Annotated in this window: 50 protein-coding genes (1 of these 50 running past the window's edge); 11 read left to right on the top strand and 39 right to left on the bottom strand. The window is 42.8% G+C overall.

The window, feature by feature from the left end; translation table 11 throughout:
* Window positions 1–21: 21 nt before the first annotated feature.
* From AC0YN7_RS07835 to AC0YN7_RS07825, 3 genes are all read right to left on the bottom strand, one after another.
* Window positions 22–393 carry a sensory rhodopsin transducer gene (locus AC0YN7_RS07835; protein WP_475809398.1) on the bottom strand — a complete coding sequence of 124 codons (372 nt, stop codon included), beginning with the start codon at window positions 391–393 and terminating at the stop codon, window positions 22–24.
* Window positions 394–409: 16 nt separating this feature from the next.
* Window positions 410–2479, bottom strand: a complete 2070-nt coding sequence (locus tag AC0YN7_RS07830; RefSeq protein WP_475809397.1) for a bifunctional aldolase/short-chain dehydrogenase — start codon at window positions 2477–2479, stop codon at window positions 410–412.
* A gap of 231 nt (window positions 2480–2710) precedes the next feature.
* The gene (locus tag AC0YN7_RS07825; protein WP_475809396.1) at window positions 2711–3619 is read right to left on the bottom strand and encodes an ArsR/SmtB family transcription factor; all 909 of its coding nucleotides are present in this window, start codon (window positions 3617–3619) and stop codon (window positions 2711–2713) included.
* 195 nt (window positions 3620–3814) lie between these two features.
* Here AC0YN7_RS07825 and AC0YN7_RS07820 point away from each other — a divergent pair, with 195 nt between their 5' ends.
* Window positions 3815–4981: an iron-containing alcohol dehydrogenase gene (locus tag AC0YN7_RS07820; protein WP_475809395.1), complete on the top strand. Its 1167-nt coding sequence runs from the start codon at window positions 3815–3817 to the stop codon at window positions 4979–4981.
* An 18-nt stretch (window positions 4982–4999) separates the two neighbouring features.
* The gene (locus tag AC0YN7_RS07815) at window positions 5000–5827 is read left to right on the top strand and encodes an aldo/keto reductase (RefSeq protein WP_475809394.1); all 828 of its coding nucleotides are present in this window, start codon (window positions 5000–5002) and stop codon (window positions 5825–5827) included.
* Between the two features lie 168 nt (window positions 5828–5995).
* Here AC0YN7_RS07815 and AC0YN7_RS07810 read toward each other — a convergent pair whose 3' ends face one another.
* Both AC0YN7_RS07810 and AC0YN7_RS07805 read right to left on the bottom strand, forming a co-directional pair.
* Complete coding sequence (locus AC0YN7_RS07810) at window positions 5996–7048, bottom strand: Gfo/Idh/MocA family protein (protein ID WP_475809506.1); 1053 nt, start codon at window positions 7046–7048, stop codon at window positions 5996–5998.
* 54 nt (window positions 7049–7102) lie between these two features.
* The gene (locus tag AC0YN7_RS07805; protein WP_475809393.1) at window positions 7103–7984 is read right to left on the bottom strand and encodes a sugar phosphate isomerase/epimerase family protein; all 882 of its coding nucleotides are present in this window, start codon (window positions 7982–7984) and stop codon (window positions 7103–7105) included.
* 108 nt (window positions 7985–8092) lie between these two features.
* Between AC0YN7_RS07805 and AC0YN7_RS07800 the strand changes: the two genes are divergently transcribed.
* Complete coding sequence (locus AC0YN7_RS07800) at window positions 8093–8998, top strand: helix-turn-helix transcriptional regulator (RefSeq protein ID WP_475809392.1); 906 nt, start codon at window positions 8093–8095, stop codon at window positions 8996–8998.
* Between the two features lie 71 nt (window positions 8999–9069).
* Here the strand turns inward: AC0YN7_RS07800 and AC0YN7_RS07795 are convergent, their stop codons facing one another.
* From AC0YN7_RS07795 to AC0YN7_RS07780, 4 genes are read right to left on the bottom strand one after another with little or no spacing between them, the layout of a single operon-like run.
* Window positions 9070–10059 (bottom strand): glycosyltransferase, encoded by a 990-nt coding sequence (locus tag AC0YN7_RS07795; protein ID WP_475809391.1) that lies wholly within the window; start codon window positions 10057–10059, stop codon window positions 9070–9072.
* 29 nt (window positions 10060–10088) lie between these two features.
* On the bottom strand, window positions 10089–11288 hold the full coding sequence (locus AC0YN7_RS07790; RefSeq protein WP_475809390.1) for a DegT/DnrJ/EryC1/StrS family aminotransferase: 1200 nt from the start codon (window positions 11286–11288) through the stop codon (window positions 10089–10091).
* Complete coding sequence (locus AC0YN7_RS07785) at window positions 11236–11841, bottom strand: DapH/DapD/GlmU-related protein (protein WP_475809389.1); 606 nt, start codon at window positions 11839–11841, stop codon at window positions 11236–11238. The genes AC0YN7_RS07790 and AC0YN7_RS07785 overlap by 53 nt, the downstream gene beginning before the upstream one ends.
* A complete protein-coding gene (locus AC0YN7_RS07780; protein WP_475809388.1) occupies window positions 11834–12916 on the bottom strand; it encodes a Gfo/Idh/MocA family protein in 1083 nt (360 codons plus the stop codon). The genes AC0YN7_RS07785 and AC0YN7_RS07780 overlap by 8 nt, the downstream gene beginning before the upstream one ends.
* A gap of 318 nt (window positions 12917–13234) precedes the next feature.
* Here AC0YN7_RS07780 and AC0YN7_RS07775 point away from each other — a divergent pair, with 318 nt between their 5' ends.
* The gene (locus tag AC0YN7_RS07775) at window positions 13235–14209 is read left to right on the top strand and encodes a glycosyltransferase (RefSeq protein ID WP_475809387.1); all 975 of its coding nucleotides are present in this window, start codon (window positions 13235–13237) and stop codon (window positions 14207–14209) included.
* A gap of 131 nt (window positions 14210–14340) precedes the next feature.
* On the opposite strand, the gene AC0YN7_RS07770 is transcribed toward AC0YN7_RS07775, so the two are convergent.
* The 7 genes from AC0YN7_RS07770 to AC0YN7_RS07740 form a co-directional block, all read right to left on the bottom strand.
* A complete protein-coding gene (locus AC0YN7_RS07770) occupies window positions 14341–15114 on the bottom strand; it encodes a hypothetical protein (protein ID WP_475809386.1) in 774 nt (257 codons plus the stop codon).
* A 160-nt stretch (window positions 15115–15274) separates the two neighbouring features.
* Window positions 15275–16057: a hypothetical protein gene (locus AC0YN7_RS07765; RefSeq protein WP_475809385.1), complete on the bottom strand. Its 783-nt coding sequence runs from the start codon at window positions 16055–16057 to the stop codon at window positions 15275–15277.
* 20 nt (window positions 16058–16077) lie between these two features.
* Complete coding sequence (locus tag AC0YN7_RS07760) at window positions 16078–16875, bottom strand: polysaccharide deacetylase family protein (RefSeq protein WP_475809384.1); 798 nt, start codon at window positions 16873–16875, stop codon at window positions 16078–16080.
* Between the two features lie 298 nt (window positions 16876–17173).
* Window positions 17174–17602: an RbsD/FucU family protein gene (locus tag AC0YN7_RS07755; RefSeq protein WP_475809383.1), complete on the bottom strand. Its 429-nt coding sequence runs from the start codon at window positions 17600–17602 to the stop codon at window positions 17174–17176.
* A gap of 62 nt (window positions 17603–17664) precedes the next feature.
* Window positions 17665–19167, bottom strand: coding sequence for a rhamnulokinase (locus AC0YN7_RS07750; RefSeq protein WP_475809382.1), 1503 nt, complete (start codon window positions 19165–19167; stop codon window positions 17665–17667).
* Window positions 19168–19215: 48 nt separating this feature from the next.
* Window positions 19216–19875: a class II aldolase/adducin family protein gene (locus AC0YN7_RS07745; RefSeq protein ID WP_475809381.1), complete on the bottom strand. Its 660-nt coding sequence runs from the start codon at window positions 19873–19875 to the stop codon at window positions 19216–19218.
* 130 nt (window positions 19876–20005) lie between these two features.
* Window positions 20006–21796: an L-fucose isomerase gene (locus tag AC0YN7_RS07740; protein WP_475809380.1), complete on the bottom strand. Its 1791-nt coding sequence runs from the start codon at window positions 21794–21796 to the stop codon at window positions 20006–20008.
* A 128-nt stretch (window positions 21797–21924) separates the two neighbouring features.
* Between AC0YN7_RS07740 and AC0YN7_RS07735 the strand changes: the two genes are divergently transcribed.
* Window positions 21925–22944: a LacI family DNA-binding transcriptional regulator gene (locus tag AC0YN7_RS07735; RefSeq protein WP_475809379.1), complete on the top strand. Its 1020-nt coding sequence runs from the start codon at window positions 21925–21927 to the stop codon at window positions 22942–22944.
* Here the strand turns inward: AC0YN7_RS07735 and AC0YN7_RS07730 are convergent.
* On the bottom strand, window positions 22922–23773 hold the full coding sequence (locus AC0YN7_RS07730; protein WP_475809378.1) for an AraC family transcriptional regulator: 852 nt from the start codon (window positions 23771–23773) through the stop codon (window positions 22922–22924). The two genes, AC0YN7_RS07735 and AC0YN7_RS07730, sit on opposite strands and share 23 nt — an antisense overlap.
* Before the next feature lie 146 nt (window positions 23774–23919).
* On the opposite strand from AC0YN7_RS07730, the gene melA reads away from it, so the two are divergent.
* Window positions 23920–25218, top strand: a complete 1299-nt coding sequence (gene melA / locus AC0YN7_RS07725) for an alpha-galactosidase (protein ID WP_475809377.1) — start codon at window positions 23920–23922, stop codon at window positions 25216–25218.
* A 98-nt stretch (window positions 25219–25316) separates the two neighbouring features.
* Here melA and AC0YN7_RS07720 read toward each other — a convergent pair whose 3' ends face one another.
* The 10 genes from AC0YN7_RS07720 to AC0YN7_RS07675 form a co-directional block, all read right to left on the bottom strand.
* Window positions 25317–27104 (bottom strand): sensor histidine kinase, encoded by a 1788-nt coding sequence (locus AC0YN7_RS07720; RefSeq protein ID WP_475809376.1) that lies wholly within the window; start codon window positions 27102–27104, stop codon window positions 25317–25319.
* Window positions 27105–27123: 19 nt separating this feature from the next.
* Complete coding sequence (locus tag AC0YN7_RS07715) at window positions 27124–28767, bottom strand: response regulator (RefSeq protein WP_475809375.1); 1644 nt, start codon at window positions 28765–28767, stop codon at window positions 27124–27126.
* 13 nt (window positions 28768–28780) lie between these two features.
* Entirely contained in the window at window positions 28781–30934 is a 2154-nt protein-coding gene (locus tag AC0YN7_RS07710) for a hypothetical protein (protein WP_475809374.1), read from the bottom strand.
* Window positions 30935–31022: 88 nt separating this feature from the next.
* The gene (locus AC0YN7_RS07705) at window positions 31023–32720 is read right to left on the bottom strand and encodes a glycoside hydrolase family 71/99 protein (protein WP_475809373.1); all 1698 of its coding nucleotides are present in this window, start codon (window positions 32718–32720) and stop codon (window positions 31023–31025) included.
* A gap of 54 nt (window positions 32721–32774) precedes the next feature.
* Complete coding sequence (locus AC0YN7_RS07700) at window positions 32775–34772, bottom strand: FG-GAP-like repeat-containing protein (RefSeq protein WP_475809372.1); 1998 nt, start codon at window positions 34770–34772, stop codon at window positions 32775–32777.
* A gap of 29 nt (window positions 34773–34801) precedes the next feature.
* On the bottom strand, window positions 34802–35935 hold the full coding sequence (locus tag AC0YN7_RS07695; RefSeq protein WP_475809371.1) for a Gfo/Idh/MocA family protein: 1134 nt from the start codon (window positions 35933–35935) through the stop codon (window positions 34802–34804).
* A gap of 21 nt (window positions 35936–35956) precedes the next feature.
* Window positions 35957–37732 carry a type 2 periplasmic-binding domain-containing protein gene (locus AC0YN7_RS07690; protein ID WP_475809370.1) on the bottom strand — a complete coding sequence of 592 codons (1776 nt, stop codon included), beginning with the start codon at window positions 37730–37732 and terminating at the stop codon, window positions 35957–35959.
* Window positions 37733–37817: 85 nt separating this feature from the next.
* Window positions 37818–38705 (bottom strand): carbohydrate ABC transporter permease, encoded by an 888-nt coding sequence (locus tag AC0YN7_RS07685; protein ID WP_475809369.1) that lies wholly within the window; start codon window positions 38703–38705, stop codon window positions 37818–37820.
* A gap of 14 nt (window positions 38706–38719) precedes the next feature.
* On the bottom strand, window positions 38720–39622 hold the full coding sequence (locus tag AC0YN7_RS07680) for an ABC transporter permease (RefSeq protein ID WP_475809368.1): 903 nt from the start codon (window positions 39620–39622) through the stop codon (window positions 38720–38722).
* Between the two features lie 279 nt (window positions 39623–39901).
* Window positions 39902–40687, bottom strand: coding sequence for an alpha/beta hydrolase (locus AC0YN7_RS07675; protein WP_475809367.1), 786 nt, complete (start codon window positions 40685–40687; stop codon window positions 39902–39904).
* 216 nt (window positions 40688–40903) lie between these two features.
* On the opposite strand from AC0YN7_RS07675, the gene AC0YN7_RS07670 reads away from it, so the two are divergent.
* The gene (locus AC0YN7_RS07670; RefSeq protein ID WP_475809366.1) at window positions 40904–41884 is read left to right on the top strand and encodes an aldo/keto reductase; all 981 of its coding nucleotides are present in this window, start codon (window positions 40904–40906) and stop codon (window positions 41882–41884) included.
* A 166-nt stretch (window positions 41885–42050) separates the two neighbouring features.
* Window positions 42051–42536, top strand: coding sequence for a C40 family peptidase (locus AC0YN7_RS07665; RefSeq protein WP_475809365.1), 486 nt, complete (start codon window positions 42051–42053; stop codon window positions 42534–42536).
* A gap of 563 nt (window positions 42537–43099) precedes the next feature.
* Here AC0YN7_RS07665 and AC0YN7_RS07660 read toward each other — a convergent pair.
* Window positions 43100–43714 (bottom strand): ATP-dependent DNA ligase, encoded by a 615-nt coding sequence (locus tag AC0YN7_RS07660; protein WP_475809364.1) that lies wholly within the window; start codon window positions 43712–43714, stop codon window positions 43100–43102.
* 138 nt (window positions 43715–43852) lie between these two features.
* Here AC0YN7_RS07660 and AC0YN7_RS07655 point away from each other — a divergent pair, with 138 nt between their 5' ends.
* Together AC0YN7_RS07655 and fabV are read left to right on the top strand one after the other, a co-directional pair.
* Entirely contained in the window at window positions 43853–44062 is a 210-nt protein-coding gene (locus AC0YN7_RS07655) for a small, acid-soluble spore protein, alpha/beta type (RefSeq protein WP_475809363.1), read from the top strand.
* A gap of 183 nt (window positions 44063–44245) precedes the next feature.
* Window positions 44246–45436, top strand: a complete 1191-nt coding sequence (gene fabV / locus AC0YN7_RS07650; protein WP_475809362.1) for an enoyl-ACP reductase FabV — start codon at window positions 44246–44248, stop codon at window positions 45434–45436.
* A gap of 57 nt (window positions 45437–45493) precedes the next feature.
* On the opposite strand, the gene AC0YN7_RS07645 is transcribed toward fabV, so the two are convergent.
* From AC0YN7_RS07645 to AC0YN7_RS07620, 6 genes are all read right to left on the bottom strand, one after another.
* Entirely contained in the window at window positions 45494–46126 is a 633-nt protein-coding gene (locus tag AC0YN7_RS07645; RefSeq protein ID WP_475809361.1) for an HNH endonuclease, read from the bottom strand.
* A gap of 71 nt (window positions 46127–46197) precedes the next feature.
* On the bottom strand, window positions 46198–47631 hold the full coding sequence (gene lmr(B) / locus AC0YN7_RS07640) for a lincomycin efflux MFS transporter Lmr(B) (RefSeq protein ID WP_475809505.1): 1434 nt from the start codon (window positions 47629–47631) through the stop codon (window positions 46198–46200).
* A gap of 52 nt (window positions 47632–47683) precedes the next feature.
* Window positions 47684–48268: a TetR/AcrR family transcriptional regulator gene (locus AC0YN7_RS07635; protein ID WP_475809360.1), complete on the bottom strand. Its 585-nt coding sequence runs from the start codon at window positions 48266–48268 to the stop codon at window positions 47684–47686.
* 161 nt (window positions 48269–48429) lie between these two features.
* Window positions 48430–49053 carry an FMN-dependent NADH-azoreductase gene (locus AC0YN7_RS07630; RefSeq protein ID WP_475809359.1) on the bottom strand — a complete coding sequence of 208 codons (624 nt, stop codon included), beginning with the start codon at window positions 49051–49053 and terminating at the stop codon, window positions 48430–48432.
* 158 nt (window positions 49054–49211) lie between these two features.
* Window positions 49212–49874 (bottom strand): response regulator, encoded by a 663-nt coding sequence (locus AC0YN7_RS07625; protein WP_475809358.1) that lies wholly within the window; start codon window positions 49872–49874, stop codon window positions 49212–49214.
* Between the two features lie 2 nt (window positions 49875–49876).
* Window positions 49877–51538 carry a GAF domain-containing sensor histidine kinase gene (locus AC0YN7_RS07620; RefSeq protein ID WP_475809357.1) on the bottom strand — a complete coding sequence of 554 codons (1662 nt, stop codon included), beginning with the start codon at window positions 51536–51538 and terminating at the stop codon, window positions 49877–49879.
* Between the two features lie 156 nt (window positions 51539–51694).
* Here AC0YN7_RS07620 and AC0YN7_RS07615 point away from each other — a divergent pair, with 156 nt between their 5' ends.
* Window positions 51695–52636 (top strand): ribose-phosphate diphosphokinase, encoded by a 942-nt coding sequence (locus tag AC0YN7_RS07615; protein WP_475809356.1) that lies wholly within the window; start codon window positions 51695–51697, stop codon window positions 52634–52636.
* 89 nt (window positions 52637–52725) lie between these two features.
* Here AC0YN7_RS07615 and AC0YN7_RS07610 read toward each other — a convergent pair whose 3' ends face one another.
* The 5 genes from AC0YN7_RS07610 to AC0YN7_RS07590 all read right to left on the bottom strand — a co-directional run.
* Complete coding sequence (locus AC0YN7_RS07610) at window positions 52726–53487, bottom strand: DUF3891 family protein (protein WP_475809355.1); 762 nt, start codon at window positions 53485–53487, stop codon at window positions 52726–52728.
* 17 nt (window positions 53488–53504) lie between these two features.
* Window positions 53505–54158, bottom strand: coding sequence for an SGNH/GDSL hydrolase family protein (locus tag AC0YN7_RS07605; RefSeq protein ID WP_475809354.1), 654 nt, complete (start codon window positions 54156–54158; stop codon window positions 53505–53507).
* A gap of 331 nt (window positions 54159–54489) precedes the next feature.
* Window positions 54490–55593, bottom strand: a complete 1104-nt coding sequence (locus tag AC0YN7_RS07600; RefSeq protein WP_475809353.1) for an LLM class flavin-dependent oxidoreductase — start codon at window positions 55591–55593, stop codon at window positions 54490–54492.
* Window positions 55594–56050: 457 nt separating this feature from the next.
* Window positions 56051–56992, bottom strand: coding sequence for an aldo/keto reductase (locus AC0YN7_RS07595; RefSeq protein WP_475809352.1), 942 nt, complete (start codon window positions 56990–56992; stop codon window positions 56051–56053).
* A gap of 23 nt (window positions 56993–57015) precedes the next feature.
* Window positions 57016–57671 carry the 3' portion of a Gfo/Idh/MocA family protein gene (locus tag AC0YN7_RS07590; RefSeq protein WP_475809351.1) on the bottom strand. Its footprint extends 340 nt past the window's final position, so the window shows 656 of its 996 coding nt (coding positions 341–996); the start codon falls outside the window, past its right edge — the gene reads right to left on this strand; the stop codon is at window positions 57016–57018.

Raw genomic sequence — 57671 nt, 5'->3', positions numbered from 1 at the left:
CCCTTTCATAAATAAAATGGATTATTTCAACGGATAAGCAATCGTCGACATAAGCGTGTTCTCTGCCTGTGTCGAATCAAGCCTGCTGTACTGGACTATAATCGGAATATCGCTTTGCACCTCAATGGCGTAAGGAACACCGATTGGTATCGATGCTCCCTCCTTCATTAAAGAACTAGTGCGTATATGCTTCGTACGTCTGCCTGGCACGACTACTATAATATCTTCAATCGGTTCGCGATCTTCAAAATAAATAGTAAAGCGAATAAGTGCTTCTTCGGATGAACAGTTCAATACGCAGACGGATTCGTGGCTCGTTAAAGCACCCGTGCTATCCGGTGGAATATAACCATCCGGTATATACCAATCTTTCTCACCACGCGCTCGAATCATGCCGCACTCTCCTTATTTATCTAGTGAAAGCTGCAGGTACTCCGCCATCGATTGTCAACATGCATCCTGTTGTTTTATCTGCTTTGGAAGATGCGAAGAATGCAATTCCTTCCGCAATGTCACGCGGATAAATATTAACAAGCAAAGTCGTACGCTTGCGGTAGAGCTCTTCCAACTGGTCTGGCTCAATACCGTATGCTGCTGCACGCTCATTACGCCAGTTGCCGTTCCAAATCGCCGATCCTTGCAAAATAGCGTCAGGCAGAATCGTATTCACGCGAATACCGAACTCGCCGCCTTCCGTTGCAATACAGCGTGCCAAATGTGCTTCAAGAGCTTTTGCTGAGCTATATGCAGTAACGTTTTTGCCTGCAAAGATGGAGTTTTTAGAGCCGATGAAAACCATATTCCCACCGATGCTTTGTTGTTTCATTAGTTTAAATGCTTCGCGAGCAACAAGGAAATATCCTGTTCCAAGCACGTTCATGTTCAGGTTCCATTCTTTAAGTGTAGTCTCATCGAATGGACTCGAAGTAGCAAGACCCGCATTGTTGACGATAATGTCGACACCACCGTAAGTCAAAGCTGTTTCTGCGTATGCTGCAGCAATCTGCTCCTCGGACGTTACATCCATTTTCACTGCTATAGCACGGAAATCACCGTATTTATCATTAATATCAGCTGCTACCTTCTGAGCACCTTCAAGATTCAAGTCCGCTAACACGACATGCGCACCTTCGGATACAAGGCGACGAGCTGTTTCACTGCCAATTCCGCCGGCTCCGCCTGTAATGAAAGCGATCTTGCGAGAAAACTCCGTTTCTGCAGGAGCAAGCGACAGCTTGTAAAGCTCAAGCGGCCAATATTCCACGTTGTATGATTCATTTTCGCTCAATGATACAAAATCACCAAGTGCTGTTGCGCCGCGCATAACTGCGATAGCACGGTGGTATAGAGCACCGCTTACTTGAGCCATAGCCCAGCTCTTGCCCGTGTTGATCATACCAATACCTGGAATAAGAATAACACGCGGCGCAGCCTCGAACATAACGTCGCCTTCGTTTTTATTGCGATCAAAGTAAGCTTTATATTGTTCTTTGTAAGCAGAGATTCCTGCAATAAGTTTTTCTTTAAGACCATCGATATCCTCAGTGTTAGGAGTCCAATCAATAAAGAGTGGAACTACCTTGGTGTGTACGAGGTGATCCGGACAAGCAGCACCTACTTGTGACAATTGCGGTGAATCTTGACCGCTTACGAATGAAAGAACGTCAGCCTCGTCATCAAAAGTCAAAATCATTTTCTTCGCATCACTTACAGCACCGCGAATCGTTGGCATAACTGCAGCAGCAACACTTTTACGAACGTCTGCAGCTAGAACTTCATGCTTCACGCCACCAAATAGTGAACCCTCGTCGAAACGCGCTTCAATAAACGCCTCTGCTTCGGAAATAATTTTGATCGTTTGCGCGTAGCATTCCTCTGACGTTTCACCCCAAGTAACAAGACCATGCTTCTCCATCAACACTAACTCAGCGTTCGGGTTAGCAAGCACGCCCTCAGCAATCATTTTAGACAGATTGAAACCTGGACGTACGTAAGGAACCCATACAAAGCGATCTCCGAAAATTTCTTTCGCAAGCGCTTTTCCGTTATCGGCACAGCACAAGCTTATGATGGAATCCGGATGCGTGTGATCCACATGCTTAAATGGAAGGAACGCATGCAACAGCGTTTCAATCGAAGCACGCGGATGCTTAGAGTCAATCATACAATTTACTAAATAAGCGACCATCTCTTCATCAGGCATTTCATTACGTTCAAATAATGGACGAATATCATCCATTCGCAAGCCTGTGAAATTGCCCGCTTTCATTGAGGCAAGATCCGAGCCGCTGCCTTTCACATACATTACCTCAACATCGCGCCCACGGAAATCCTTAACTACTGTTTTGCTAGATGTATTGCCTCCACCGAAGTTGCAAACCCGACGATCAGTACCAATAATGTTAGAACGGTATACGAGTTCATTCAATCCGCCTTCTAATTGCGATGCTTTCGACTTATCCCACAAACTTTGTACCATGAAAATACCTCCGAATGATGTTTTGTATTTGTTTGAATCGATCATATCATATTTGTTTATCTTTGAATACATTTAATTCAAAGATAAACGGAAATCCGATTTCTTTTATTATGACAAAAAAACTGCCCTTAAAGCAGAATGATCTGCTTTAAGGACAGTTGTAGTCTTCTATGTGATGAATTCTATTGATGATTTCTTTTCTATTGATGACTTCTATACCATACTATTGCTTCACTGACATCGCAGCGTTACTTCAATATCTTGATTGTAATTTCCAAAGCCTTTGCCGAAAAGGGTGACGCCTCCGCGGTTTTTGGCCGATTCATTGCATGCTATTTTGAACAAAATTTCTTTATCATAGGCTAAATCCAGCTGTTCTATCGTTATATTAGATACTTGAACACCATCGATGTATGAACCCTGTTTGTTAATCCGAATCATCTTCATAAGACCATGCTGAATGTTTTTATGCCACCATTCCGGTGTATATTGTCCCCTTGTGCTTCCGAAATCACCAGGATAAGTCCATGTTCCCACATGAACACCATTTATTGCAAAATCGATATCAGAAGGCATATGATCTATATTACAAGGTGTTTCCGAACAAATCTCCAAAGAGATTTCCAATGAATCAGCCATTTCGTTGTTAACCATATAATTAGGAATCCGATATTGTACAAAACCGGATCCAAACCACAACACTTTAGCTCTAACATGCTCAGGATCAGCAAAATAACGTGGATCGTCACACATGCCAATCATCTGAGTATCTGATGCAAGTCCGCAGGTCGGCATAATTTGATAGGACGAATAATGCCCCACAGGTAGCGACACAACATAACGATTGGATTCATCCATGACAACTGGCGTAGTTTTAAATAGTAGCTTTGCATGCGCTAGCTGCAAATGGCATATCTTTTGCATGCCCCTTTTGCCGGCAACACTCTCGCTGCGCACGATCCCGGCTTCCTCAAGCATATGAATATGTCTCGTTACAATAGGAGACTTTATGTCTAGTGCTTCAGACAAGCTTTTGATATTCATCGGCTGAATATTGAGCAGTTCTATTATTTTCACCCTAGTATGCGATGAGAAACATTCAAGAAATCTCATATTTTGACTGCTTACTTCAATTTCCATTATGACCACCCTTATAAATCTTTCGATACCCACCCACTATATAACTAAAAAGTTAACATATCAACTAATAAATTCATAAAACTTGACACACGCCTACATTTTAACTAAAATTAGCGGCGTGTACGTAACTCGAAAGACATTTAGTTACCTTTTTAGTTATCTAATTCGCAATATGCGCAGGAGGTATTGTATAGAATGAACTCATTTCAATTTCACAACCCCACCCATATCGTGTTCGGCGAAGGTTCTGTCGATCAAATTGGTCAGTTAGCTTCAAAGTACGGAAAAACGATCTTACTTGTGTATGGATCTACCAGTATTAAAAAGTCAGGCTTGTACGATAAAACAATTAAACATTTAAATGATGCCGGAATTACCGTCCACGAGCTTCCAAATATTGAACCGAATCCTCGTCTATCTACAGTAAACAAAGGAATCGAGCTTTGCCGTGCGCATAGCATCGATTTCATTCTAGCAGTTGGAGGCGGAAGTGTTATCGACGCATCGAAAGCTATAGCTGCCGGTGTTCCATACGAAGGTGATGTTTGGGATTTCTTCACGAACAAAGCAGTCGTCCAGAAAGCTCTTCCAATTGGTACTATTCTCACGCTAGCGGCAACCGGTTCAGAAATGAACGGCGCATCGGTTGTAACGAACTGGGAGGAAAATCTAAAGCGCGCCTTTGGCAGCTCTCATACTTATCCAAAGTTTTCAATACTTGATCCTACATTGACTTATACAGTGCCTCGCAATCAAACGGTCAACGGTTCCGTTGACATTATGTCTCATGTTTTCGAGCAATATTTCAGCCTAACACAGAATACGCCACTGCAAGAACGCTTCTGTGAATCAATCCTGCAAACCGTTATCGAAAATGTAGAAATCACTCTTGAGAATCCAAATGACGCGGCCGCTCGCGCCAACCTGATGTGGTGCGGAACGATGGCGCTTAACGGTGGGCAAATCAGCGTCGGTATGGAAAATGACTGGGCCTCGCACGGCATTGAGCACGAGGTGAGCGCGATCTATGATATTCCACACGGCGCGGGACTCGCTGTCATTTTTCCAAATTGGATGAAATACGTATACCAAGAACGTATGGATCGTTTTGTTCAATATGCACAGCGCGTTTGGGGTATTGATCCGGCGGGTAAAACCGATCAAGAGATCGCCCTTGCCGGCATTCAAGCAACTAGAGATTTCTTTACTCGTATTGGTGCTGAAGCACGGCTAGCTGATTTCGGAATTGGCGATGAAAAGCTTGATCGTATGGCTGAGGAAGCTGTTCGTTACGGCGCTATTGGCTCATTCAAACGTTTAGAAAAACATGATGTCAAAGCTATTTTAGAGCTTTCACTTTAATTCAGGAGGCAATCATCAATGACTAAAGCACTAACAGAATATACACTATTAAGCAATGGAGTAAAAATGCCATGGTTTGGCCTTGGCGTGTGGAAGGTTAAGGATGACGGTGAAGCTGAGCAAACCGTGGCCACTGCCATTGAATCCGGATATCGAAGTATTGATACTGCAGCAGCTTACAATAATGAAACTGGCGTTGGAGCCGGCATTCGCAACAGCGGCATCGCTCGTGATGAAATTTTTATTACGACAAAAATTTGGAACGCTAATCAGGGCTATGAATCTACGCTTATCGCATTCGAAGAAAGCAGAAAAAAGCTCGGTGTCGATGTCGTTGATCTACTACTTATTCACTGGCCGGTTAAAGGTAAATATTTGGATACATGGCGAGCGCTTGAGAAGCTTTATAAAGACGGCCTCGTTCGGGCTATCGGTGTAAGTAATTTTCAGATTCATCATTTGCAGGACATTATTGAGGCAGGCGAGATTGTTCCTATGGTCAATCAAGTAGAGTATCACCCGCTTCTCACACAGGAAGAGCTTCATGCCTTTTCCAAAAAGAATAAAATTCAGCTTATGGCTTGGAGTCCACTAATGCAAGGAAACCTAGATCATAGTGTGCTTGCAGACATCGGTGCTAAGTATGGCAAATCACCTGCCCAGGTCGTTCTTCGCTGGGACTTGCAGAACGAGGTTGTCACGATTCCAAAATCGACTAATCCTGCCCGTCAGAAAGAGAATGCAGACATATTTGATTTCACGTTAACAAAGGAAGAAATGTCGCAAATCAGTGCACTTAACCTTAATAAACGTTTCGGCCCAGATCCCGACAACTTTAATTTTTAGATCACTCTAGACATGCAAACGTAAACGGCTGTTGTCCTCCTAGGCGACGAAGCTTGTTTCGCGGTGGTTATGTAGAAATGAAAAAAAGCAGCCACAGTAATGTTTTACTGATTGGCTGCTTTTGTTTTCATCTCATTTCGTTATTGGAGCACAACTGCAACTGACAAATCAACGTTCAGAAGCTTCCTTCATAAAGTCAGAAATGTTTACTTTCCGGCCCGTTTTATTACTCTCAAGCGCTGCCAGCACCATAGCCATACTATATATATTGTCACTGCAATCCGTTTCTGGCTTTCGACCCGCTTCAAGGGCATCAAACATTTCGTCCAGACAACCAAAGTGGCCTGTGCTTTTCATTTCATGAGGTTGACCCTCTATACGAACCTGATCGCTAATGAAATTACCTGTCTGATTGTCTGCAGCGACAACCTCCGCATAAACCTCCTTATGCCCATCCCAAATGGCAGTCCCAATCTCACCCGTCACACGCCATGCAGATTCCCAAGACGTATTCGCACCTTCGGCGCACCACGAACCGCGATAATTAAATATCGAGCCGTCTGACATTTCAAAGATACATACAGCGTTTGCGTTTCCGGCATACCATGAACCAGGCGGGTTGAATTCCTGACAATAGACTGAAACCGGATTAGCTCCACTAATAAACCGCGCTTGATCAAAAGTATGAATCGCCATATCCAGCAACAACGGACTTTCCATCACATCACGAAATCCTCCAAAATGAGCACCTAGGAAGAAATCTGCACCAATGAAACCAACACGCCCAATCTTGCCTCCAGAAACAAGCTCTTGCAACGCGCGAATATTGGGATCATATCGACGGTTTTGCATAACAGCATGCGTTTTCCCCGTATCATTGGAGATATGTACAATATCCATACAGTCACTCATCGATTCCGCTAACGGCTTCTCCCCAAATACATGGCATCCGGAGCGCATTGCGATACTGCGAATTGTGCAATGACTTGCCGGAACAGTAATGTCAAATACGACATTTGCGTTCGTTTCGTCTATCGCCTGCTGTAAATCCGTATAGACTGGACAATACAGCTCTTTCCGCTCGGCCATTGCCTGTGCAAACTCTATCTTAATATCGACAAGCCCCACTATTTCCGTATCGCTTCTACCCTTCGCATAATCCACCCATGTATTTGCCATTCCGCCGCAGCCTGCAACTATTACTTGATATTTGATCGTCATCTGGATCAAGCCTCGCCTTCTCTGTTCTTTTTTTATGGATGGGCAAGCCCTTTCTTACATGGGAATAAAATCGCCGCCGCGACAGCGCTTTAAATAATTCAGAGCATGCACTTGGCCAGTCATTTCAAGCTCGCCTTTGTATACCGGATCATGCCAGCCTTCGATATCAATTGTACCTTTATAATCATGTTGCCTTAAAATAGTGATAATGTCCGTCCAGTTACTATCGCCAAAACCAGGCGTACGGTGCCACACGAACGGCTTTGGACCATGAATACCATACTCCTTAACTATATCCCAGGCAATGGTTGCATCCTTTCCGTGAACATGGAACACTTTATGTGCCCATTTACGCAGCTGTGGAATCGGATCAATTAGACTGACCATCTGATGACACGGCTCCCACTCAAGTCCGATATTGTCCGCCGGCACAGCATCAAACATCATTTCCCATGCCGTTGGATTGTGAGCGATATTCCAATCGCCTGTTTCCCATGTTCCACCCATGTCGCAATTCTCGAACGCAAGTCTAACACCGCGATCTTCCGCTCTGCGCGCTAGTTCCCCAAACACCTCTTTAAATTTCGGAATCGATTGGTCAATAGACTGGCCTGTCAAACGTCCTGTGAAACCGGATACAATAGTAGCGCCAAACAAATGTGCATGATCGATCAGGCGCTCCCAGCTTGCAAGTGTATCCGCATTATTCCCTTCTCCCGTTAACGGGTTTCCGAAAATACTAACTGCCGGCACAACAAAATCATGCTCATCTGCAAGCGCTCGAATCTTCTTCGCCGTCTCTGCCAAATCCGTTTCACCTGTTGTCTGCCAAAAGGTTAAATTAAACGATTCAAAACCATGCTTCACAATATTCGGGATTACATTCAGCGCATCACCGCCGCCTACTAATGTTCCAATTCGCAATTTGTTATTCATTGTTGTATATCACTCCTATATTGGCTTATAGTTTAAGTATAAACACCATTATAACTGCGAATATTGCTTATTACTCTATACAATCTTGCGCATTACTAGTCGAATATTGTGAAAGGAGTTCTGCTTGTGACCTACCCCAAAGAGCTTAGGGAAAATACTCGCTTAGAGCAAAAAGCATACCCTTTTCAGTTGTTCCAAAATCGCTGGCCCCAAAGGAAGCCAAACGAGTGCATTATGCACTTACATTGGCATGAGCATTTTGAAATCATCTTGTTGAGGAAAGGAAATGCGGTGTTTCACATAGATAGCCGTCCCTATGTCCTCAATGCCGGTGAAGTTATTATTGTTCCAGCAGGCGGCTTACATGTTGGATATGCCCTACATCAAGAAGAAGTCCATTACGACTGTGTTGTCTTAAATGCTTCACTGTTCAACGACTACGTGCATGACCCAGTACACTCACAATACGTTGCACCCTTCTTAGAGGGGCGTATGCGATTTCCAGTAAAACCCGCAGATCACGACGAAGCTTGCTTAGCCTACTATTCCTTACTCCATGAAACGATAGAAGAACTATCCGCCAAACCAGCAGCCTATCAGCTTGTCGTGAAGTCCAAACTATATACTTTGTTCACTCTGCTCGCTCGTACCTTTATGCCGCATCAGCTTGCAGATAAACCAGTTGAAACTTATTTCGCGAATCGTGATCGGTTTAAACAGCTTATCCAACAAATCGAAACGAATTTCAGTAATAAGATAACAATCGAGCAAGCAGCCAAGCAGGTAAGCTTAAACCCCTACCACTTTTGCAAGCTGTTCAAAAAACTAACGGGACGAACGTTCATCGAATATGTAAACGTCTGCCGCATGAACGAAGCGGAACGCTTGCTTCGAGACAGCAGTCACACGATATCCGAAATCTCCCGTACAGTCGGGTGCGATAATCCGAATTATTTTACGAAGCTATACAAGCAATATAAAGGGATGACTCCTTCAGAGGCTCGAACTAAATAAGAATAAGCATTTCTAGCAGAAAAAAAACACGTTTCAAAACGCGTATACGGCGTCTGAAACGTGTTTAGTTATTACATTTCCCTATAATCGCATAGTAGATAGTCTTCAATGTAGTTAATAAATTGCTCAGCCCTAACACTGGTATTATGAAACATTTGAACTAATTCAAATCCCTTGTCTGCAATATGTCTTTGTTCTACCTTATTCTCAGCATAATACAATGCCTTGTCAAAAAAATCAGTCTCGTTACATGAAACAAAATGTATTCCATCCTTAAAACCTAACTCCAAAAAGTCTTTATTAGGTTTTGCTAACAGTAAAGATCGACAACCAGGCGCTTCCAAAAATTTAGCCACGGCATAATTGAATTCTCCGCCGCAAGTGAAAAAAATTTCTGAGCGATTTAACATTTCAGCATATTTTTTATTTATTAGCAGATCATCTGAAAACGATATATAATGACCTGGATGCGGGAAGAACTTAAACCCATTTACATCTTTCATTTTTTCCAAAACCGCTTCTCTGAATGTATACCGTCCTTTTGGAGGCAATCTTATTGGGGGGTTATTTTTATCTTCGTAATATACTTGGCCTAAAAGAAGAAATGTAATATTTTTCGGTGAATTCCAATCTTTAATTATTTCTTGATTAATGGCAAATGGCCACCATCTATGTTTATAGCAATACTCAGGAAACGTTTGTAAAAAAGGATACTTTGTTGCAGAAAAAATTAAATCAAAGTTATTTTTCTCAAAGTATTTATATCGTTTCTTCTTATCATAGTGTATATCGATTAGGTAACATCCTTTTGGGATATTGACTTTGTCAAAACCCACTATATTTGGAGCATACCTATTCCTCCAAGCTACATCGTAATGTAAGATAAAATCAGGCTTGAACGGAATAGAACGCAGTATTTCTAGAATATTGCCGTCCTCATACCAATAGCAAATATCAGCAAAATCTTCAATCGCTGAAATCATATCAAATTTATGTTGGTGCTTTGGATACAAAACCCAGAACGGTTTTATCAAAATTAAAATGTTTAACCGATTACTCATTCTACACCTCCGATCAAGCCTTTACGGACTTACAAAGAACTAGGACTATGTCTATTTAATTTGATTTCATTACAAATTTCTTCAACTGTCTCTTTCGTTAGTTCTGGCCACATAGGAAGACTAATGATTTCTTCACTAACCCTCTCTGTAATTGGAAAATCTCCTTTTTTATAACCCAAATAAAAAAAAGCAGGTTGTAAATGGAGTGGTGTTGGATAGTGTATTCCTGAGGAAATTCCTTTTTGTTTCAAATCTGTTATTATACTATCTCTGTTAGGCATCCTAATAACATATAGATGAAATACATGCCTCCACTTTTCATGAATTGTTGGTGTTACTACTCCATTATCTTCCAGGAATCGATTATAATATTTTGCGTTTTGGATTCGCATATCTGTCCATTTGTTGAGATACTTTAACTTGATTCTTAAAACAGCGGCTTGAATTGTATCCAGTCGACTATTATATCCCTCCATTTCATGCGTATATTTTTCTATTCTTCCATGGTTAGCGAGCATTCTTATTGTTTGGGCTAATTGTTGATTATTCGTTACAACTGCACCTGCATCACCAAATGCTCCTAAGTTTTTTCCTGGAAAGAATGAATAAGTTGCTATATCTCCATATTCTCCTGGACTTTTACCATTCAATGTAGCTCCGTGTGCTTGTGCTGCATCCTCAACTACTTTTAAATCATACTCCTTTGCTATTTTCATGATTTCTTCCATATCTGACATCTGACCATATAGATGTACAGGAATTACAGCTTTAATATTTTGAGTTGATGCTTTTTTTTCCAGGTGTTCCTTAAGTTTTTGAGGACACATGGTGTACGTATCTTCATTTACGTCTACAAAATCTACCTTTGCACCTACAGCTGTAATCGCTTCAGCAGTAGCTATAAACGTATTGGGAACAGTAATTACTACGTCTCCATAACCTATACCTAATGCTTTTAAAGCAATTGTTAACGCATCTGTCCCATTTCCACAACCAATAACGTATTTCACATTACAAAATTGGGCAAATTCCTCTTCAAATCTCATTACTTCTTCTCCGCCAATAAAACTTGTGTTATCTATCAAGTTCCTCATTTTATCCATTACTTCATCACGAATATCATAAAAACAACCTTTTAAGTCCATAAAAGGAACTTCCATTGGACTAGTCTCCTCATCAATAATTTCGTATGTCATCAATATCTCCAATAATTTTTCCTGGATTTCCAACTACCACTTTCCCTGCTGGCACATCTTTTACAACTACAGTTCCCGCTCCAATTAGTGAATTACAGCCTATAGTAATGCCAGGTAAAATTGTCGAATTCGCTCCTATTTTTGCATTCTTTTCAATAATTGGTGCTAGGAGAGTTTCTTTTGCATCGGGAGCCTTTGGATACTTAGCATTAGTTAATACAACATTGGGTCCAATCCAACAACTTTCTTTAAGAATAGAGAACTCCGGGATAAATGCTTGAGAATGAATATTCACATAATTATCTATTTTTATGTGATGTTCTATATTTGCAGCTGTACCTATACGGACATTATTACCAATTACATTATTTTCCCTTATCATTACAAAATGCCCCGTTTGAAAATGACTACCTATAATATTGCCAGCGTAGATAACAGTATGAGATCTAATAATGGCATTATCCCCGATAATTGTTAATAATTCCCCTTCTCTTTTGCCTATTGGTGGTTTACCAATCACTACATAATCTTCTATTTGCACGTTGTTACCCAACTGAACATTTTCATATACTTTGTAATTACTCAAATGAACCACCAAGTTTGGACTTTCGTGGTTCAAATTTTAAGCTAATCGTTTTGCCCGTCTCAGCTGACTCATAAATAGCGTGAAGGAGTTCTAAAGACTTCCTTCCTTCGATTCCATCAACCAAAGCTTTTGTATTATTATTTAAGCAATCAATTACATGTTCTAAATATCTTTTGTGCCCAAATCCGTAAACATCCTGAGAATTCTCATTAAATTGAGTTAACATAGCTACATCTTTTTCTTGACTGTTTTCAAATACCCATGTCTTCATTTCATTTAAGGCAATGCCACCAACCACAACAGTTCCTTTTTCACCAAGTACAGAAATGGAACCTTCCAAATCTATTGGACTAGCAGCCGTTGTCGCTTCGATAATTCCTAATGCACCGCTCGCAAATTTAATAATTGCCACAGCTGTATCTTCGACTTCGATATTATGCAATCGAGTAGATATTTTCCCCGATACTTCAACTGGGTCCCCTAGCATCCACAATAATAAATCTATATAATGAGATCCTTGATTAGTTAAACATCCTCCATCGTGCTCCCATGTTCCTCTCCACGCATCTGCATCATAGTATTGTTGTGTTCTTCTCCACCTTACCCGAACAGTGCCTAGCACCAACTCGCCAAATCTTCCGTCATCTAAAGCTTGTTTTAATTGCTGTACTGGTAAATTAAATCTATTCTGCATAACAACAAAGAACTTCACTTTGTTTTGATCGCAAATTCGAATGATTTCATCTGCATCTTGTAATCTAATTGCCATTGGCTTTTCACATACGATATGTTTTTGATAGTTCTTTACAATATCGATAATATGCTTTGCATGTAGACCACTAGGTGTGAGTATAGTAACAACATCGATTTCGTGATTTGTTAACATTTCATGATAATCTGTATAAAAAGGTAATCCAAGTTTTTCTCCGTATTCTTTTGCTCGTTCAGCATTAATGTCACAAATGGCTACAAGTGCTGCATTATCTATGTTTTTTATTGCTTCCACGTGTTTTTTAGCGATTCTTCCGCACCCTACTAATCCAAACTTAATTATTGGACTATTGTCGCCCACCACAAGAACACCTCCGAATTTACAAAGCTTACGATCATGATTAAGTAAACTTACTATCATGCATGCAGTGGAGATAACTTTTTAAATAAAATATGTAAACACCCTTAGCAGTGAGACGGCTACTCACTCGATTTTAAAAAATAGACTCGGTGAGATGAGCGGATTGTGGCTCGACGGTCCAACGATTTACACATTTTTTTGGTTTTAGGTATTTTCACTATGGCTCAATATGCATATCTTCATATACATATATAGACATTAATTTAGGAATTCCAAAACTCGGTTATTCAATATGAAAATTAAAAGATAGGAGTAGATATAGTGCGAAGACTAAAAATTCTGATCCTTATAAAACCTTTGGCGACCTATCCTAAGCATAAGCAAAAATTCGATATCATTTCTGCTATAGAAGAATTCGCAGATTGCTTGTATTGGCATGAGGATGGAGATATCAGAGATATAATCAAAAAAATAAATTTTAAACCTGACTTTATTTTTCATTATGATATTGCTTGGAAAAATAGGTATGCACCAGATATAACGGGGCTTAATAAGATCAAAATTCCAAAAGGGTGTTTTGTCATAGATATACATTTTTCTGAGGAGACGAGAAGGCGGTACTTTAAAAAAAATAAAATTAATTTAATTTTTGCGTCTTCTAAGAAGCAGTTTTTAGAAGTATACCCCGACTACCGAAAGAGATTTAGATGGCTTCCCTTCTCCATTAATCCCCATATTATAAAGGATTGGAGGTTAACAAAGGACATAAAATTCCTTCTTATGGGGCAAGTTTTTTATGATGATATATTAAATCCCCCAAAACGATTACCTCCAAAGGGCCGTTATTCTTTCAGGGAAGCGGTATTAGAAAAAATGCAAAAAAATGATGGTTTTGTTTTTCGACCACATCCTGGTCACCATCCTACTCCATCAGATGATCTTTTAGTAAACGAAAACTATGGCCGCGAGTTAAACCGTTCTGAAACTTTCTTTACCTGTGGAGGAGAATTCGAATATCCCGTATTTAAATTTTTTGAAGCTCCCGGTTGCAGAACGTTACTGTTAGCAAAGCCTAATCCTGATATTTTAGAATTAGGATTTAAAGATGGAATTAACTTTGTGGCCTGTAATGAAGATGATTTTTACGAAAAAGCAATGTATTATGCTCAGCATGAAAAAGAACGCGAAGAAATTACCAATAACGGGTTTGAATTTATTCACACTCATCACACCAATCGAGTTCGAGCACAACAATTTATAAAATACATTACTGACTTTTCGAAAAAATCAAAATAACCTTTTTCATAGTTTCATGAGGCGTCCTATAAATAGAAGAGGCATGGTCCAACTTGACCATGCCTCTTCTATTTAACTTTATATCCATATATTTCATCGACTTTTTCTTAACTTAGATCGGTGTCAAGTAGTCAAGTAGTAATGAAGTAGGCAGGTTCAAATAAAAGTTTCTTTCTCCATAATATTCGCCCGTCCCCTCCATCATAAAAGGCACTTTGCATGAAACTCTCTAGACCATTTGAATGCGGATTATCTACTTTAGACAACCATTCCATTATCGCCAAATGCAGGCGGAACGTAATACCGTACTTTAAATAATCGCCATGACCAATGAATTGCGAGTAAGCTAGGAGATCTCCAATGCGTCGTATATAAGCAAAAGCAAGTAGCTTTTCATTAGTTATAACATCGCCCTGTTTATAACCGTGTATAGGGGCAAACACCCCCCAATAAACAGCATAATGGATGGGACAATCAGGTAATACAAATTCTTGATATTTTTTCGGTGGTCCGCCCATCTCTTCTAAAGTGCGAAGATACCATCCCCGCATAGGACCACCACTCCGAACCTCTTTAGAGTGATTAATTTCAACAATATCAGGTGTAAACACTCTTCTAATAAACGGCTTACAGACATAGCCTTGTTTATCGGCTTTTCTTGCATTCTTTAAAGTGGTAAATTGTTTCTTCATTGTTTCAGTATAATTTTCATAAGAAAAATTCCGAAGGTCAATATATCCCGTAATCGTATTTGGAGGTTTTCCTTTGCCAATGTACAGGTCATCGCCTAGTAAGGTGCTATTAATATACCGCTGACAATCTTCACATGCATTACAGTGATGGTCTTTTAATTTGAAATCAACATTTACAATAGGCAGGGATGGGTCAAAAGATTGGTTACTCAAATTAAATCACCCTTTTGTTCAGAGTTAAATTCAAAATAATTTTCATAGTTTCATGAGGCGTCCTATAAATAGATGAGGCATGGTCCAACTTTGACCATGCCTCTTCTGTTTAACTTTATATCCATATATTCCTGCAACTTTTTCTTAACTTAGACCGGTGTCAAGAAGTAATGAGGTAGGCTGGTTCAAATAAAAGTTTCTTTCTCCATAATACACGCCCGTCTCCTCCACTATAGTATTTCCCATGAATGATACACTCTAGAGCATTAGAATATGGATGATCTGCTTTGGACACCCATTCCATAATGGCTAAATGGAGACGATACATTATACCGTACTTTAAATAATCGCCATGACCCACGAATTGTGAATAATTGATTATAGTTCCAATTCTCCGTATATTAGCATAAGCAAGTAACTTTTCATTCGTTGTCACGTTACCTTGTTTATAACCTAGTATAGGGGCAAATATCCCCCAAAATATAACATAATGGATTGTACAATCTGGTAAAACAAATTCTTGATATTTTTTCGGTGGTCCACCCATCTCTTCTAAAGATCGGGTATACCATCCCTGCATAGGAACGCCACCCCGAACCTCTTTAGAGTGATTAATCTCAACAATGTCGGGTATAAAAACTTTTCTGATAAACGGTTTACAAACATAACCCTGCTTATCAGCTTTTCTGGCATCACGCAAAGCGGAAGAGGTATATCTTTTCTTTATTTTCTCAATGTAATTTTCATAAGATAAATTCCGAAGGTCAATATATCCCGTAATTGTATTTAAAGGTTTTCCTTTGCCAATGTACTGGTCTTCGCCTAGTAAGGAGCTATTAATATACCGATGACAATCTTCACATGCACTACAGTGGTGGTCTTTTAATTTGAAATCAACATTTACAATAGGCAAAGAAGGGTCAAAAGAAAATGGGCTGCTCAAAATTAAATCCCCCCCTTTGTTCAGAGTTTAATCGTCTGACCGGATCTTATTTCAATAGCGCTGCCGTCTACACTAATCCAAACGGAAATTGCAGATGGATTGTAAATGATTTTTCCTGAGAAGGAAAATATAAGACTCTTTATTGCTTTTACATAGTAATAAATGTCTCCATTGCTTGCATACCATATTTCGTTGTTCTTTCCAACAAGTTTACAGAAGCTCTCGATTGAGTCCCACTTATTTCCCTCATCGATATCTCTGCTATGCCCCCAAACATGCAAGAGTGCGGGTGTACCTTCTTTTTTGTAGTCCAGAAATTTTTGTCCTATATCCTCTAAATCATCCAAATCCTTGCATGTCGGAGACCATGTAAAATAATCTTTTGGTAAAGTAAAATTTTTATGATTTGCAGTCGTACGAGCAAAGCGAATGCCAAGGGGCTTGATCATTTCAATTACGGTTTCATCATACGATCCATAAGGATACGCCATTCCAATGATCGGATAGCCTATCAACCTCTCCAAAATTGTTCTTGATTTAATCATTTCCGTCACTGCCATTTCTGGTGGAATATGCTCCATACGAACATGATTATGAGAATGAACTCCTACTTCATGTTTCGCAAAAAGTGACTTGATTTCGGAAGATTTAAGACGATCTGTTTTGTCCAGATGACTAGAGGGCAAATAAAATGTACCGCGAATCGAATATTTGTTTAATAAATTTACCATTACTCGATCATGTATTGTCCCGTCATCGTAACTCATGGTTACTGCTTTTGTTTTTCCAAAGGGAAAGCGATCAAGATAAATTCGCAAAATATCAACCCCCTTTTGCTCAGTCTAGAGTTTTAAACGATATACTCTACAATATTAAGTAGAGCGTGAGTAAGTGTATAGTCATATGATTCATTTTAAGTTTCCTGTGCCGGTGAAGGATGAATTTAATGGAGGAAACTGTCTGCTCGGACTGCTTCATCGATTTTTTATCGATTCGATAAACTGCTTTTTTGTATACAAAAAGGTACCCACAGCCTGAACACCTTTTTTCAGTTGTCCAGTCTAAGGGTACCTGTGTACAAGAGACTACTCTATTTTATAACGTCATCTGCTAGCTTTAAGAAATAACGCCCTTCTTCAAAATTAGATTGGCGTATAACGCACTTTCACTTGTAGCTATGACAGCGTATGCCTGCTTAGCCCGTTCGTAGAACGCAAAGCGCTCAACCTCCTCGAACGCATCGGTGAGACCTGTACGTTCCTGAACTATAGAACGGTAATTGTCCCAAATTGGTGTTTCTACCGTATCGCCTAAAGCAACCTGCATTAACGAAACTGGCTTCTCCACATATTGATCGAGTGGAAATAGCTGTAATATAGCATCAAGTATTTCCGGCACGTTGTGCCCATCACAACGGATAAGCCGCTGAGCATGGCTGGCTGCCGGAAAATTACCGTCCGCCAATACAATTTCATCACTATGTCCCATTTCACTTAATACTTTAAGCAGCTCCGGTGATATTAGCTTCGAAATACCCATTAACATCTATACCACACCCCTTCATTCGTTCAGCTATTCTCGTTCTTGTAGCGACACAGCTTCTTCAACTAGTTCTTAATCGCTAGCTTCTCGAATGCCGCATAAGCAGCAAGCCAATCATTCGGCTGCGATGGATCATACCTTTCAATTGGAAACGATGCTGCTACGAGCTGACGAGCCGCTTGCAGATCAGAGCACTCTTCCAAGGCTACTAGCTGCATCAGCATGTTCCCAATCGCGCTAGCTTCAACCGGACCTGCCCATACAGGACGACCAATCGCATTAGCCGTAAGCTGACAAAGCAGCTGATTCTGAATTCCGCCACCGACCATATGCAAGCCGCCGTATGTTTGTCCAGTCAACTCTTCCATTTGAATCAGTGCCTGACGGTAGCGCAGCGCTAAGCTTTCCAATACACAGCGCACTACTTCGCCAACGGATTCCGGAACTGGCTGCGATGTTTCTCGGCAAAATGCTTGTACTCGCGCGATCATTCCTGAAGGTGCATAAAAGGATGGATCATCCGGATGAATAAAGCTGCGGAAAGGCTGTGCATCTTCAGCTAATTTAACAAGCTCAGAGAAAGGAATTACATTGCCCTGCTCATCCCATTCTCGCTTGCATTCCTGCAAAATCCATAGGCCCATTATATTTTTGAGCAGCTGATAGGTTCCTCCAACCCCACCTTCATTGGAGAAATCAAGCGCCATCGCCTCCGGCGTAACGAGTGGTTGCGCAAGCTCTGTGCCAAGCAGTGACCAAGTTCCGCAAACCAAATAAGCGAATTCTTCATCATTAATTGCAGGTACGGCGGCAATAGCTGATTCTGTATCATGTGTTCCAACTGCAACGGCTTCGATTGCCGGAACCTCAAGCTCCGCACAAACCGCCGGTGTTAAGCGGCCAAAACGCGTTCCAGGATGAATCGGATCAATGAATAGCTTGGTTGGAATACCGAGCTTCTTCATAAGTGATTCATTCCATCTCTGCTCATTCGGCTCAAACAACTGTGTAGTAGTCGCCATCGTAAACTCGCATACCTTCTCACCAGTAAGGAAATAGGCCAGTAAATCAGGCGTAAGCAGCAGCGTGCTGGCGGCTGCAAGCTTAGGCGAGTCCGCCTTCTTCATTGCATATAGCTGATTAATCGTATTAAACGGCATAAACTGCAGACCGCCTTGCTCGTACAGACTGTCCTTGCCGATTAACTGATTAAGTTCTTCAATAATACCTTCCGTTTGCGGGTCGCGATAATGATAGGGATTGCCAAGAAGCTCGCCATTCGAATCAATCAGCCCGAAGTCAACACCCCAAGTGTCAATGCCAAACGTTTGCGGTGAATAGCCTTCTTGAAATGCTTTGCGGATCGCGAATTTCAACTCCTGCAGCAGGCGCAAAATATCCCAGTGCAAATGACCACCGACAGAAATCGGCTGATTTGGAAAGCGATGAATTTCCGTCACCTGCAGCTTCGGCTGTTCACTATCATTGCCAAACATCAGCTCACCGATTAACGCTCTGCCGCTGCTGGCTCCTAAATCAAATGCGAGTACGGTTGCAAGCTTCGTCATCTTGAGCTCCTTTCTCAGAACAGACGCGCTTTGATCAGCGACAGCCTATTACTTCATTTTTTGCAATAATTCTATGCGATAAGCTTCACTTTCGAGCGATGCGATTTCTTCGAACTCTTCCTTTGTAAGCACCTTTGGCTCACGAATCGCTTTGGCGATCAAAAAGATTTTTGTGCTTTCTTCGACAACCTCAGTCCGGTAATAAGCTTCACGCAAATTACGGCCTGAAGTTACAAGTCCATGATTACCTAGTAGAACGGAGCTTGCTTCATTGCATTTTTCAACGTAGGCATCAGCAAGCTTATCCGTCGTTGGGAGCACGTACGGAACGTATACAGTCTTGCCTACAAGTGCCGCTTGATCAGGGAACATAATCGGAAGCTCCTGCTCAACCAATGTAAATGCGATGCAATATGGCGGATGCGTATGAACAATAGCTCCAATATTTGGATTTGCCCGATAAGCATACAAATGCATCAGCACCTCAGACGATGGACGAAGACCGATATCTGTAATTTCACCCGTTTCAATATCAACCTCTACCCATTGATGCGGCTCTACCTCATCAAGCGCGAAACCGCTTGGGGAAAGATACATTTTACCTTCATATTTAGCGCTAATGTTGCCGCCAGGTCCAACTACTAATTTATTTACTACTGTCTTGCGCGCATATTTGCACAGCTCATTACGAATATCCATGCTGCTCATGAAAATACCTCCATTTATGATCGTATACGTCAGCTATCCGCCTGCCACCGTCTATAGACTAAGTGCAGGCGGATAAACGGCCGTTTCATTCAAAATATAGGAACCCTTCGACGAATTCGTTTCTTCTTAATTATTTATAGATAGGTCCAAAGTTTTGGCAAGCACGATAGTCTGCGCTCTCAGCATTAGAAGTACCGAAAAGCCCCCAAGCACGCGGACGGAATACGCGCTCGTCCGGTACGTTGTGCATACTAACTGGAATACGCAGCATCGAAGCAAGTGTAATAAGATCGCCGCCGATATGTCCGAAGCTGATCGATCCATGATTAGCGCCCCAATTGTCCATTACTTCATATACAGAGTGGAATGCTCCTTCGCCAGTTATCGTCGGGGCAAACCATGTGGTTGGCCAAGTCGAATCTGTACGCTTGTCTAGCATATCGTGCACTTCATCCGGCAGCTCAACAGAGTAGCCTTCCGCGATTTGCAGGACTGGACCGATTCCTTTGACAAGATTTATACGAGACATCGTCATTGGCATGCCTCCACGAGATAAATAATCGGAGGAATAGCCGCCGCCGCGGAAATATTCTACAGATGCCGGTCTCCATGAGGTTGCATCCAAGCATTGCTGAGCTTCTGCTTCAGAAATTTCCCAGAACGGCTTCATAGCTGGTTGACCGTCTTTTGTTTGCTCGCCAGTACCGTCAAGTGTAGCTGGACCGGAATTAATGAGATGAAGTATGCCGTTTTCTGCCGCGCCTGCCAGCTTATGTCCCGTAACGCGTTCTACTGATTCTGGGCTCCAATATGTACGCACGTCTGCGAATATTTGAGCTGTATTAGTAAGCAAGTAGCCAAACAACATAACTGCGCCGTTCAAGCTATCATTTTCCGTAGCTACAATATAAGGGGCACGAATTCCGTTCCAGTCAAAGGAAGAATTCAGAATGGCTTCCATAAAGTCGCCGTTTGGAAAATGGTCTGTCCATTGACGCTGGCCTTGGAATCCAGATACAATCGCGTTATGGCCGCCTGCTTCTTCGCCAAAGCCAAGCTCAGCAAGACGCGGATTGCCAACCATAAGATCGCGAGCGATTTGTGTCATTTTCACAACCGTTTCCCAATCTTGATCCTTGCGCTCTCTAGATGTCTGGATGCTTTCTGGATTGTTATCTGCTCCTTCGATGCAGTTCTCTTTCACCCAAGATAGCGCTTTCTCATACTCAACCGTGTCATAAATATTTTCTTCCATACGACGGACAAACTCAGTCATATCAATATATTCCGTACGCATGCCAAGGAACTCTTGGAAAAAAGCATCGTTTACGATCGAGCCGGCAATACCCATAGATACTGATCCCATTGACAGATATGATTTGCCGCGCATGTAAGCAACTGCAAGTCCCGCTTTTGCAAATCCAATCAGCTTATCTTTCACATCAAATGGTATGGAAGTGTCACCTGCATCCTGAACATGCTCGCCGTAAATACCAAATGCCGGAAGACCTTTTTGCGCATAGCCAGATAGTACGGCAGCCAAATAAACTGCTCCTGGACGTTCCGTACCGTTAAAGCCCCATACTGCTTTCGGAATGGAAGGGTCCATGTCCATCGTTTCCGTACCATAACACCAGCATGGTGTTACAGTTATCGATACACCCACACCCGATTTCGCAAATTTATCCGCGCATGCAGCAGCTTCGGAAACCCCTCCGATACAGCTATCCGCAATGACACACTCTACAGGCTCGCCGTTTGGATATCGCAAATTTTCTGATAAAAGCTTTGCTGTTGCGATTGCCATATTCATTGTTTGTTCTTCTAATGATTCTCGAACCCCTTTGCGTCTGCCATCAATTGTTGGACGTATGCCGATCTTAGGAAAGCCTGATTGAAAACGTAAGTTTGTATCCGTCATAATAAAAAAACCTCCAATATGATATAATAATGTTACCGATAACCTCAAAATAACAAGAATAAGGGTTGCTGTCAATGGCAACTTTTCTGTATAGTAGATTCAAGGATATTCAATAAGGAGACATTAGAATGGTAACCATATATGATATTGCGGCCAAAGCAAGCGTATCCGCAATGACCGTCTCCAGAGTTATCAATAACACTGGAAAAATTAGCGAGAAAACAAGAACTAAAGTAAAACGAGTTATGGAAGAATTGAACTATGTTCCAAACCAAACCGCCAGAAGTCTTGTCCTGCAGCAGACCAAGCTTTTATTTCTGCTCATCACCGATATTATGAACCCTTTCTATACAACACTTGCCCGCGGCGCCGAAGACGCGGCAATAAAATCGGGATATCGACTGCTGTTCGGAAACAGTGATGAGAATCTCGATAAGGAATCTGACTATGTGACGACAATTCTGACAGCACGCGTAGATGGTGTCCTTGTTGCGCCTACAGGCGATCCTTCTCTTCCACATTTGGAATCGCTTCGCAAGCATAATGTGCCTTTTGTCCTACTTGACCGTGAAGTACCTGGCATCGAATGCGACATCGTGCTTGGAGACAGCAAAGAAGGCGCTCGACGTCTCGTTGAGCACCTTGTCTCTCAAGGCCACCGCCGTATTGCGATGGTGAATGGATCTCCGTCTGTTTCCAGTGCCCGCTTAAGACTGCAGGGCTACCAAGAAGGACTGAAACTTAATGACCTGTCGTACAATGATCATTATGTATTCGAAACAAGCTTCGGCCCTGTGAAGGACCTAACCGAAATGGAACAGTGGCTTGATCAGCTTGACCCGCCACCAACAGCCATTGTAGCTGGCAACAACGTGCTCGCTGTGGAAGTTCTGAAGCTGCTGCGCGATCGCAATATACAGGTACCGGCTGACATGTCTCTTGTATGCTTTGATGATTTAGGCCCTTATTCCGAGGTTGAGCCATTTCTGACAGTAGCTGCACAGCAAGCCTATCAATTCGGCTACATGGGTATGCAAATGCTGGTGGAACGTATTCAAGAACGTGATACTGCTTTGCCATGGAAGAAGATTGTTTTACCCGCAGACCTCATTATCCGCAAATCGGTTAATGATTTGATTTCCTCCTAAACTCAGTAGGCGATAGACCATTCCATTTACGAAATTGCTTCGTGAAAAACAACGGGTCATTATAGCCAACCGAGGCCGCTACCTGAGCGACGGTTAGATCGCCTTCAAGCAGCTCCTCTGCCTTTTTCATTCTCACTTTAAGCAAGTATTTCATCGGCGACAAGCCCGTCGCCTCTTTAAATAATCTAGTTAAATGCGCACGATGATAGCCTAAGCTTCTCGCAATCTCTTCTATTGACAGCTGCTTTCCATACTGCAAGGAAAGCAGGCGAATCGCTTGATCAATTTGGCGAAAGGAGCGCGACGGCAGCATAGTCCCCACCTCAGCTTCCTTTTGATGCACCAGCCCGAGCTCGTAAAAAATCATTCTCAGCCAGGCAGAAGCCTCCATGTTACCAAGCGCGGGAAAATCCGTCCGCTTCAAGCTAGTGTTCAAACTCCGAAATAAGCGGTTCATCTTATGCAACGAGCAGCCTTGTATATAGGCTCTATCCGGCGTTATGCCTATGGAAGATAAAGAGGTCTCAACGAGTTCTCCTGAGAAGCCTACCCACATATATTGCCAAGGATTACTCATGCTTGCTTCATACTTAACGAGAATATCCGGGAATATAATGAAAGCATCTCCAGCTCCGCATTGATAACTTTCTCCTAAGGTTTCAAAAACGCCTTCCCCATCCAATACAATATGTATCAAATAATAATCGTGAACAGCTGGACCAATGAAATGTCCCATAACCGGTTGGGCCTTACCGCTAAACAATACCGACATCTCCCCTTTTAAGGGTGCTGCATTAACATTTACCGTAAAACTAAGATGCTGTTCCAACTCTAAGCCTCCTATCAAATCCTTCACTTTATCATACTAAATGATGCAACATTTCTCCATATATTGATTCGTTCTTTCCATATTCATTTCTTTGCCCTCTCTATATACTAAAGGTGTCATCACAAAGTTACAGGAGGCTATTATACATGTCTAAAATTACATTTATCGGAGCAGGAAGTACCGTATTTGCAAAGAACATACTCGGCGACGTTATGCAGACTCCAGCGTTGCAGGGCTTCGAAATCGCTTTATTTGACATTGATCCCGTTCGCCTTAACGATTCAGAGAAAATGCTGCTCAACATGAAGCAGACTAGCGGAAGCACTTGTCAGATTAAAGCTTTTACTGATCGTAAGGAAGCATTGCGCGGCGCAAAATACGTCATTAATGCTATACAAGTAGGCGGCTATGATCCGTGCACGATTACCGATTTTGAAATCCCAAAAAAATACGGCTTACGCCAAACCATTGCCGACACAGTTGGTATCGGCGGTCTTTTCCGAAACTTGCGCACCATTCCTGTCATGATGGATTTTGCTAGAGACATTAACGAGGTATGTCCAGACGCTCAATTCCTGAACTATACGAATCCAATGGCTGTTTTAACAAATGTCATGAACACCTACGGTGGAGTTAAAACAGTCGGCCTTTGTCATAGTGTACAAGTATGCTTGCCAGAATTGTTCAAAAACCTAGGTATGGATCCTACCGATGTTAAATATAAAATTGCGGGCATCAACCACATGGCTTGGCTGCTTGAAGCAAGCAAAGACGGTGTTGACCTTTATCCTGAAATTAAACGTCGCGCTATCGAGAAGCAGAAAGAAAAGCATCATGATATGGTTCGTTTTGAGCTGATGCTGAAATTCGGATACTATATTACTGAATCGTCCGAGCATAACGCGGAGTACCATCCGTACTTTATAAAACGTAATTATCCAGACCTAATCGAGCGCTTTAATATCCCGCTGGATGAATATCCACGCCGCTGTATCAATCAAATTGAAGGCTGGAAAACGATGCGTGATTCGCTCGTTAATGACCGCAATTTAGAGCACTGCCGCAGTCATGAATATGCTTCTTATATTTTGGAAGCGATGGAAACCAACAATCCGTTCAAGATCGGCGGCAACGTTATGAATACAGGCTTAATCACGAACCTGCCGAAGGAAGCTTGCGTAGAAGTGCCATGTCTCGTTGACGCTAGCGGCATTTCACCAACCTATGTCGGAGATTTGCCACCTCAGCTGGCGGCACTAAACCGTACTAACATCAATACGCAATTACTTACGATCGAAGCGGCTATGACTCGTAAACGCGATCATATCTACCATGCTGCTATGCTTGATCCACATACATCCGCAGAGCTTTCGATGGATGACATCGTATCGATGTGTGATGACTTGATCGAAGCACATGGTGATTGGCTGCCGAAATACGAATAAGCTTTTAGTCTTCAATAAAAAAGGGTTGTTCAGCAGATCTATGCAGATCGGCTTGAACTACCCTTTTTTTATTTTCAAACTATTAACCTGATCATAGCTCATGATGATGAAATATGGGGTATATACAATTCCACCTTCGTTCCGATACTTTGCACACTATGAATTGTAACACCATATTGAGATCCCCAGCTCAAAAGGATTCTTTTCCTGACATTCATAATGCCATAGCCCGAGTAGACCTCGTTTTTTTGCTCGCCATTATTTAATCTATCAGTCTTCTCTTGCGTCATTCCAATTCCGTCGTCCTCAATTTCAAATCTTATACCACTCTCGCTAACTCTGCCTTTTATTGTAAGCTTTCCCGGTTTACTCTTAGGGCGAAGTCCATGAACGACGGCATTCTCTACAATCGGCTGCAGCAAAAGATGGGGTACTTTAAAGGATAATATATCTGTTTCCACATCAAAGATTACTTCGAACTCAATATTGTATGTGAATTTAAGAATTTTAGTATATTCTTGAATCATCTCTATCTCCCGGCCAATCGTCGTTTGATTCTCTCCTTTATTCAGGAAATGCTTAAAGAACCGAATTAACGCTTCCGTAACGTTGCTAATCTCAACTGCTCCCGCTTTTTTCGCTTTCCACCGCACCGTTGCCAACGTATTGTACAACAAGTGGGGATTAATTTGTGCCTGCAGCAGCTCAACTTGCAGCGTCGATTTCTGCAGCTGCAATTGCACACGCTCATCGGTCATGTCTTTCAATGCCCCGATTAGTTCGTTGAACGTACTATCAAGCTGACCGATATCATCATTTCCAGAAATAATAGGCAAAGGTTCATTCCAATTGGTTTTCATGCGATACATTTTTCGGGTAATCTTATTTAATCGTCTTGTTGTCAAGTGTGCGATGAAAATGATTGCTAAGAGACATAGAAGTAGACTTACCGACAAAATGACGGAAACCACCAGTCCAATCGGCTTCAATTGATCAGTAACCATACTATACGGCAATAAGGCAGCTATCCGCCAATCCGTTACTTCTGATTCTATCGATGCCATTAAATAAGGTTGATTGTTTATGATACGTTTTTCCACTTTATCTTCGTGATCAGCATCGCTTAATATGTCATCCATCACTTCCTTAGTCCACAATGAATTTGTGCTGCTCCGAATGGCTTCATGTGAATCGTTGAACATAATCCAATCCGCTTGCGAGTCTTCATTGTTTTGCTGTAACAATTTCAAAAACACTTCTTCTGGAATATTAATCGTTAAAACACCTAGCTCCTGCAATTCTTTGAAAGACATAAGGATATGATCAATGGAGATATACCGGTGCCCGCTTTCTTCGTACAGCCAACGCCAGCCATATTTATCTGAAGCTTGTCTCAACTGCTGAAGCCACACTTCATTCTCGATTGCTTTCATACTTCTAAGCAAACCTCCCTCCTTTGACAATGTATCATTATGAATATACATCGTCACATTAAGCAATTTATTGCCTTCGGAAGAAAAGGTAGACGAGGAATAGGTCATCTCGCTCAAGACTGGCTCAAGCACTTTGTTCACTTGATTGTAAGTGTTATACAGACTATAGAAGTCGCCATACTGCTCCATCAAGAGAGATTGCAAAGACGTGTTAGCGAAAATAATTTTAGACTTGAGTAGATAGGAATCCAGCTTATAATCAACCAGCGCTCCCGTTTGTTTCAGATTTTGCAGCAGCAGCATCCTGCTCATGTTCTCCACTCGGTTTTTGGATATATGATAAATAATCAGACCTGAACAAAGAACAATCAAACAAACTAATGGTGCAAACATTACAATGAGCTTTTGTTTCAAACTCAGATTTTGGAACCATATATACCATTGATTTATCAATATGGTCGGCTCCCTTCCTCTACGCTTGCTTTTGATTGACTTTATCCCGGTATTCTTTCGGAGTAAGGCCAGTATATTGTCGGAATATATTTCGGAAATAAGTTTCATGGCTATAACCTACTGCAATGGTTATATCGTACACCTTCCGATCCGTTTCCGTCAGGAGCTGTTTCGCGGCTTCTACACGGGTACAAGTAATATACTCTAATAACGTCCCTCCTGTTTCCTGCTTGAACAGCGAGTTCACATAATTAGGACTATAGTGAAGAAAATCTGAAATTTGTTTGACGGTTAACGGCTCCTGATAATGCTCTCTAATGTACGCTTTCACCTTGGCGACGATATTGCCAGCTTGTGAACCCCTCTTTGCTTGTATCAGACTTAAGGCAAAATTCAGATAAGTTGTCAGCTTATCTTTGGTATCCCCAATGCTTTCACAGCGAATAGATGAATCCCATTGAATGGAGGCATTGCTAAATTCCGCAGAAAGCTCCGGATTCCATTCTTTAAGCAACTCTTGGCAATAGAGAACCGTCGCGAAGCACAAGTTGCCTGCAGATTCAGGAGTTATTTTTCGTTTCGTGTAAAACCAACGTTCTACATATAATTCGGCCTTTCCAACTTCTCCGCTCAAAAACAGCGCTTTCAAGTCGTTACGGATACAGCCCAAAATATCCTCATCGTTATCGTTATCCATTTCATTCCAATCTTCAACATCGTTAATACTGATCATTCGACCATAACCGATATTGAACTTATGTGATAATGCTCTTTGGGCTTGCTCGTACTTGACGGGCACCAAGCTTAGCAAATTGACAGAATTGCTCACTCCTATAGACAAACTTATATCCTCTACTTCAAATCTGTTAATGACTCTTTCCGCGGTCTGATAGCTTTGATCCAATAGCTTCTCCATTGTTATTCCAAGAGGATAAGACAACAGAATCGCCCACTTCCCATCTGCAGTTCCGCACCATATACAAGCAGAATCGCACAGAATGTCTTCCATCCATTGAGAAAATTGCAGCAATCGCATCTCCCGGTACTCAACCGAATCATTGGCAAAGGTTTGCTCGATCCTATCAATCTCTGCCGCCATAACCACATAGTGACCTTCCATCAAAGGAATGGAGTAGAACGAGAGCTTCTCCCAAATGGACTGCTCCTCCTGCTCGCGGAACGTTCCATAGAACAAGTCTCTTGTCAGCTTCTGAACAAGAAGCGGCAAGCTTTCATTTAATAGATTCATTAGCCGCTTCTCTTCTTCCTCCAACAGACAGTGTTTTTTCCTTGCCTCAATGATATGTCCCAGCTCTGCAATCAGTTCATCTTCTACGATTGGCTTTAGAATAAATGAAGATGCGCCAAGATGAATCGCTTGTTTCGCATATTCGAATTTGTTGTAAAAGGTAAAAAAGATAATATGGATTTCGGGATACCGCAGCTTGATCTGTTCTGCCAATTCCAAACCATCCATAAAGGGCATCTCGATATCAGTCAGTATAAAATCTGGGCGCTCACGTTCAATGGCTTCCAGCGCCTCATAACCGTTGCTCGTTTCCGCCATTACAACCAGATCCAACGAAGAACCCTCCACAATGTCTTTAACGTTCTCTCTCTCTACAAAAAAATCATCAACAATCAACAGCTTAAACGGTGGCATATACATCCCCCTATCAGGAGTGGTGTGGAAGCAGCTGGTACAGTTTCGTTTCATGCTTAGCTAGATGTACAATGAATCGTTCGGCTGCTTTGGCTATAGTCACACCCGTAAAGGCATCGCGTACATCACAAATTAATGGCAAATACAGTATTTTGTCCCCCTTACTTGCCGCGTGAATGCACAGAAAATGGGCATTTGCGTGAACAACATCGTCCGTATGCGAATAAATGTGTACACCTTCTCTTTGAGCAATCGCACGAAGTAACCCGGAAGGCAAATCAGGTGCGGAAGAGTAATAGACATTACCCTCTTCTTTGCTCTTTACGGCAAGACCGCAATACGCCGTATTTTGAAGTTTTCCCAGTTGAACGGCCTCAGGATCATCAATTACTATGATTGGGCTGATAGGCTTGTTCAAGCCGTAGCATACAAGTTCAGGCTCAGAGTTCGGAGTCTCTATATGGAACCAATCACCCGGAGCGTATTCTACAGCTGCACAGAGATGGTTCGTTACTATCGATTTTAATCTAAATCCAGTTAATCTGCTTATGGATTCAATGTCAATAGCGGATTGATTATTCGTCACAATACCCGGACAATATGTCCAGCAGATACTCCCTCCTTGTTCGATAATTGCATTCACTTCATCAAACAAACTCTCAGTATGGTGGATTACGTTAAGAAAAAGAAACAACTTGTAAGATTTCTGGTTGAGTTTACAGAGATCATCAACATCATAGATGTCATATGGTGCGCCTAACAACCCCAGACCCATACGTTGCATATAAGTCCAAGAATTCGCCAAGCTAGTTTCCGGTCTCAATTGGGCATATGCTTTCTCGTCAATAATTACTGCTATTTTAGCATTAGAGCCTCGGTCGCTATAACTTAGGGATTGCTCGCCTAGTCTTTGGAAATGTTGCATAAGGTTCATAATCGCAGGATCAGCATACCATCCCCCCCACATATCGAACCACCACTGCCCTACTCCTGAGGTCAAGCAGCGGCCGAAATTTTTTATCAATAATGAAATCGATGTTTCAAGCTTGTCAGGTCCTTCCCATACCCCGCCTTCATACTTGCCCGGTGGACATATAGACGGCCTAGCCACCTTTAACGGGGTAGTCAGATGGGTTCGGGTGTCGCACTCCATCCACAGCATCTTGCCGTGAAGCTGAATAGAACCTGCAGCCGTCATAAAAGGCCAGTCAATACCCGGTCTTCTAACTCCCAAATAGCTGTTGGGACTGCAAAAAAAATCAATAGATGTCTCTCTCAATAACCGCCTCATATCATGATGGCCAGCTCTTGGATCAGTAATTTCCATAGCATAACCGTAAAAAACGCCCACAATTAATCGGTTTTGAACAGCATTTTTAACAAGTCTGCTGAAATAGAAAATAGACTCCGAAACTGCCTCGTTCAAAAAAAGTCGAAAGTCAATCCTATTCTTGTCCTGTGTTGGATCAAGAAACACATCTTTCGATTCTTTTATGTCTTCTGCTCTAGCTGCAGTGATACTGCACGTATTCGAGACTCCCACGTCATATTTCCGGTTCAGCCATTCATTGAACGATCGTTCAGCAGCTGTTCCGTAATCCGCATTCGGCCAGCCGTGATAAGCCCACTCTTCTGTCCCACCGGCACAAAGCTGATAACCGATGATATGGGAAGAATGGAAAACATGTAAATATTCAATAATTTGAAGCAATGCCTCGCCCGCATCCTCCCGCCAACGAAGTGAGGAGAAGGACTGCCTCCTTGTTATCCCATTCGACAGCTGATTCAGCTCATCAGGGTATTTATCCTCCCACCATTCCGGCATATCCAGGTGAATGCGAGGGAAGATCAGTGCTTCTGGATCTGCCTGGAGCAGCTGTATGACATCACTTTCCAATGGTCCAAAATCCATTTCATCAGGTTGATCCCACAGCCCTTTGCGGAAAGGACCAATTCCTGTATCCGAATTTATTCCTCTGCCAGCAAGATATACCGGAATGGAATACATATGAATGCCTTGCACGGCAAAATCCTCATAACAGGCATGCTCATTCAAATAGGTGATATAGGCATTGACGCAGCGCGGCTCGCCATTTAGAAACAAGGTTGCAGCCCCGCCATAGTTTTTGATCTCAGTAGTGATCAGAAGCTTATTCAATAGCTTCACCACTCTCCTCTCATAGTAAAAAGGGGCAATAATTTCTCCAGTCCAAATAAAGCGAATGGAGAAATCATTGCCAGCTTAACTCTCGTTATTATTTCGTCCTAATTTGTGGATCACCGATCAAGAAAGCGTCGAAAGCTGTTGTAGCGCTATCCCCCAATTCTTCTCTTCCCCATCCTACCTTAAAGGATAGCTTTACAGATTTTCCGGAATAGGCCGCCAAATCAATTTTCACTTGATCCTTCCATCCAGCCTCGCCAGTTATCCATTGATAAGCAATTTCTTGCCCATTTACAGAGACTGACAGCGTAACGCCATCACTTTCCGGCCTCACTTTTCCTGGATAATAAGTCAAGTACAGCTTGTTAGATTTCGGCAGCGTCAAGTCAACCGAACCCTCTGACCAGCCCACTGTATTCATCCAAGCGGGGTGAACTTTGAACCCTTTGCGTTCAGTTCTCAGTGCCCCCTTCGGCATCTGTTCAAACATCGGCATTAAAGCTCCCTTTGTAATATCATGAAACTCGGCTCCATTTGTCAGGGATGATGTCGTTTCCCCGTTGTCCAGCAGCGTTCTGTAGCTCCAGCTGTCATTTTGACCCTTGAAGTCTTCGACCCAGGTTTGAAACACATCGATCGCGAGCTTTGAATCCTTTGGCTTCTTCTCATCCTTATAAGGCTTCCCCGTAAAATATTGTTCTGGCACTACAATGACAGGCTTATGATGAGGAGCTTCATATCGTCTTACCATTTCTCCGTTCTCGTATTGGAATAACTCTTCACTGCCTTCCAAGGAGTAATAGAAACCCTCCAGGAAACCCTGTTTCAAGCTTGCATAGCCTTGCGTAATTTGCTGGTACCAATCCGGTGTCGGATTTCCATGAGCATCTACCCAAGGCAACACGTTTCCATTACGGGGAACAATCGCTTCAATCCCTGTTTCTTCCCCATGATCATTGAAGGAGGCGATCACGATCATTTCCGGATTGCGTTTCACCGCTTCCGTCCATAAATCAACGTAGAGTTTGCCGTTCTCCCGATCAATGGGAACCGTTCCTCTTCCCACATGGGCCGTATCCCAGCCTGGCATGACGCCTACCACCTCTTTATTGGGAACATACTGATCAAACACCCATCCCCATAAACCGGTATCCGGAGCAACATTCGCACCTTCAGATGTTGAGCCTGTCGCCCATCGAACGGTGAAACGGTCGTCATCCCATTGATAAAACCAATTCCGGGTCGTGTAATCAATTAGAAGAGGTTTTCCTTTCCATTGATAATAAGAAGGTCTATGCGCATAATCATCGTAAATCAAGTTAACCTCCGTCATATGCGCCTCCACACTGTTGCCAGCATATTGACCCGCTCCAATCGCGAAGCAAATTTTTGGAGCGGTTCCCTCCGGCATGCTTTCAACAACATCAAATATAGCCTCTATGTTTTGCGCAATATTTCCTCCATCGGCAAAATGACTGTTTGTATCATCCAAAATGATATAATCAATGCCTGCTTGCTTAATCCATTCCATGTGAGTTCGAATGATTGTAGGATCGTCTGATGCATAGTCCCCCAATACAGGCTTGTATCGCGTCCAATCCTGCCAATGGTCCACATAAGGCGCTTTGTCGTCCCACCACACGGTGTACCAAATCCCGATCTGCGAATTTAAACCACCTTTTTTACCTACTTTCGGAAAGGCGTGCTTCTCAGGCTGCTTCGGAGCTGCAGCAACGCTGGCGCAAAAAGAAATCATAATGCACAAGAAAGAGATCATTACTTTTTTCATAATAACGTTACCTCCATTCATATTGTTCCTGCATATAAAATCATTGCGTTGCGACTATTGCATTGCGAGCCAATCGTTAATGTATTGCTTGGTTAAATTCCAATACAAGTCGGGGTTAAGATGACCCAAGGCATCCAGCCACTTCTCGCTTGGAGATTCAAGCAGGCTCGTATCTGCCGGTTGAACAGCTGTCTCTTCTGCAAACTCATTAAAAGAATTAATAACTACCATGCCGGGATCCTCTTGAAGCACGCGATTCCATCCCATTTGGCTATAGAACCCGCCTCGTATACCGTTATACGTTCTGGAAACGGTATAGCCGACATTATTATTTTGTCCTGGCATGACAACCATAGCATCAGGATTAGCCATCGACCCTTGCGGATAACTCCATCCCAGGTATAATCCGTAATCGTTCGCCGGTGGTGTACCTTCAAACGAAGAACCAGCTTCCCACGGTACTTTTCCCTGAATCCATCTCACGGTAAAGTGATTCGATTCCGTTTTGACACCGTTCCATTGCTCCCATTGCGTCCGGTCCCCATACTCCGCATAGGATACAATCAACGGTTTGCCATTGAGATGATAGTAATTCTCCTGCCCGCCATAAAGAGGATGATTGGCGAATTCATCCCATACAATAGCGCTTTCATCCTCCATCGTTGCAGGAAGATGGCTGCTTTGCATGGCCCCGATGGCTATCGCGTACCTTATAGGACGATTGTTGCTATTGGCATTCCATAGAGCGATTCTACTGGCTAGTACTGCAGCCCTTTCTTTAATGTAGCCGTTGTCTACATTGATTCCGTTTGTCTCATCCAGAATAAGAAAGTCGATTTTCGCTTCTGAAAGCATGGCAAGGTGCTCGTCAATGACGGCTGGATCAGCACTGTCATAAGTCGTGTAGCTTCCATTGGTTCGCGGCAAATACTTAATGGGTCTTCCGCTCGGCAGCAATCCCCCTTCCCATGTGTTCAGCAGGTTTGGCTTGAAATAATAGTCGTCAGCAGGCATTGCTTTCCATAAGCCCGTATTGAAATAGAAGGCTATTGGCGCTGCTTTTCCAGTTCCATAAATATCTGCCAACCATCTTCGAGAAGAGCCATTGCCGTGGCGAAGCTTCCACTCCTGTCCAGCAACAAAAGAGTTACCACTTGATAACGCTCTATGCCAATTTCCATTAGGACTACTGTTATCAAAAAAGACAACAGCATCTGCCTTCCCGTCTCCGTCCGTATCATTAACCAGTTGAGAAGAGGAGCCGGAACCAAAACCGATCTTCCATTGGGAATAACCCAAAAATCCATTGGCTCCATTCGACAACGCTACCCACCAGCTCCCAGTTTGGTTGAAAAACACGATGGAATCATCACTCCCATCGCCGTTTACATCAGCAATAAGCTGGCTTTTGGAGCCCACACCATGTCCTGTGATCCACTTGCTTGCGCTGCTGAATCCTCCCCCATTGGAAAGAGATACCCACCAATCTCCGCTATTGGCGAAGTAAACGATGGAATCGGATTTCCCATCACCATTCACGTCACCCATCATTTGTTTATCAGAGCCTACCCCATGTCCCATGTTCCATCTTGTATAAGAGCCGAAACTGTTTCCATTTGATAGCGCCACCCACCAGCTTCCGTCTTCTTGGAAGTAGACAATGGAATCTGATTTACCATCACCATTGAGATCCTCTACAAACTGGCTTTTAGAGCCGGTCCCATGCCCCATTATCCATGTAGCAGCCGCATTGAATCCGTCCCCGTTCGATAACGCGACGGACCACGTGCCATTAGAATTGTTGAAGATTACCGCATCCGCTTTACCGTCGCCATTGGCATCCCCTAACAACTGATTAGATGAGTTCGCTCCAAGAAATTCCGACCAAAAATAGGCTCCCTTTTTGGCGTACCATGTGCTGTACCATATACCTACTTGAGGAGTTGCCGAATTGGCATGAACCCGCTTCATCGATGACCCATGCATGAAAGAAATCGCTAATACAGAAACCAGAAGCAGTATCAACAAAGGTTTTCCTCTTCTGTTTCTCATTACATCCATCCCTTCCTTCTCAGTGGTGGTCAATCTATTAGCTGAAATGTTCCCGTCCGGGCAGACTCTCTAGCTTTCAGGCATAATTGAGCGCTTAGTGTTCCTTCCTGCAGGGGAGTTCCGGAAACAGCCCTTCCTTCCATTAGCGCAATGAAATTTTGTGCTAGCGCCGCATCCCCCCCTCCATGTGAAATATGGCTTGTGTTCATTTGATAGGTTTCAACTCTCGATGTATGGTGCATATACACCTTCAGCAGATCAGTGCACCAATCAAATTCGATTGTTCCTTTATACCCCGCAAGTCTTGCCCCTCGACTCCCCGCCTGATTGCGAACGAAAAAGTTCTGTGAATAGGATACGTGCATGCCGGATTCATAACCAATAAGTGCACTGCCGGAATCTTCATTTCCCGTATCTTCCGCGAAGCAGCAATACTTCCATGTGGACATGACATGATCTTTGCTGAAACGGACCGTGCTGTCGGGGCAGCTCTGTTGCTCTTCGCAGTCGCTGCATTGCAATCCAGCCGGTTTGGTTCCTTTGAATATTTGTTTGGAGGTCATTGCGCTAATTCTAACAGGCCGCGAATCCACTAAGTAATTGATGTAATCAAAATCATGAGTCGCTTTTTGTAGAAACATTCCGCCCGTTTCTGCTTCATCTCTATACCAATGTTGAAAATACACCCCCCCGTACGTAACGTTGTTGACCGCCTGAACATGCTCCACTGTTCCGATTTTTCCGGAGTCAATAATCTCCTTTGCCAATTGCACTAGAGGGGTATGGCGAAGAGGGAAGGAAACAACAACATTGTTTCCCCATTTCTCTTCTAGCTGCCGTAATCGGTTCAAATCTTCAAGATTGGTCGCAACCGGTTTCTCTAAATACACTGGAATCCCTGTCGGTATAGCCTTCATCGCCATTTCGGTGTGAAGTGAGCATCTAGTGCCAATCAAGATACCATCATAAGGACCATTCTCCAGCATCTCTTCAGGAGACTCGTAGAATCGGATGTTTTCCAATTCATGAGAATCGAGCCCTTCCTTAATTTCACTATGACGTACATCTGTAATGGCCGTCACTCTGCAACCCGATTCTATGGCTTTTATTTCTTGGATGACTTCTGAAATACGTTTTCCATACCCAATGACACCTAGTTTCATCTCAACAACCTCTGTTCCCTGTTATTTTCCAAGTGAAATTTTAAAGAAGGGCTTCATTTCTTCGATTCCCGCATCGTACTCGCCTTTTTCGTTAAAATCCTTCACCAGCTCATCCCACATTTTATTGAATTCATCCCCATTTTTCGAAATGAGTAATTGAGCGGTTTTTGTTGTACGGAATGTATTCCAATAATATTGAGAGGTTTTATTCGAATTAACGCCGCTAGATGGAAGCACAGTACCATCAGGGCTTAGCTTGCTCTTCCCTGCAGTTGCTCGTAAATCTCCCCAAGCATCGAATTTTGGCGGTGACTTGCGATATAGCTTGTTGTTATAGAAGGTTGCAGGCACTGTCAGAAACGCCTTGCTTGAATTGTTAATTCCGTAATATTCAGCGTTGCGTCCATTAGGGGACGTCGCATCGCCATCAAGGGACGCCATAAGCTCCTTGTCTTTGAACACACGTTTGCCATCGATTTCTTCATAGAGCCCTGCACTTTCCGGACCCCAAGCCGTTAGCTCCATCGCTTCTTCCGTCTGAAACCAATCGAAATATTTCAACAGGCGAGGAACGTCTTTAAAGCCTTTCTTAATCAGAATATTAGAGAAGCCAGCGGGATAAGCTGCGTCGATATAGGAAGGATTTCCAGTTTCCAGCTCATACTGCGACTTTGGCCATGGAATGGGACGAAGTTCATATTCGGGATTAATTGCTTTCAGATTTTGACGAGCCGCATTAAAGTCAGGGGTAAAGAATGTTACGGCTACTCGACCTGAAGCCGTTTTCTCCTGAAGCTGTTCCGGCTTTTGAATGAGATAATCCTTGTCTAGAACGCCATCCTTGAACCATTGATGAAGTCGAGAATAATACTCTTTCATGTAAGGGTTATTGATCCAACCCGTTACTTCGCCCGTGCCTGGATTAGCATAATAACCGCCATTCGGCGCATAGATTTGACTTAAGTGATAGGCGCCCCAATCCGGAAGCTCCAATGGAATAACCGATTTTCCATTCTCCTTTAAATCAAGAGCCTTAATGTCATACAACAGCTTCTCAAACTTCTCAGGCGTGTCAATTGCAGGTTCCAAGACTAAATCGTCATAGGTGAGCTGGCGGGGAGTGGCATCCAGCTCGGCTTGAAGATCCGCCACCTTTTTGAACGAATAGCCCAGCTTTGTCAAAATATCTTCTCTCACGAAAAGGTTTTGAGCGAACGGCGACCGGTAATGAATATCACCTTCCATTAACGCTTTCACTTCTGGATTAGACTGATCCGCCATGGCATTGGTTGGCAGAGCAATCAGCTTTTCATTTTGGGTGAGCATATTCCAGCCTGTATCGGATACGAATTTATCTGTATGAACCAGCAAATCCTTGTACGGAGTCAAATCCTCGAAAGCACCGGTTGCGTACAATACAGATAGATTAGGATTGTCAGCCAACACAACATCCGGTAAATTGTTCGCAGCAATGAGCATATTGATTCTTTCAACCGGACTGGTTCCAGCGGAGAAGATGACATCCTTTACTTTAATATTGAACATTTTCTCTACTTCCGGTGTTACGACATCATTAGGATTGTTATAGCCGAGCGGAGCCGTTGGATGGATCGTATCGAGAAAGGTGTACTCCAACAGTTCTTCCACTTTCTCATCGTCTTCCATCTTACTGCTTTCCACTGGAGCTGCAGTTTGTTCCGGTTTCTCATTTTCGTTGCCACCTTTTGAACAAGCAGCTAAAATTGAAAGCGTTAGCATAACAGACAAAGCAAGAGCAACAATACGTTTTAACTTCATTAATGATGACCTCCTGATTGATTTTTTTGTCTATATCAACGGTTCTTATGAAAGAAACCGGCAATACCTTAACCCTATGACAGCTTTAGCCCTTCACTGCCCCCAGCATCATGCCTTTGACAAAGTAACGTTGCATAAAAGGATATATGAATAGAATAGGCAATGTCGATACCATTAAGGTTGTCATTTTAATTGCTTCCGAAGAAATAGATGATTCGTTACCGTTCTGCGACATCCTCATAATTTGTTCCACCGTCGTCGCCTGCGATTCAAGAATGATTTTGTACAGTAATGTCTGCACCGGCAATAAGTCCTGCTTGGTCACGAACAGCAGTGCATCAAACCATGAATTCCAATGTGCAACGCCGGCAAATATGGAAAGTGTCGCTAATATGGGCAAGCTTGACGGTAGTATTATTTGGAAAAAAATTTTTGCCTCTCCCGCACCGTCAATTGCAGCCGATTCCTCCATCGACTTCGGTATTTGGTCAAAAAACACTTTAGCTAGCAGCATATTAAATGTGCTGAACAGCGCAGGAAGAATATAAACCCAGAAGCTATTGGTAAGCCCCAGCTTTACGACAACCACATAAAATGGAAGCAACCCTCCACTGAAAAACATTGGAATCATAAAATAAGTCAAAAACGTCTTTCTCGCAATCAAATATCGCTTAGATAACGCATAAGCAACCATCGTAGTAACGATTACATGGGCAATCGTTCCTATAACCGTACGTGCGACAGAGATAAAAAAAGCGTTCAATATACCGCTATTCGTCAGCACGACCTTGTAATTGTATAATGTCGGCTTCACAGGGTATAAGGTCAAGGTTCTTGCCGATGAGGCCACACTGTCGCTTATGGAATATAGAAACACATATAAAAATGGATAGATCATGACCAAGCATAGTACGGCCAGTAACATATAGTTTATTATCGAAAACATTTTCTCTCCCCGTGAGTAGGTTTCCATTCCTTATCCTCCTATTACAGCAATCTTGTATCATTGATTCTATTCGAGATGATATAACCGATCACGACTAGTGTAGCGGTGATTAGCGAGCGGGCAAATCCAATTGCCGTTGCATATGAAAACTCAGCCATTTGTACACCCGTGCGGTAAATATAGGTATCAATGACGTCAGCCTTAGACTGGACAAATCCGTTCATCAGGTTGAATACTGCTTCGAAATTAACCGTAAACAGCGAGCCTAATGATAGAACGAATAATATCGCGATCGTAGGCAGTATACATGGTATCGTTATCGAGATCATTCTCTGAAAGCGATTAGCTCCGTCCACCATAGCGGCACTGTGCAGCTCAGGATCGATACTAGTAATCGCTGCCAAATAAATAATAGTATTCCATCCCACGCTCTGCCAGATTGAGGTGATTATGAGAATAGCCCAGAAATAATCTGGATTTTGCATGAAATGGATAGATGAAAAGCCTAGCTTCATCAGGATCAGATTAACGATTCCGCTCTCCGTTTCCAGCAGCCGATATACTAAGCTGGAAATAAACACCCATGTAATGAAATGTGGTAAATAAGTTATGGACTGCATCACTCTCTTGACTTTCGTATTTCCGACCGCATCGATCATAAGGGCTAACAGAATTGGCGCAGGAAATCCAAACAATAACATCAGCCCTCCAATAAAGAGAGTATTGCGAAGTGCGTTGAAAAACTCAGAATCCATCAAAAAAGCTTGAAAATGCTCCAACCCAACAAATTCTCCGCCAAAAAAACCGTCCGTTACATGATAATCTTGAAACGCTATGACTAATCCAAGCATCGGCGCATATGCGAACAAAAACACTGCAACCGCGCCAGGCAGCATGAACAGAAAAAGCATTCTCTGTTTCCAGACGTTATGCCATAGTCTCAATTTCATCCCCTCCTAAAGTTCTACTCTGTCTCTCATGTTCAGTATAGAGTCCAGAGGAAGGTAAAAACAGACAACAATCCACCGATTTCCAGTCACATTACACTGAATTGATAACGCTGTCACAACGATCCCTGTTGAGATGTAAGCTGCAAATTACGCAACAAAAAAAGGCAGGCTCACAGCTTTCGCTAGTGAGACTGCCTCATTATCAATTTCATAGAATAGCTTCAATCTTCTACTTCATATTAGAAATAGTACAATTTGCGGTGTTACTACCTATTATTCATGCTTCAACTGCAAGCTCTGCAAGAAAAGCTGAATGTGAGTATCCCAGTATCCCCATTCATGAGTTCCCGGTCCTTCTACATAGGTAAGTGGATATCCCGCTTCCAGACAAGCATCTCGAAATACGATATTGTCTTCGTACAAGAAGTCTTCGGTTCCACAGCACTGGAATAGCTCCGGCTTTGGCAAATCAAGCTTTGATTGCTTCTTTAGCACATGAATCAGGTCATCATCTGATCCCTCGAGTTGTTTATCTCCATATATAAGCTGGTACAATCGACTTCCAAGCGCATTATCCGTACGTTTGGTATGACCGACCATATCTAACGCCCCAGACAAGCTGCATGCTGCGGCAAAACGATCTGGATGCCGAAGCGCCCATTTGAAAGCACCATATCCTCCCATCGACAAGCCTGCAACAAAATTATCTTCGCGATCGTCTGATAGAGGAAAGAAGGAGCGTGCGATTGCTGGAAGCTCCTCCGTAAGGAAAGTCCAATATTTATCACCGTATTCCATATCTGTATAGAAGCTCTTATGAACATTCGGCATAATGACTGCTAATCCCAGCTCAGCTACATATCTTTCGATAGATGTTCTACGAGACCATATCGTATCATCATCAGATAACCCATGTAATAGATAAAGCGTAGGATGCAGCTTGCGTGTGCTGCTATTTTTCAAGCCAATTTGAGTCGAAGTTTGCTGCGGCAATATAACGGTCATAGACGTGCTAAATCCCAATGCTTCAGAGAAAAAGTTACAAGTAATCAATGCCAAGGTTTCGTCCTCCTAAGGATTGTTTTTAATAGTATCTCCTAAAATGTAGCATCATTATGAAACGCATGCAATTAATTGGGCCATCTCTATCGAAAAAGATAGTAGAATTCCCCTCAAGGGTAGTTAGTGAACTTTTTTTCAGTGCTTATATGAAAAGCAATAGAGAGGTATAATAGTATCCGTCAGAAGAAGTTAAACATTCACGGAGGGTTAATCATGAGAACAATGCCACTTGAGCGTCGCGGAATATCAAACAGCCGTTTAGCACTTGGCTGCATGGGTCTCGGCGGAAGCTGGGATCGCAGTGTCAACTATACTAAGGAACATGTTCATCAAGCGGAGAGCGCCGTTGAGGCAGCACTATCAATTGGAATTACTATGTACGATCACGCGGACATTTATACGGCAGGGAAAGCAGAATCCGTATTTGGTCAAGTCCTAAAAAATCAGCCTAAGCTGCGTGAGCAAATCATTATTCAGTCCAAATGCGGCATTCGATTTGCAGAAGGTGATATTCCAGGTCGGTTTGATTTTTCTAAGGAACATATTTTAAACTCGGTGGACGGTATTCTTAACCGTCTTGGAACGGAATATTTGGACGTGCTATTGCTGCACCGTCCTGATCCTTTAATGGAGCCAGATGAAGTTGCAGAAGCATTCACAAAGCTGAAGCTTTCAGGTAAAGTACGTAATTTCGGCGTATCTAACATGAGCCAGGGACAAATCCGCTTCCTGCAGCGTTCTTTGCCGGATCCGATTGTCGTTAATCAGCTCGAGATGAGTCTGCTACGTCACGACTGGGTTAATCAAGGCATACATGTGAATCAGAAGGCTGGTCTTACTGATAACTTTGCCGAAGGACTTATGGAGTTCATGCAAATGGAAAACATTCAGATTCAGGCATGGGGGCCGCTCGCCCAAGGCAGATTTTCCGGTAAACTATCCGCAAATGCTAGTGAAGCTGAAATCAAAACGGCAGCTCTTGTGAAGCGATATGCGGAGGAAAATGAAACGACTCCAGAAGCTATTGTGCTAGGTTGGTTAATGAAGCATCCTGCCCGCATTCAGCCTGTGATCGGCACCGTAAATCCAGAGCGTATTATCGCTTGCAAGGATGCTGTACGGCAATCCGAAATGCTGACAAGAGAGCAATGGTATACACTGCTCGTAGCTATTAGAGGGGTAAATATGCCGTAATTGGCAATGCAAGCCCAAATACATTAATATTTTTTCATTTTTTTCTCATAAATGCTTATTTCCCCTGTCATACTGTACTTTTCGTTCTCATACGCGAAAATAGCTGTTTTATAAGTATGTTATAGTCATATTTATAAAACGAAACGCGGAGGGACATCCTGACAGCATGAGAAAAACTAACCTAATGAAATCAATTGCCAAAGCAGGCATATGTAGCGCGATCGTATTGTCGGCATTCACATTTGGACCATCAGCAGAGCAAGCGCACGCAGCAACACCACAAACCTTAAGTCTAATATCCACAGGCAAAACCTTTTTAGGTACGCCATATAAGTTCGGTGCACCAGCAGGCGTTACATACGCTTTTGATTGTTCTTCATTCACACAATATATATTTAAAGCGATTGATGTAAATCTTCCTCGCACTTCCTCAGCGCAAGCTACAGTAGGCAAGAAGGTTGACAAGGGATCTTTAAGCACGGGTGATTTAGTGTTCTACAATACAAACGGTAAATCTATTAGTCACGTAGCGGTTTATGCGGGAAATAACCAGATCATTCATAGCTCGAGCAGCAAAGGTGTCAGTATTACGAGTATGAATTCCAGCTACTGGAAAAGTAAATACGTAACGGCTCGTCGAGTCACTAAATAAGTGAATCAAGCTTAAACGGCTACACTACCATCATTTGTGATGTAAGCTCATTACACCGATAGGTAAGAGTAAAGAAGCAGCTCTCGTATATACGAAAGCTGCTTCTTTTTTTTCTTACCGCATGCTTGATAATTAATCAGTATAACGTATCTGAAACCGCAAATGATTACCTAGCATTCGTTATGACTCTCCCTTTGTTTGGCGTTACGATAAATATCACCATGAAAGTACTTATTCATCATCCGGCTTGAAGCCAATACAAATTAGTTCTACATAGTGAAACTAATGAGAGTCATAATCGAGATAGAGATGATTTAGTTTCAGATATTGCACCTAATCCACCCCAAAGCAGATCCGAATCGAGTTAACCTAGTAATTAGGTTCATCCCTTGACACTAAATCGCTGCTAACCCATTTGCGGCCTCATTTAATTTCAAATACTGAAACTATCTTCAAATAGCAAATAAGGTACGGACTTTTCAAATAAGTTAGCGGACATAGCAAATAAGGGGTCAGCCGTAGGAGTCCCTGTTGCTGCTTAAACCTTAATGCTGACCACCATGTTAGCCACAATACCCTGGTCGATCATTCCTGTAATCCTCATTAGCGACCTTCAACCAATGCTCACTTCGTCCCTCTGTGTAGAGACTATCCTTTCGTTTACATGCGACACCTTCGAGACGCAGTTTTTTTATGAGCTTGAATAAGGAATACCCTTCTTCCTCAATGAATGGCATTTTATGAAAAAAAGGATTTGTGTCTATAACCTCATCCAGCAGCTGCTTGCGCTCAATTAACGGTCTCTGGCGCAAATCTATTCCATCATAATAAAGAATATCAAAAACATAGTAACGTACAGGCAATTGAGCTGCACCTTCACGAATCTTAGGTTCCTTCTTCATTCTAAATCGTTCAATCAATGTTTTAAATTCCATTTTCCCTGTGATCGGATTCAAGTATGCGACCTCACCATCGAAAATCACATCAACAGACTGCTTAACGGGTATCCTGAGCAATTCCGGATATTGCCGAGTTACATCATTATTATGTTTCGTATATAAACGAGCCCGGTTACTAATAAAAGATAACAACAGCCGATGTCCATCTATAATTGGTTCGTATATATACCGTTCATCATTAAAAGGCTTGTTATGCCTCATCATTTGCATTGGTTTCATAAACATTTGACCGCCCACTTCCGTCTAACCATTCTAGCATGCAAAGAGTAAAAAAAACTTCGGTAAATTTAGGTGGAATTAGCGAATAAACCAAAACGTAATTTGACATAATAGGGTCAAGAAGGAGGATGAGAAAAGATGGCAAACCGAAGAAATCAACTTCTTGTACCACAAGCTCGCGCAGCATTAGAGCAATTAAAATTCGAGATCGCTCAAGAGCTGGGCATTCAACTTCCGCAAGACGGTTACTACGGTAATATGACTACACGTGATATGGGGTCCATTGGCGGCTCCATTACTCGCAGATTGGTTCAAATTGCTGAACAGCAATTCGCAGGACGTCGTTAATCCTTCATAATAAGCGCCGAGGCAGTTACTCAACTGTCTCGGCGCTTTTTGTATTTTTTAATAAAATGTCTGTTTTTTATAGCTGTACCTTCCCTTTATGAATGAAAATCGGTAAAATGTAATAGAGTTAGTCCGCTACATACTATGAATGATGAATTCCACTAAAGAAAGGAATATTCCAATATGATTATTCAACCAAAGACTCGTGGCTTTATTTGTACAACGGCGCATCCAGAAGGCTGCGCACTGCAAGTACAACGTCAAATCGATTACGTAAATGGCAAACCGGCAATCGAAGGACCTCGCAACGTTCTTGTCATCGGGGCTTCTACCGGCTACGGATTAGCTTCACGAATCGTCTCTTCCTTCGCTGCAGGCGCTAATACAATTGGCGTATACTTTGACAAAGCGGCTGAAGGTGCTCGTACAGCATCTGCCGGCTGGTACAATTCAGCGGCATTTGAAAAGGCAGCAGCAGAAGCTGGGCGTAAATCATACAGCATCGTAGGCGACGCGTTTTCTGATGAAATTAAGGCTAAGACAATTGATCTGATTCGCGCAGAGCTTGGAACGATAGATCTTGTCGTTTACAGCGTGGCTTCGCCGCGTCGTACGCACCCTAAGACCGGAGAGACATTCTCTTCTGTCATCAAACCACTAGGCGGAACCTACACTAACAAAACGGTTAACTTCCATAGCGGCGAAGTTTCACAAGCTACAATTGAGCCCGCAACGGAAGACGAGCTTCGTCAGACTATTGCTGTTATGGGCGGCGAAGATTGGCAAATGTGGATGGATGAGCTGGAGAAAGCCGGCGTGCTGGCTAAAGGCGCGACAGCTGTCGCTTATTCCTATATCGGCCCGGAAATAACCCATGCTGTATACCGTGAAGGTACAATCGGCGCGGCGAAAAACGATCTCGAAGCAACGGCACACCGTCTGAATGAACAGCTAGGCGCTCACGGTGGACGAGCATTCGTGTCAGTTAATAAAGCGCTAGTTACACAATCAAGCTCAGCTATTCCGGTCGTTCCTCTCTATATCTCCGCTCTATATAAGGTCATGAAAGAAAAGGGCATTCACGAGGGCTGTATCGAGCAAATGTACCGTTTGTTCTCCGAACGTCTATATGGCGCAGGTAATGCTGCAGTTGACGAGAAGGGTCTTATTCGTGTAGACGATTGGGAGATGAGACCAGAAATTCAAGCTGAGGTTGCCAAGGTTTGGACTGAGCTTTCTACAGATAATGTTTATAATTTATCTGATCTTGAAGGCTACCGCCGCGAATTCTTCCAGCTGTTCGGCTTTGAAACAGATGGAATCGACTACGAGGCTGACGTCAACCCCGAAGTAGATATTCCAAATCTACGTTAATCTTTAATAACAAAAAAAACGCTTGATGACCGAAATAATGGTCACAAGCGTTTTTTATTATCTATTCATAAACGTATTTAAATCCTTATCTGCCTTTGATTGATTGCATGCATTGCAAGCACAAACACAATTGATTGGAGTCGTATGTCCGCCCTTCGCTCGCGGAAGCATATGATCTATCGTATCGCCAGGCTCGCCGCAAAAATAACAAGTATGATTATCCCGATCCAATATATACTGTCTGAAATCCTTGTTACTAAACAAACGGCGGATGGTATGGCGGTTAACAAGGACTGCTGCCCGTTCCTTCACAAGCGTAACCGCCAGCTCCAATTCGATCTCTTGATGCCATCTTCTTCCCTTGTCCGTACGCCCTCGCATCCAAATCATACCTTGACGTGTCGTCCTCAAATATACGGAATCATCGGGCATTTGAGCAGTTGACGTTGTGAGTTGTTGCTGCTTCTTCACCATTACTGAGGCTCGTCCACGTGAAGCCTTTGGTTCCAAAGCCACCGCCTGTGTCTCATTAACACCGGTAATCATTTTCTTCTTCCGGCAATCCCTGCACGCCCCACGACGTGCGCCTGGACTCGATCTCCGCCCTGTTCGACGTAAAAAATCGGAAACAGCCTTACTTTCCTTACAGTAAGAGCATTGCTTATATAGTATTGGTTCAATGTCGCCCATCAGCCATTGCGGGACGTATTCCTTTCAACGCTCCCGCTTCCGTCCCCTCAAGCTTTTCTTCTATTGTACCATTATTTAACGTTAACTCGCTTGATAAAGAAAGCGACAATCAGACCAACTATTGCAACAACCATTGCAAATATAAAAGCGTTCTGAATACCTGCTGTCAAAGCAAGCGGAGCATTAGCTGGATCAACCGGATTGGCTACGCCTTTCATATAGCTGGTCGTACCCGCAGTCATAATACTTACAGCAACTGCCGTACCAATGGCACCGGCTACCTGCTGCAATGTATTCATAATAGCTGTACCGTCTGGATAAAGCTCACGCGGCAATTGATTGAGACCATTCGTTTGAGAAGGCATCCAAACCATTGATATACCTATCATTAGGCACGAGTGCAATACAATAATTAATGCGATTGTCGATGCCGTTGTAATTCCTGAGAAAAACCAAAGTACGGCAGCTACAATAATGAGTCCAGGAATAACAAGCCATTTTGGACCATATTTATCGAATAGTCCACCCATGACAGGAGACAAAATGCCATTTATCAAACCACCGGGAAGCATGATCAAGCCTGCTGTAAGAGAGGATAAACCAAGCCCCTTAATCAGATACATCGGTAACACAAGCATCGATGACAGGATAACCATCATACAAATAAACACCATCAATGTTCCAACGACAAACATCGGGTATTTGAAAGCACGCAGATTCATCATCGGCTGTTTCATTTTCAATTGACGAATAGCAAAAATAAGGAGTGCCAATAGACCAATAATCATGGATAGCACAACCTTACTGCTCCCCCAGCCGCCTTCACTTTCACCAGCACTGCTAAATGCAAATACGATTCCGCCAAAGCCCAGAGTTGAAAATAAAATGGAGAAAAGATCAATTTTCGGCTTTGTAATCGTTGATACATTTTGCATATAGACAGCACCGAATAATAAAGCAGTAACTAAGAAAGGCAGTGACAGCCAAAAAATCCAATGCCAGCTGAGGTTTTCAATAAGAAGTCCGGCCATTGTCGGTCCAATCGCTGGTGCCACCATTATAACGAGTCCAATAATGCCCATCGCAGCTCCGCGTTTCTCCGCTGGGAAAATAATGAGAATGGTATTGAACATAAGAGGCAGTAAAAGCGCAGTACCAACTGCTTGAATAATACGGGCTGCCAAAAGCACTTCAAAACTTGGCGCCAACGCGGCTACTAACGTTCCGATCACGGAAAAAATAAGCGAGGTTATAAACAACTGCCTAGTAGTAAACCATTGCAATAATAATCCCGAAATTGGTACTAGAATACCAAGCGTCAACAAATATCCAGTAGTTAACCATTGCACAGTTGGTGCTGTAATATTAAATATTTCAATCAAATCACTTAATGCTACATTTAACGCCGTTTCACTGAACAATCCGATGAAACCGCTTATTAGCAATGAAATCATTATCGGCATTACTTTATACTTCTGTCCTTCTTTTACTTGCGATCCCTGCATAGCTGCTTGCAAAATCTCCACTCTCCTGATGTCTTTATCTATTCATAACTTCTCAAAGAGTAGGACACTTATTAATTAAATAAGGCATACACTTTGATGCGGTTACTAGCGGCTGCTTGTCCTTATGCGTCTGAGCAAGTATTAGCGCTCCTTCAAGCAGTGACACAATCACATTACCTATCTCCATCGCACGATTAGCTTCCATCCCTGTTTGCAGCAATCGTTCCGATATGACCGCTTGCCAAGCATAAAATACATCCTGGCCTGCCTTTCTGAGCTTTTCACTTATTGATGACGTCTCAACCGCCAGCCAAAAGCTATGCGGCATAAAGCCCTGATAGTCAGATCTTTCCACATCATCAGCCAAATCCTGAGTAAAGGACTGTACCGCATCGGCAGGATCATCAAATTGATTAAATTTACTTATCCATTTCTCGACAACGAAATCTTTAACACTAGCGATGCACTCTAGTGCAAGCTCCTCTTTGCCTTGCGGAAAATAATAATACAAGGATCCCTTGGGACAATCACTCTCTTTAATAATTTGACTTAGCCCGGTAGCATGATAGCCCTGTGTGAAAAAAAGCTTGGATGCAGTCTCCAGTATAGCTTGACGAGATTTTTGCTTTTCTGACATTTGCTCACCTCAAAATTATAACGATCGGTCTATATAATAAAACCATTTTTCAGCTTCAAAAGTCAACGATTAATTTTTATCAATTACTTGAAGTCGACAGAAAGAGGCAGCCCACAGATTATGGGCTGCCTCTTCCTTTATTAAAAAGCTATATCATTTATTTAGAAACCAACAGCCGCTTTTTCAGCTTGTTGAACACCTGTTGCAATAAGAGTTTCCGCTTGATCCGGAAGCTGATTGTGACCTTCGACGATGATGCTCTCGAATTGTGTTACTCCGAAGAAGCTCATAATGTTTTTGATATAATTGTATGACATTTCTGCTCCAGCAGCTGGACCTTCTGAATAAATACCGCCGCGAGCGTTGAGAAGTGCTACTTTTTTATCAGGAATTAGACCGACCGGACCCTCAGGTGTATACTTAAAAGTTTTTCCTGCTTCGTAAATATAGTCGATATAGGTATGCAGTACAGCCGGAATTGTTAGGTTCCAAAGCGGGAAGCCAAATACAACTTTGTCTGCAGCTAGGAATTGATCGATATATTTGCCTGCTACATCAGCTGCCGCTTGCTCTTCAGCTGTTAGATCATAGCCTTTAGCTGCTTTAAACTTACCGTTAATCATGTTCGCATTCATATAAGGAAGTTCCTCTTGGAACAAATCTAGCTCCGTAATTGTATCCTCAGGATGACTTTTTTTGTAGCTGTCAAGAAAAGCTTGATATAGTTTTACACTAACTGCTTGCTCTCCTCTATCATTCGCTTTAACAAATAATACAGTACTCATTATTTTTTCCCTCCATGATGTATACTTCACTTTTAGTAAGCTTCTTTATTATATAAAGTTATCAATGAGAGAGCATCGGTATATAGACTGAAAAACAGACTAAATAATAACTCCTTGGACGGAGGCTAGTCTTACGACTATCGTCTTAGTCAATTTATTCAATTCATTTTCAAAGCCTGAACCGCATATAAAGCCGCTTGTGTACGGTCGACCACATTTAATTTACTCAAAATGCTGCTTACATGCGTTTTCACCGTTTTCTCCGCAACCGTTAATGAAAGAGCGATAGCTTTGTTGCTCATCCCCTTTGTTATTAACTGAAGAACCTCCAGCTCCCTCGGTGTCAGATCAGCTAATGATCCCTCGCTCGTATGAACTCCCTCAACCTCCACCTCTGACACAGGTGCCAAATGCGAAAATAGAGCTGTTGCAATGTCTCGATGAAGCTGAATATTCCCTTTATAGGCGCTGCGAATGGCTTCAGCTAACTGATCCGGTTCGACATCCTTTAGCATGTAGCCAATCGCGCCAGTTTGTAAAGCCGGAATAATATGACTCCGATCGGAGAAGCTCGTCAGCACCAATATCTTGATCTCTGGGTTTTGCTCGGCTATGATTCGGCTAGCTTCGATCCCATCCATATTGGGCATATTTAAATCCATCAGTATAATATCGGGGTGCAGCTCAGCCGCTTTTTCTACAGCTTCCCGCCCATCGTGAGCCTCGCCGACCAGTTCAAAGTCTGGCTGCATGCTTAGAAAGAACGAGAGACCTTTTAACACGATTTGGTGATCATCCACTAATAATATTTTTATCGCCACTGCTATTCCTCTTCCTCTTTACACATTTCTGGGTCTTGCTCGTAAGGTATCGTTGCCTTTACAATCGTCGGCTTCCCTTTTCCACCTTTGATTAGCAATTCACCACCGAGCGTTTCAGCTCGCTCCCGCATAGAGAGCATACCCATAGTTAGCTTCCCTCTACGCTTCTCAACAGAAAACCCATTACCTTTATCGGTAATTTCCAAGCATGCATACGTGTCTGCTTTTACTAAATGTATGTGAACGGCTTTCGTACCGGCATGCTTCTTCACATTATTTAAGGCTTCTTGTCCAATTCGCCAGAAAGCCTCCTCTATAGCGCGAGGCAGCTCTTTAACCCCTTCTGCATGTTCATTTACAATTAAGTCCATACTATGTCCATATTTCTTTAGCGCTGTTAACAATCCATGCTCTAAGCCTGCCGGGCGAAGCTGCCAAATAAGCGTGCGCATCTCCTTCAACGCATCCTGTGACAATTGCTGAATTTCCTGAAGCGAACGCTCGACGGTCAGCTCCTTACCGGCCAGCATCGTCTCTGCCCCTTTCGCCAGAAAAGACAATGAAAACACCTTCTGAATAACAGAATCATGCAAGTCTCGCGCCATGCGATTACGTTCTTCCATTCGTGCAAGCTCTTGCCGCTGCTCGTAAACTCTTAAATTTTCAATGCTTAACGTAAAATGATCGCCGAGAGAATACATGAAATCTTCATTATATTCATCAAACTGCTTTCTCACAGGGCTGCTAATAAATAAAACCCCGATCGGACGACTTCTAATTCTAAGCGGAATAGCAACCGCAGACTCGAAGGGCGGAATGCCGATTGACAATATCGAAGGGGATTGCACCTTGCAACTATCCGAAATCATGACTAGCTTGTTTTCACGGAATGCGGTACTTACGAGCCCTGCTTGATCGATATCGAGCAGCTGCCACTCTTTTTTGACATTGTTATTCGTGTAATGAGCACGAAGTGACAGCTGCTGCTGTTCATATATAAACAATGACACATGCGGCCAATGGAATGCGTCTCCGATATATTTCACTGCTTTGAGAGGCAATCGGTTAATATGCTGAATCGCGTTTATTTGTTGAATGACATCACCTAGCTTCGCATAATGAATCGCATTCTGCTCCTGCGCTTGATAGAGACGTATTCGCTTAATTGTCGTTCCGATCTGATAAGCGACGGCTTGGAGCAAAGCCAGTTCCTCCTCGGAAAAATGGGTTTTCCCTGCTTGCGCTACGTTTAGCAGCCCAAATTGATCCTTTCCAGCTTGGAGTGAAACTGTCGCGTGATGCGATACACCCTCAGTATCCGAATTGCTATGCTGAGTGAGCGCGTATGTAATTCTTGAGCATTCAACAATATTAACGGCTTTATGCAATTTATTTTGCTTATAACTTTCAACGCACCAGCACAGAGAACCGCACATGATAGCCTGATTATTAGCGCTTAATGCAGGTGGCAGATTTTGTGTGGCAGCGCATGTATTTTCTCCATCATCGTCAATTATAAAAATCCAGCCTGTTGTAAAGTCCGTCACCTGGAGCAGCTTGACTAGAACATCGTTTAACATCTGGTCCATATTGTTCGTGCTATTCAGCATTTCGGCTATTTCCTTTAACGCTGACAGCTCATTAGTACGTATCTCTCGGGACATGCTACCCCTCCCCATATGGAGACATTATACACTTTCAAACGACTAGATAAAAATAAGATTAAATGACTTGACTAATTTATTTGCTCTGTTCATTTGTCCTTATATGCTCAGTTTGATATGATGGGTTGTAGAATACTGTTTCGTCAGGAGGAACAAATGCAAAAGATTAAAGTATTTTCAGGTTCATCGAACAGATCGTTAGCGGAACAGCTATGCAAAGAGCTGGATGTTCCACTAGGGGATGCTGCAATTTCAAGACATCAGAGCGGTGAAATCCATGTATCCTATCAAGAGTCAATTCGAACATGCGACGTTTTTATTGTTCAGGCGTTATCTCACCCCGTCAACGAACATCTAATAGAGCTGCTCATTATGATCGATGCTGCTAAACGCGCATCAGCCAGAACAGTAAACATTGTTATGCCCTACTACGGCTATGCTCGTCAAGAAAGAAAATCGGCGCCGCGGGAACCGATTTCAGCTAAGCTTGTCGCTGATGTTCTAACAACTGTTGGAGCGAATCGTATTATTACCGTAGATTTGCACGCCGATCCGATACAAGGTTTTTTCGATATTCCGGTTGATCATCTGACCGCGCTCGATTTAATCATCGATTACTTACGTGCAAAAAATATTAAGAACCCGGTCGTAGTATCCCCCGATGCCGGCCGCGCTACTACCGCAGAAAAATTAGCGGGTCGATTGAATTGTCCATTCGCGATTATGATCAAAAACCGCCCTGCTCACAACCAATCCGAAATCACTCATATTATCGGTGATGTCAAGGACATGACACCGATCATTATTGAGGATTTAATCGACACAGGCAGTACCATTGTAAATGTCGTAGAGGCGCTTAAGAAAAAAGGCGCGTATGACGCTTACATATGTGCAACGCATGGATTGTTCTCGGAAAATGCGGTCGAGAAGCTGGACCATCCAAATATTCGCGAGGTTGTCATTACGGATACAATTGCGCTCAATAAAGAGCATTCCGATAAATTTGTCATTTTGCCGATGTCCCCTTTGCTGGCTAATGCAATTAAGATCATTACCGAAGGCGGCTCTATCGCGACGTTATTCAAATCAAACTCCTAAGTACAAATAGATTAGAAAAGACACCATCCTAACACAGCAAGCTGTGCTTTTAGGACGGTGTCTTTGCGTTGCAGCATTAATTTGAAATACTAAATACTTTTCGCTTGAAACAGCAGCTGGCATTCACGTCGCTCTTCTCTCTGGTACGCTGCCGCAATACCAAAACTCGCTATATCAGACTTTTTCACTTCTTTATAGAACAACGTCGTTTCGATGCTCCGCACGAATGGAAACGGATCTAATTCAATCGTCCTGGTATCCTTCCAGTCTGCAATTAAAGCTGATTGCTCACTTTGACCAAACCAGAAAGGAAATCCGTTAGTGAACCATTCATATTGACTTCTTGGGGTTCCTGGCCGCTCCATACATACGAATAAGGATAGCTCGTCACAAAGTAGAAGTGCCTTAACATGCTTTTGCAGCAGCTTCACATTCACATTCAATCGCTCTATAATCTCACTCTGTCTTGCAAACTCACGATTCACGAAAGGTATTGTATCTTCATTTCTAAATTTTTCTGCAAGCGTTGTATACAAGATGCTTCCAAGCAGCGCAGCATATTCGCTCGTTTCCTGAACTTTATCCAGACCCTTCGAGTAAAAGAAAAACCGAATATTTCCGGGAAAATTACGAAATGAGAACGGACAGTTCGCGGCATCATTCCACAAGGGCAATCGATCAAGCTCGATCCAACTGCTGTCATGCTCATATGCTGCATAGATTAACTCTTCCAATCGTTCATTTCCAGCAAATAAGCTGCTGCTCCAAGCTGAAATAAGATCGCCAGATATCCGGGCATGATCATGCTGCGCGATCAGTACAAATGTATCCTCTCTCTCGTAGACAATCATGCTCATCATCCTTCCATCTAAATTAGAATTTTGCTTTTCTCTACAGCTGCAAGCCATTCCCCAGCGATCAGATCATGTCCAGCAGGTGTCGGATGAACGCCATCCCATAGCCAATAGCTCGCTTCGGCACGCTCCAGTGAACGGTTGAATGCACCCTGCAGTGGAACGAATACCGCATCGTATTCTTTCGTCAATTGTTGAACGATACGACTATATTTATCAAGCTGGAACCGCCATTCTTCCCATCTCTCTACAGTAGCACCTGTTTCTAATATGAATGGCTCGCATAATACGAGTTTTGCATCTGGTAAAACTTCCTTTGTTTCTTGCAGCAAATTTCTATAAGCTCGTTCAAAACGATCCGTAGCGCCAGACGGCAAATTACTCATAAATCTCCAAGCATCATTAACTCCAATAAGAATACTGATCAAGTCTGGCTTCAAACTGATAGCGTCTTCATTCCAACGCGCATAGAGGTCGGAGACTCGGTCGCCGCTTATCCCTCTATTGATGATTTGCGGAGTACTCTCGGCTAATTGATTCCCAAGCTTACTCGCGATAAGACAAGCGTAGCTGTGTCCAAGGTTGTAATTGGGTCCATCATTCCTTCCGCGACCGCCATCTGTAATAGAATCGCCCTGGAACAAAATCGTTTTTTGCTGATTACTCATTTGTAATTCACCTATCCTCTATGTAGTTTGTACTGCTGTTTCCCTGATGCAGCTTTGAACTCTAGATGCGAATTGTTAATTATTGTACCACCTTCACAGACCAATAGGCTACGTATTTATAGATTTGCATTGCTCTATTTACACATATAAAAAAAGCCATGTGTCAGGGAACCGTGTTAATCCTCCCCAACCATGACTCTTTCCATATATAACAATTTTATAGATTCATACGTATAAATGAACTTATCAATCTTTGCGAAACGAATGCTTTTGCCGAAGAGGACGGCGACAGCCTTTACACTTGTCTGTAGCTAACTTTTACATGTTTCGTTTATGAACCTGCAGTCACTCGTGCCTTCTTATTCAACTCGCGGCGTACAACGGGAGCTACATCCACAGCCAACCTTTCAATTGATGCAGCCACCTTGGAGAAGGGAACTCCGCCAATATCAAATTGGGCCATATAACGGTTATGACCGAAATGCTCATGTTGGGCGAGAATTTTCTCAATAATCTCCTGCGAGCTTCCAACTGCCAACGCTGTATTAGAAGCTGCCAGCTGTTCAAATTGATTTCGCGTCAATGGTGCTCCGCGTTCCTTTCCCCCCATGAATTCCGAAACATAATGCGCGTAATACGGGAAGTACTCATTTCGTGCTTGTTGAGATGTATCCGCAATATAGCCATGGCTAGTAATAGCTACCTTAAGATGCTCTTTCTTGTGTCCTGCCGCTGCTCCCGCATTTTTATAGGCGTCGACAAGCGGCTTGAAGCGCTGCGGATCACCCCCCAGAATAGCGAGCGTCATTCCAGCTCCCATGGCCCCCGCAAGCTCCGCGCTTTCTATCGTTCCACCAACACCAACCCAAATAGGTAATTGCCGCTGCACCGGACGCGGCGCAATCTCAGCATCTGTTAATGTTGAACGGAATTGACCACTCCATGTCATCCGTTCGTTATCATTTAGCTGCTGCAGCAGGTTAATCTTCTCAGCGAATAGTTGTTTATAATCAGATAATTCGTATCCAAACAACGGAAAGGATTCCAAATACGCTCCTCGTCCAGCGATAATTTCCGCGCGTCCATCAGACAGCAAATCCAAGGTAGCGAAATCCTGAAATACCCTTACCGGATCTGAAGTTCCGAGCACTGTCGTCGCACTAGTCAATCGGATTCGTTTCGTTACTCCCGCGATAGCTGCTAATACAACTGGCGGTGACGAAATAGCAAAATCGAGCCGATGATGCTCCCCCACTCCGAAAATGTCTAGACCTGCCTCATCAGCGAGCTTCGCCGCATCAATAACCTCCTGCATACGCTGGCTAGCACCCATTGCTTGTCCGGTTTGATAATTGGTTGAAAGATCGCCAAGTGTATATATGCCAAATTCAAATTCAACTTCGTTTCTTTTATCTGCTTGGTCGCTTTTACTCATCCATTACTCCTCCTTAAGAAAATCTCTCTATCATCACTAGTATTATAAGTAATGTTTATCTCAATTGATTGGGCAGTTACTTTACGTAAGTAATGATACATAATATATTAAATATAGTCAATTCAATCCTATGTACTCCTTTGCTAATATAACCGATCGCAGCGTCTCATATCCACTTTCACGTTTAGCTTAAGCAGGTAGCAGATCGTTCAAGTAGCCATTTTGAGGTTTTTTGCTCATTGACTAAATTGAGGGGCACTTGTACTCCTCATTCGGTCATTATGTAAAAAATGAAACTACTGAGGCTTAGCATATAAGGCAGAGGACACAAAAGCGCTTGTGGGTGAACTTTCCCTCGCGTACCTGGCTTATATGCAATACTTGTATTTTTGCAGTAAACGAAAAGGTCTTGATTCTCTACTTTTGTAGAGTACCAAGACCTTTTCTTTCGTTATTTTTAAACTACCTTTTCAGAGGTTAAGTCCAGCCATTCACGTTCTTCTTTCGTCAATTGAATAAGTGATCCTTCATCGCATGATCTAAGCTCCTCAATGCTCTGAGCACCGATTATAGCACAAGTAGGGAACGGCTGATTTATTACATAAGCAAGGGCGATTTGTATCGCGCTTACTTGCTTCGTGGCAGCGAGCTGACGCGCTCTCTCAAGCCGCTCCCAGTTCGCATCATTATAGAATACGCGGACAAGATCAGCATTATCACGAATTTCAGGTGTAAATCTTCCTGTGAAAAACCCTCTAGCCTGTGAAGACCATGAAAGCAGTGGTAGCTGACTCTCCTCATGCCAAGCACAGGTCTCTTCATCAGCAGACACACAACCTTCCCAGAATGGCTCATTCGGCTTAGCCAAGCTTAAGTTAGGACTGCTGAACGTGAAGCCGACAAGTCCATTCGCTTCCGCGTATTCATTCGCCGCTTGAATCCTCTGCCAGCTCCAGTTGGACACACCTATCGCTCTAACAGCACCGGATTCCACATGCTCATTGAGTGCATCAATAATGACGCTGACTGCAGTGTTTGGATCATCGCGATGCAGTGCGTATAGATCAATATAATCTGTCTGCAACCGCTCCAAGCTTACTGCAAGCTCCTCTCTAATCGCCTCTGCGTTAACACGCGGTCCATTATGATTATGGTGAGCACCTTTTGTCAAAATGACCATTTGCTCTCTATTGCCGCGTTCCTTCATATAACGTCCAATAACCTCTTCACTTTGCCCGCCGCAATATATATAAGCGGAGTCTATCGAATTGCCGCCAATAGCAATGAAAGCATCTAAATTTGTCGCGGCCTTCTCATAACTATCATGAAAAAAATAATCCGAGCCTTTCATTAATCGTGATACTGGTTTATCCAAACCTTTTATTTGAATATATTCCATAGAAACAGCCTCCTCGATTTAATTTATAGAACAATTCTACTGTGTTCGCGCGCAGAGAGTAGACATGCATCAATTACTTTCATATTTTTCACGCCATCCGAAGCACCAAATGTCAGCGGCGTTCCTTGTATGATTGCTCTTGCTAAATAATCAGCTTGCTCCGTATATTGGTTTACATGTGGAACCTCAACTTCTCTACTCTCATTTGCGTGCACGAAGAAGTTACCGCTGTCAGGAGAACAAACAAATGCGGAAGGCACTTCAATAATTCCGCCTGTTCCAAGCACCTCTAATGGGTTCCGGTAAGCTGCCCACATCCCGCAATCAAAGGAAAGTGAAATCGAGTTCTCAAACTCGATTAAGCCTGTTGCCATCATATCGACATCATCATGCTCCGGCGAGAACAAAGCTTGAACCGTAACTGCCTCAGGCTCTTTGTCTAACAATAGACGAGCTACATTAATTGGATAACAGCCGACATCGTAAATAGAGCCACCGCCCCAATCCTTACGGTATCTGACATTTTCTTTATGGCCTGCATTATTGAAAGTGAAAGCGCTGCGTATGCCGCGGAGCTCACCAATTTCACCTGAAGCTATGACATCTTTTATCATTTGATAACGCGGATGATGGCGGTACATAAATGCTTCTTGCAACAGTACTCCTGCTTTCGCACATG

Source organism: Paenibacillus sp. J31R122, from assembly GCF_056269185.1.
This window is presented reverse-complemented; position numbering and strand designations above follow the sequence as displayed.

Excerpts from the sequence above, each read along its gene's own strand:
- AC0YN7_RS07835 (WP_475809398.1), bottom strand. The coding sequence starts at position 393 with ATGATTCGAGCGCGTGGTGAGAAAGATTGGTATATACCGGATGGTTAT.
- AC0YN7_RS07830 (WP_475809397.1), bottom strand. The coding sequence starts at position 2,479 with ATGGTACAAAGTTTGTGGGATAAGTCGAAAGCATCGCAATTAGAAGGC.
- AC0YN7_RS07825 (WP_475809396.1), bottom strand. The coding sequence starts at position 3,619 with ATGGAAATTGAAGTAAGCAGTCAAAATATGAGATTTCTTGAATGTTTC.
- AC0YN7_RS07820 (WP_475809395.1), top strand. The coding sequence starts at position 3,815 with ATGAACTCATTTCAATTTCACAACCCCACCCATATCGTGTTCGGCGAA.
- AC0YN7_RS07815 (WP_475809394.1), top strand. The coding sequence starts at position 5,000 with ATGACTAAAGCACTAACAGAATATACACTATTAAGCAATGGAGTAAAA.
- AC0YN7_RS07810 (WP_475809506.1), bottom strand. The coding sequence starts at position 7,048 with ATGACGATCAAATATCAAGTAATAGTTGCAGGCTGCGGCGGAATGGCA.
- AC0YN7_RS07805 (WP_475809393.1), bottom strand. The coding sequence starts at position 7,984 with ATGAATAACAAATTGCGAATTGGAACATTAGTAGGCGGCGGTGATGCG.
- AC0YN7_RS07795 (WP_475809391.1), bottom strand. The coding sequence starts at position 10,059 with ATGAGTAATCGGTTAAACATTTTAATTTTGATAAAACCGTTCTGGGTT.
- AC0YN7_RS07755 (WP_475809383.1), bottom strand. The coding sequence starts at position 17,602 with ATGTTAATGGGTATTTCGAAGCTAATATCACCGGAGCTGCTTAAAGTA.
- AC0YN7_RS07750 (WP_475809382.1), bottom strand. The coding sequence starts at position 19,167 with ATGACGAAGCTTGCAACCGTACTCGCATTTGATTTAGGAGCCAGCAGC.
- AC0YN7_RS07745 (WP_475809381.1), bottom strand. The coding sequence starts at position 19,875 with ATGAGCAGCATGGATATTCGTAATGAGCTGTGCAAATATGCGCGCAAG.
- AC0YN7_RS07740 (WP_475809380.1), bottom strand. The coding sequence starts at position 21,796 with ATGACGGATACAAACTTACGTTTTCAATCAGGCTTTCCTAAGATCGGC.
- AC0YN7_RS07735 (WP_475809379.1), top strand. The coding sequence starts at position 21,925 with ATGGTAACCATATATGATATTGCGGCCAAAGCAAGCGTATCCGCAATG.
- melA (WP_475809377.1), top strand. The coding sequence starts at position 23,920 with ATGTCTAAAATTACATTTATCGGAGCAGGAAGTACCGTATTTGCAAAG.
- AC0YN7_RS07715 (WP_475809375.1), bottom strand. The coding sequence starts at position 28,767 with ATGCCACCGTTTAAGCTGTTGATTGTTGATGATTTTTTTGTAGAGAGA.
- AC0YN7_RS07705 (WP_475809373.1), bottom strand. The coding sequence starts at position 32,720 with ATGAAAAAAGTAATGATCTCTTTCTTGTGCATTATGATTTCTTTTTGC.
- AC0YN7_RS07700 (WP_475809372.1), bottom strand. The coding sequence starts at position 34,772 with ATGAGAAACAGAAGAGGAAAACCTTTGTTGATACTGCTTCTGGTTTCT.
- AC0YN7_RS07695 (WP_475809371.1), bottom strand. The coding sequence starts at position 35,935 with ATGAAACTAGGTGTCATTGGGTATGGAAAACGTATTTCAGAAGTCATC.
- AC0YN7_RS07690 (WP_475809370.1), bottom strand. The coding sequence starts at position 37,732 with ATGAAGTTAAAACGTATTGTTGCTCTTGCTTTGTCTGTTATGCTAACG.
- AC0YN7_RS07685 (WP_475809369.1), bottom strand. The coding sequence starts at position 38,705 with ATGGAAACCTACTCACGGGGAGAGAAAATGTTTTCGATAATAAACTAT.
- AC0YN7_RS07670 (WP_475809366.1), top strand. The coding sequence starts at position 40,904 with ATGAGAACAATGCCACTTGAGCGTCGCGGAATATCAAACAGCCGTTTA.
- AC0YN7_RS07665 (WP_475809365.1), top strand. The coding sequence starts at position 42,051 with ATGAGAAAAACTAACCTAATGAAATCAATTGCCAAAGCAGGCATATGT.
- AC0YN7_RS07660 (WP_475809364.1), bottom strand. The coding sequence starts at position 43,714 with ATGAAACCAATGCAAATGATGAGGCATAACAAGCCTTTTAATGATGAA.
- AC0YN7_RS07655 (WP_475809363.1), top strand. The coding sequence starts at position 43,853 with ATGGCAAACCGAAGAAATCAACTTCTTGTACCACAAGCTCGCGCAGCA.
- fabV (WP_475809362.1), top strand. The coding sequence starts at position 44,246 with ATGATTATTCAACCAAAGACTCGTGGCTTTATTTGTACAACGGCGCAT.
- AC0YN7_RS07645 (WP_475809361.1), bottom strand. The coding sequence starts at position 46,126 with ATGGGCGACATTGAACCAATACTATATAAGCAATGCTCTTACTGTAAG.
- AC0YN7_RS07635 (WP_475809360.1), bottom strand. The coding sequence starts at position 48,268 with ATGTCAGAAAAGCAAAAATCTCGTCAAGCTATACTGGAGACTGCATCC.
- AC0YN7_RS07630 (WP_475809359.1), bottom strand. The coding sequence starts at position 49,053 with ATGAGTACTGTATTATTTGTTAAAGCGAATGATAGAGGAGAGCAAGCA.
- AC0YN7_RS07620 (WP_475809357.1), bottom strand. The coding sequence starts at position 51,538 with ATGTCCCGAGAGATACGTACTAATGAGCTGTCAGCGTTAAAGGAAATA.
- AC0YN7_RS07615 (WP_475809356.1), top strand. The coding sequence starts at position 51,695 with ATGCAAAAGATTAAAGTATTTTCAGGTTCATCGAACAGATCGTTAGCG.
- AC0YN7_RS07610 (WP_475809355.1), bottom strand. The coding sequence starts at position 53,487 with ATGATTGTCTACGAGAGAGAGGATACATTTGTACTGATCGCGCAGCAT.
- AC0YN7_RS07605 (WP_475809354.1), bottom strand. The coding sequence starts at position 54,158 with ATGAGTAATCAGCAAAAAACGATTTTGTTCCAGGGCGATTCTATTACA.
- AC0YN7_RS07600 (WP_475809353.1), bottom strand. The coding sequence starts at position 55,593 with ATGAGTAAAAGCGACCAAGCAGATAAAAGAAACGAAGTTGAATTTGAA.
- AC0YN7_RS07595 (WP_475809352.1), bottom strand. The coding sequence starts at position 56,992 with ATGGAATATATTCAAATAAAAGGTTTGGATAAACCAGTATCACGATTA.